Below are 57,671 nucleotides of genomic sequence, written 5' to 3'. Positions count from 1 at the left end.
TCTTCGTCGGTCTCGATCGCGAGCATGTCGTGGCGCAAAGTGCGCTGATCGAAGGTGCGCTGGAAGCCAAGCCGATGCTGGCAATCGTCGCCCTCGGCGACGGCATGGACAATCAGCTCGTACTCAATGCGATGCGCGCCGGTGCACGGGATTTCGTCGCCTATGGCTCACGTTCAAGCGAAGTCGCCGGGCTGGTGCGGCGCTTGGGCAAACGCCTGCCCGCCGTCACTCCCAACACGCAGCTGGGCGGGCTTACCGTGATGTACGGCGTGCAGAGCAGTTCCGACGGTGCCTTGCTCGCCAATCACATGGCCATGGTGGTGCAGAAGAGCGGCCAGCAAACCTTGCTGCTCGACCTTGGCCTGCCCCGTGGCGACAGCCTCGCGCTGTTGGGGCTGGAGAGCTCGTTTCACTTCGGCGACGCCCTGCGCCATCTGCGCCGGCTCGACGCTACGCTGATCGACAGCGCTTTCACCAGCGCCGACCACGGCCTGCGCATTCTTGCCTACGCCAACACTGACGAGCCGCTGGAAACCACCAGCGCCGCCGAGCTGTACATGCTGCTCAGCGCCTTGCGCCAGCACTTCCAGCACATTGTCGTGAACCTCACCGGGCAGGCCGACAGTGAGGCATTGCGCACCTTCGTCAGCCATTGCGACAAACTGCTGTGGTACACCGACCAGAACGTACTCAACTGCCGACGCAACCTCGCCGTGCTTAACCAGTGGCGCGAGAAAGGCATGAAACTCGAGCATGGGCGCTTGCTGATCGATCGCTACCTGAGCAACGTCGCGCCGGATGCCGAGACCTTGGGCAAGACCTTCAATCTGGAAGTCATCGCCGTGCTGGCGTTCAGTCCCGACGTGCGCCTGAACGCGAAAAACCAGGGCGTCAGCCTGTTCGAACTGGCGCCCAGGGAGAAACTCACCCAGAGCCTGCGCACCCTCGGCGAGCGCTTGGCGAAACGCTCCGAAGGCCTGAGCAAACCGAAAGTCACCTGGTTCGACCGTCTGCGAGGCCACTCATGAGCGCAGAAAAACTCTTTGGCGCAACGTCGCACGGAGCGATCGGCAACAGCGACCACGAAGGCCTGAAACTGGTCCTGCACCGCTACATCATCGACGCCATCGAGGAGTCGGGGAAAAACCTGCTGGAAGGTTCGCGCCAGCAACTGGCGCAGTTCGTCACCGACAAGGTCGCCGAATACATCGCGCGTTTGCACTTGGCGATCTCGCGCTACGAAATGGAGCGCCTCGGCGAAGAAATCGTCGACGAACTCACCGGATTCGGCCCACTGGAAGTCCTGCTGCGTGACCCGTCGGTGACGGAAATTCTGGTCAACGGCCCGCACCGGGTGTTCATCGAGCGCGACGGCGTATTGCATCAAAGCGATCTGCGTTTTATCGATGCGCATCACGTCGAGCGGGTCATGCAACGCATCCTTGCGCCGCTCGGGCGCCGCCTCGATGAGTCCTCGCCGATGGTCGATGCGCGCCTGCCGGACGGCAGCCGGGTCAACGCGATCATCCCGCCGATTGCCCTCGACGGCCCGTGCCTGTCGATCCGCAAGTTCCGCAAGGACATGCTCAAGAGCACCGACCTGATGGCGATGCAGACCATCGATCTGGCGATTTTCGAATTCCTGCAGAACGCCGTGGGCAAGCGCTGCAACATCCTGATCAGCGGCGGCACCGGCACCGGCAAGACCACGCTGCTGAACATCCTCAGCCAGTTGATCAACCCGCACGAACGGCTGGTGACCATCGAAGACGTCGCCGAACTGCAACTCGGCCATCCGCATGTGGTGCGTCTGGAAACCCGTCCGCCCAACGCTGAGGGGCATGGCGAGGTCAAGGCCAGCGACCTGATTCGCAACGCCCTGCGCATGCGTCCTGACCGGATCATCCTCGGCGAGATCCGAGGCGTCGAAGTGGTCGACGTGCTCACCGCGATGAACACCGGTCACGACGGTTCGATGAGCACCGTGCACGCCAACAACGCCCAGGACGCGTTGCTGCGCCTGGAGACTCTGGTCGGCCTGACCGGACGCTCGATTGCCGAACGCACCCTGCGCCAGATGATCTGCGCCGCCCTCGACGTGATCATCCAACTGACACGCATGCCCGATGGCCGGCGCTGCGTCAGTGAAGTGGTGGAAGTGGTCGGCATTCGCGAGGACGTCTACGTCACCAACACCCTGTTCCGCCTCGACCGCCGCACGGGGTTCGGTTTTGTGCGCGAAGCGGTCAACCCGGCCGGCGACAAGCTGCGCCACGACGCTCACCTGGGCTGACGGCGAGGAGCACGAAGATGCTGGGACCGATCATTCTCATCGCCATTTGCCTGATGCTGCTGGGGCTGTCGATCTATCTGTTCCTGCAAGGGCTGCGCAAGACCGCGAAGGAAAAAGTCCTCAATCGACTCGCCGCCGGACAACCGCAGCTGGCCGTCGAGCAGGCCAGGTGGGTGGGACTGGAACGGATGTTTTTACGTGCTGGACTGGGTCGGCCGAGCGAGCGTTTCGGTCTGTGGCTGAGCCTGTGGGCAGCGGCAATGGGCCTGGGATTTCTGCTCGCCAGCTGGGTCGGTCTGCTGATCATGTTGCTCGTCCCGCCCGTGGCGTTGCGGTTGTACATCGCCATTCGCTACCGGCAACGGATCCGTCGCATGATCGAACAACTGCCGCAACTGCTCGACCACACCGTGCGCAGCCTCAAGTCCGGGCGCACGCTGAGCGATGCGGTGCTGGGCGGCATCGAGGCCAGTGAAGCCCCTTTGAAAGCGGCCATGGGCCGGGTGCAGCGCAACGTGCAACTGGGGGTGAACCTGCCCGATGCGGTCAGCGATTTTGCCGAACTCTACGAGCAGGACGAACTGCGCATGTTCGCCCTCGGCCTGAAGGTCAATCACCGCTACGGCGGCAATGCCAGTGAGCTGCTGGAGAATCTGATCAAACTGATCCGCGAGCGTGACCAGGGCGCGCGGCAGTTGCGCGCGCTGACCGGGGAAACGCGCATGACCGCTTGGGTGCTCGGTTTGCTGCCTTTGATTCTGGTCAGTTACTTCATGCTGACCAACCCCGGCTACATGCTCGGCATGTGGCACGACGAAAGCGGCCAGACCATGCTGCTCAGCGCCGCCGTGTTGCAGGTGCTGGGCAGTCTGGCGCTGTGGCGCATGTTGCGGAGCGTTTGAGATGGTCTGGCTCGCGGCGTTGCTGTTGCTCCTCGGTTCGCTGTTATTGCTGGGCAATCACCTGCTCACCGAGCGCCGCCGCGTGCGACAGGTGCATCAGCGCTTGCATGGCCAATTGGTGCGGGAGAACCGTTTCGGCCACTGGCTGCGCGCGCTGGGCAACAGCCGTTTCGGCCGGGGCTCGGTGAGCATCGACAGCGAAACCCAGACCCTGCTCGGCCGCCTCGGCTGGCGCCGCGCCAACGAACGCGCGCTCTTCGCCGCCTGCCAGATCGGCACGCCGCTGCTCGCTCTGGGGCTGGCGATCTTTTTGCAGGAAGTGTTTTTCCCGCAGGCCAGTCACCGCTGGATGGCACCGATGTTCGCTGCGGGCGGCGGCTATCTACTGCCCAAACGCCTGCTCGCCTACGCCGCCGCCCGCCGACAGAAAGCCATCGCCGTGGAAATTTCCACGTTCATACCGCTGCTGCGCATCCTCTTCGAATCCGGCATGGCGGTGGAACAAGCGTTGCGCGTGCTCAGCGTCGAAGCACAGAAACTGCTGCCGGAACTGACCAGCGAACTGCGCCTGATCCTCAGCCGCGTCGACTCCGGTCTGGAGCTGGGGCAGGAGCTGAACAAGACCGCAGTGATGCTCGCGGTGGACGAATTCACCGACACCTGCGTGATCCTCCAGCAACTGATCCACCAGGGCGGCGGTGCGATGAAATCGCTGCTGGCGCTCAAGCAATTACTCGATGACCGACGCCTGACCCGGCTGCAGGAATACATCTCGAAAATGTCCGCGAAGATGTCGGTGGTGATGATGCTGTTTCTGTTTCCGGCCCTGCTGATCGTACTGGCCGGCCCGGGCTTCACCGCCATTGCCCGCGCGTTCGCAAACTGACCTTGGCTCATGGAGAGCGTTTGATGAAAGTACTGATAGTCATGGCAATTCTGTTGCTGCTCAGCGGCTGCGCCACGGATGGCCAGGCGCCGTGGACCTCGCTGCTGTCGCCGTCCAGCTGCAGCAAACTCACGTCGGAGCAGGAACTGTCGCTGAACCTCGCCGATGATCTGGCCAGCGACGGCAAGCTCCACGCCAGCCTCGCCAACCTGCAAAGCCTGCCGGACAACCTCAGCGAAGTGCGCCTGCGCAAAGCCAAGGTTTATCGCCTGCTCGGCCGCAGCGAAGCCGAGCCGCTCTACCGCAGCCTGCTCGGCGGCTGCCTCACCGCCCAAGCCGAACATGGCCTCGGTCAGGTCTACGCCGCCCGTGGCGACAACGGCCAGGCCCAGGCCCACCTGCAACGCGCCGCGCGCCTGGCGCCCACCGACGAAAAAATCCGCAATGATCTCGGCGTGGTCTACCTCAACCAACTGCGCCTCAACGAAGCGAAATTCGAATTCCTCACCGCCATCGAACTGAGCCAGAACAATCAACTGGCGACGCTGAACATGGTCACCCTGCTGCTCTACCAGAACGACTGGCCGCAAGCCGCGGAAATCGTCAGCCGCTCGAAACTGACCCCGGAACAATTCACCGAAGCGCAGCAACGCGCAGAAAAACTCAAAGCCCCGGCCAACGCCAAAGCCACACCCGGCGACCGCGTCGCCGCCTTCATCGACCCGCTACCGCCGACGCTCGAATAGGAGACAGCCATGACCATCCGCAAAGGCCTGTGCTACCTGACCCTGCTCACCCTGCCCCTCAGCGCCCAAGCCATCGACGCCGGCCCTGCTTCTGCGCAGCAGCAGGAAACCGAAGGCTGGCTGGTCCTGCAAAGCCGCAACAAAGCCGCCTCCCCCAAACCTCAGAGTGCAACAGCCACCGAACGCGAACTGGCGATGCGGCGCTGGCTGAAGAAATACCAGTACGAGATCCCGGATTTTTATGATCCGGATGCGGGCGGGAAGATCGAGAGCAAGAATTAGTTTGGTGGTGCCCTTGAAGGCCCCTTCGCGAGCAGGCTCGCTCCCACAGTCGACCGCGTGCTTTCGGTGGGAGCGAGCCTGCTCGCGAAGAACGATAACGCCGTCGCAGGTCAGGTCTGCGGATCAACCCGATCCAGCGCCCGATTCACGGCTAGCTCGGCCAGCATGACAATCTGCTGAATCGCCAACGCCGTGCTGCGCTGAAACCCGCTCAACTCACCAGCGAAATTACTCGCCATCGCACTCGCTGACGCCAGCGACTCACAGGCATGCGCCAACAGGCTTTCGGTATCGACATTGGGCACCACCATGAACAGCGTGCTGGGCGGGTGCGGTTTTGCGGGTTCGGGGCAGAGATAGAAATCGAGCGCGCGTTTTATCGCTTCGCGGTTTTTCACAAGATCGTCGGCGCGCATGGCGTCTTCGAGCGGGGTGGTGGGGGATGGGGGTGGGTCTGGGATCAGTTTGTCCATTAAAACGGCTCTCCAAAATCTGCGGTGCGACCCAATGCCATTCTCACGGGGCAAAAGGTGGCAACTGTATGCGGGGTGAGAATACCGGTTATGGACACCCGGCCAGACCGAAGTCTGCCCGCACACAGCCGCCATGACACATTGCAGACAGCGGACAAGCTGGCGGCGATTATGCGTGCACAGATACTGGATGACCATAAGTAGCAGGGTTCTCACACCCGATCGCCGAAGATTCGACGACAGCCAGAGACTAGTGACCCGACGTCCGACGGACAACCTGAAAACCTTGTGGGAAGGTTCTGGCAAATCAGACACAGATTTAAACAATCAAAACCAAAAGCACCCTCACCCTAGCCCTCTCCCAGAGGGGAGAGGGGACCGACCGAGTTGTTTGGGCGAAGTACACCGACCTGAAAAACCGAGTCGAACACAAATTTTGAACAACCCACAAATCGGCTCCCTCTCCCTCGGGAGAGGGCTGGGGTGAGGGGCGAATCCAGCGCAAAACAAAAGCCAGACACCGCATGCTTTTCACCACTCAAAACAATGAGCGCAAGCTCGAGTAGCTTTTGATCTTGATCTGGGAGCCCGTCGGCAGGCTGAGTGGAGGGATTGATCCGGGTGTGGGAGCGCAGCGACCGTACGACGCAGTCGTACACAGCGAGTGTAGGTGCAGCGAAGCAAACCGGAGCCGCTGCGCCAGGATCGATCCCGGAGCGAAGGAACCCCGAGCCCCAGCGAGCGGGCCGAACGTCAGGGCGAAGACCTTTTGGTTACTTTTGGGGCGTTTGCCAAAAGTGACCCGCCGTAAGGGCGGAACCGTAATCAGCGACACCAAAAAAAACGGATATTCACCCCAACCACCCAAAGCATGGTCGGCCCAAAGGCCGCCAAGTCAATGCGCAGTAACCCGCTGCCGCCCAGCAGATCCAACGGGCGAAAGGGCCAAAGCCAACTGCGTCCGATTATGCATATGCGTCAACCGCAACACCTGCGACACATACAGCTTCACCGTGTTCTCGGTAATCCCCAACTCACAGGCAATCTGATAATTGGTCTGCCCCTTGCCCACCAGCCGCGCCACATCCAACTGCCGGGGCGACAACTGACTGAACACCGCCGGCATCTCCACGGACTCAGGCTCACCATCACTCACCACCGGCACGGGCGAGCGCCGCACCTTGTCCAGATCCTGATAAAGGTCATCGATCGACTCGGACAAAAACTGCAACTTCTGATTCAGATGACCCAGATGCAAATTCTTCTGCCGTTCCTGCAAAGCCAGCTCCTGACGCTGCACACCCTCGAGCAACTCAGCCAGATCAATCGGCTTCTGATAGTAATCGGCAATCCCCGCACGCAACGCCTTGATCACATCCTGCTTGTCAGCGCGCCCGGTGAGCATGATCGCCTCGAACACCCGCTGCTTGCCGGCCAGCCGCTGCAACGCCTGGATCAACTCGATGCCGTCCATGTCCGGCATGTGCAAATCACTCAGCACCAGACCGATGTCCGGGTCCGCCCTGAACAGCTCGATGGCTTCAAGACTTGAGTCGCACGGCACGCAACGGTAGCCACTGCTCTCGAGAAACTCACAGAGTTCTTCGACGATCAGCGGCTGATCATCGACCACGAGGATTTTTACCGAATTAGGCTTGTTCACGAACCACTCCATTTGCTCGGCCAACGCTGACGATTCCTGCACTTTGGTGGCGTATTCGCCTGAATTGAAAGTAGACCCACTTTCCGACTATGTACATAGGACTAGTGGCACCCCGCGATCAGGTGATCCAGTACAGCGAAAGCACTACCCCTACCCACACGAACGGCGCAAATGGCAGCTTTTTTGACTTGTCCGGGGCCAGATGACGCAGATGCGCTCTAAGCCCTTGAGCCATATGAGGCCAGACTTTTGGCGCGAGCAGCAGCCACAGCACGCTGGCCAGGCCAGCGCCGATAAACGCGCCAAGAACGAATATGCCGTTCGTCGCAAGACCCAGGGCTGTCATTAATTTCACATCACCAGCGCCCATGCGGCCCATGAAATAACCGGGCAGCGTCAGCAGCAAAGCGATCAGGCAGGCCCAGCCGCCCTGCCCCGCGTCGGCACCCAGCCAGGTGCTGCCGGTCGCCAGCAACCAGACCAGCGCCAGCGCGCCCACGCCTAACGTCAATGCGTTGGAAATTCGCCGCTGCCGGGCATCTTGCGCGGCGCAGATCGCCAGCCAGATCAGAACAAGGGAAATCTGCATCCGCTGAAAGCCGTCCGTTTTGCTTGATTGATTCTATGCTGATACTACGCAGTGACTGTCAGGGTAGACGCACGCATGAAAAACGGCTTTCGCAGGTCGCAAAAAGGTGCGGTGGCGATCGAATTCGCCTTGGTGTTCATCATCTTTTTCGCAGTGTTTTACGGGCTGGTCAGCTACGGCCTGCCCTTCGTGATGATGCAATCGTTCAACCAGGCCACCGCTGAGGCGGTGCGCCGCAGCGTTGCGGTGGACCCGACCACGCCGAACTATTCGACGGTGGTGGTCAACACCGCCAATGCTGCGCTGACCCAACAACTGCAATGGCTGCCCTCGGCCTTGAATCTGGTGGTCGGCACCGACACCAGTGCGGCTTACGACGCGGGGACCGGCACCCTGACCGTCAGCGTCAATTACCCGGTGAGCAAGCTCAATCAGATCATGCCGTTTCTGGTGCTGCCCGGGATCGGCACGGTGCCTAATCTGCCCACGCATCTCACCGCCCGCTCGAGCCTGCAATTTTGACCGCCGGCGATAAGCTTTTCGGGCGCTTGCTCAAGCGCGCCCCCGTCGCAGCCCACGACTTGCCGGACCACCTCGGCGCGCCGCCGATCGGCCTGCATTTTTATCTGGATGGCAACGGCGATGTGTTGCAGATCGCCGGCCCGCTGCGGCATTTGCTCGCCCAGCACAAACCTCAGGGTCAGCCGCTGCCGCTTCGCGCCTATCTGCTGCCGCATAGCCTGCTGAGCGTCGAAGGCCAGCCGCGGGACTGGCACGGGCAATTGCTCGATCTAGATTTCACCGGCCTGAATGATCAGCCGCTGCACCTGCGCGGCTGGGTGCAGCCGCTGGAGGATGGCTGGCGATTGCAGCTGCTCGACATCGCCGACCTGTTGCTCGAACGTCAGCAAGCGCGCGACCGCGACGCCTGCCAGGCCCTCGCCGCGCAAGTCAGCGATCGTCTGCGCACGTGCAGTCTGACGCGTCTGCCGACGGTGCTTGGTGAACAATTGCAGGCCATCGCCCAGCGCTGGCACATCCCCTGCCTCGCCGTGGCCTTGCTGGATGAACAGGCCCAGGGCTGGCAGATTCATCAACAGTTTCGTGGCCACGACGCCCCGCAATTGTGGGAGGACGGCCAGCCGCTGGGCACGCCGCTGGACAGCCTCAACGGCAGCGCGCCGCAACGCCTCGCCGGCCCGCAGGGCCGCTATGAACATTCGCGATTGCAGGCCACGTTCGGCAACGCCAACGGTTTCGCCGTGCCCTACAGCAATGACCAGGGCGTGGTCGCCTGGCTGCTCTGTGGGTTTTATACGGTCGACAACGTGGCGCCATGGCTGACCGATCGCGACTGGCTGACCTTGGCCGGTGCGCTGGCCGGACCGCTGCTCAGCCGCTTGCGCGAGCAGCGCCATGTGCAATCGATGGAACGTCTTGATTCCCTGCAAAACCTGCTCGGCACTGGCTGGTGGGAAATCAGTGCCGAAGAGCAGATTGCGCTGGCGCCGACGCTGGCCTCGGCACTGAATCTCAGCGATCGCCTGCTGCCGGTAGAAAACTGGCTGTCGCTGTTTCATCCCGCCGACCGCGACGAATTGCGCAGCCGTTTGCGCGCCCTGCAACTGCAAGGAGAAGCGCTGACCCTGAGCGTACGTCTGCACCGCGCGGAGGTCGGCGCAGCAGCGACGTGGTATCGGATTCAGGGTCAGGTCAGCGGCACCGGTGAGCATCGGCGTCTGGTCGGGTTCATGCTCGATATCAGCGACATCCAGAATCAACAACTGCGTGCCGCCGCCGCCCATGCGCGGCTGGATAATCTGATTGCCAGTTCACCGGCGGTGATCTACGTGCAGCGCTATGCAGAAGGTGCACTGATCCCGGCGTTTTTCAGCGCCAGCCTGCAACCCTTGCTGGGCTGGACGCTGGAAGATTGCGATGCAGCAACACTGGCCGAGCGCGTGCATCCCGAAGACCGTGAACTGTATTTCCAGCGCAACCGCCAGTTGCTGCGCGAAGGTTCGTTGCGTGCGCGTTATCGCCTGCGCGACAGCCGTGGCGACTATCACTGGCTGCTCGATGAGGCAAAACTGCTGCGCAACGATCTCGGCCTGCCGGTCGAGGCGGTGGGCTTGTGGCTGGACGTCACCGACGCAACGCTTGCCGCCGAGCAGGTGCGGCAGAGCGAGGAGCGTTACCGGATTCTGGTCGAGGACTCGCCGGCGATGATCTGCCGTTATCGCCCTGACCTGACGCTGATCTTTGGCAACCGACCGTTGGCGACTTATCTGGAATCCACCCCGGAACAACTGCCCGGGGTTGATCTGGGTGGCTGGATGTCCGAAGAACAGCGCGGCGCGTTTGTGCAGCGCCTGAGCCAACTGACCCCGGAACAGCCAGTGAGCACCGCCGAAATCAGCCTGCAATTGCCCGGACGCGAACACGCCTGGTGGGTGTGGTCGGATCGCGGCGTGTTCGACGAGCGCGGCCAGTTGATCGAAGTGCAAGCGGTGGGCCGCGACAACACCGAGGTGCGCCGCTCGCAACAACAACTCACGCAAAGCGCGAAAATGGCCACCCTCGGCGAAATGGCCACCGGCCTCGCCCACGAAATCAATCAGCCGCTGAACGTGATGCGCATGGCCATCGTCAACGTGCTCAAGCGCCTCGGCAACGGTGATGTACAGGTCGATTACCTGACCGACAAACTCAACCGCATCGACGCTCAGGTTCAACGCGCGGCTAAGGTGGTCGACCACATGCGCGTGTTCGGCCGGCGCTCGGAAATCGAACAACAATTGTTCAACCCGGCCCAAGCCATCGAAGGCACCTTGTCACTGCTGGCCGAGGGCATGCGCGGCAAAGGTGTCGATTTGCGCATCAGCGAGACTGCTTTCGAGGCGCAGGTGCGCGGCTACGTCGATCAGCTGGAGCAGGTGCTGATCAACCTGATGGTCAACGCCCGTGACGCCCTGCTCGGCAAGCGCGAGCACCACCCGGCATTCAAACCGTGGATTTCGATCTACGCCGAGCGTGACGAGGAAAGCGTGCGGCTGTGGGTCGAGGACAATGGCGGCGGTATCGATCCGCGTTTGCTGGAGCGGATCTTCGAGCCGTTCTTCACCACCAAACCGATTGGCGTCGGCACCGGCCTGGGCCTGTCGGTGAGCTACGGCATCATCGCCAACATGGGCGGCCAGTTGAGCGTGCGCAACTCCACGGAGGGCGCACGGTTCTGCATCGAATTGCCGATCGCCAGCGACGATCAGATCACCAGATAGGCCTTGCCGGTCTGCCCGCAGGTCATGTTGGCGCCCACCTCGGTGTTCATCAGATTGATGCCCAGACCCTTGAGCAGATTGTTCAACAGCGGATCAAGCAATGGGCTGATCAAACCGGTGACCACCGGCAACAAGCGGTTGCTGACATCGCTGATCAGTGAAGCCACACCGGTGACGATGGCGCCCAGCGGATTGCTGCCCACGGGTTTGTAGACGATCAGGTTGATGCCGGACAGCGTGTTTGCCAGGCTGCCGACGATGTTGCTGCTCGGCGCGGCCGGCAGCAGGCTCGGCGGCAGTTTCAGATTGGCCGGGGTGGCGAAGGGAGTGGTGCTGGAAAACAGCAGATTCTGCGTGGTCTGCGCGACGCTGGTGTCGAGTTTGAGGGCGATGCCGCCCGCGCCGTATTGCACGTGGGAGGCGGCATCGCAACTGCCGATGCCGAGAATCTTGTGGCAGGTGATGATGCCGAGATCGACCAGCGGCAACGGCGCCACCGTTGGTTCGGCGACTGAAGAGAACGCCGCGACAGGATCGATCTTGCCGAGTTTGAGATCTGCCAGAGAGGTTGTGGTGGCGGCAGTCAGGCTTTTGCTGTCGGTATCGCCGGTCGGGCAGCGGTAATCGGTGACATAGCTTTTCGCCCCGCCGGCATCCAGCGCGATGTCGATTTGCGGTGAGGGCAGCAGCTTCGGATCGAGCTGTTGGCAGCCGGCACCCAACAGGCAGAACACTGAATTGAGCGTGTCCACCAGATTCAGGCTCAACAGCGCATTGAGCGTCGGCGTCAGCGTACCGACCAGGCCCAGCAACGCATTGGTCAGCCCCGTCACCCCCGAGAGCACCGGCAGATTCGCCGACAACAACGTGCGCACCTGCGCCGTGCGCACATAAATCCGGTCCGGTCCCAACGGATCGGCCTTGGCCCGCGCCGGGTCGCCAATCGCCGAGAACTGCGGCGGTTCGATCACCTTCACCCGCACCGTGACACCGGCCAGCCCCAGCACGTTGACCGGCAAGGTCGCCGCCACCGCGCTCTTGCTGTTGGCCAGTTGCACCACGCCCTGCACCAGTTGCAGCAATTGCAGATTGGCATCCAGCCCCGCCGCCGTAGTGCCGGTCTGCAGTTGCAGGATCTCGCCGAGTCTGACCGGCGCCGCGTTGATCGCGGCGACCTGCAACTGGCCCAGCGCGGTGACCACGTGCGCGGTCGCGCCGTTGAGCTGCACCACCGTCGCCGCTGCCTGAATCAGTTGCGTCACCGTCGCTTGGGTGTTGAGCAATTGCGTGTAGTTGCCGGCGCCGACGTTGAGGTCGATGGCCAGTTGATCGAGGTATTTGAGCAGGTTGATATCGGTGTGCAGCAAACCGTCCCAGCCCACCGCCGTGAGGTTGACGTTGCCGCCGAGCAGCCCGGAAAACAACGGATTGAGGATGTTCGACTGCGCCGTGTCGATGCTGGCGAGGGTGCTGCGAATATTCAGTTGGGCGACGGTCGGCTGCGGTTTCGCGGCAACTGCCGAAGCATTGAGCGTGGTATTGAGGCTGACCGGCGTGGCGCTGAACAACGCCTGCACACCGCCAGCAAAACTGCTGGTGACCGTACGACTGGCAGCGACTTTGACTGCGCTTGATTGCGTGGCATCGACGGTGAAACTGCGCACACCACTGGCGGCGGTGGCCAGCGTGCCGCAGGTGGTCGCGAGCGTATTGGCGGCATCGACCACGTAACCATTGCGCAGCGCACTTTGCCCGGCATAACTGGCGGCGGTCAGCCCGGGCAGGCAATTGCCGCCGCGACTGACCGCTTCGAGGGCGGCGGTATCGACCACCCGCTGCAATTTGCGCTGTTCCATGTACAAGCGACCGCTGTCGACCACCAGCAACATCATCACCAGCGCCAGACTCAGGGTGGCGGCTGCCATCAAGCCGATCGCCCCGCGTTGCCGGGCCGGGCCGTTGCCTTGCGATCCTCGCGACATGGCGCACTCCTTTGCCGGCGCAGTGCCGAGCGCTACCTCCGTTGGTGAAAATGAGTGTAGACGCGGTCGGTCGAGAGTGCTGGCGTGGCGCCATTCCTGTCACCACCGCCACGGTGGGAGCGAGCCTGCTCGCGAAAGCGTCGTGCCAGAGGATTCAATGCTGAATGACACACCGCCTTCGCGAGCAGGCTCGCTCCCACAGGGACGGTTCAGAGCGGTTCAACGCGGTGGATAGTTGGCCAGAATCCGTGCGACGGTCTCGCGAATGGCATTGCTGCGGTCAGCCGGATTCGGGCGGTTGCTGAGCATTTGCTCATCGCTGCCACGCCAGACCAGTTTGCCGTCCTTGCCGTCGAGCAGGTCGATCTGAATGGTCGCGACCTTGTAGGTAATGTTGCGCGTTTCGTTGTACATCGGCGCGCCCCAGTAGCCGTTCCACGGACCGCCCCAACCGCCGCCGTAATTGGTCGTCACCTGCTGCTGTCGATCCTCGACGATCAGGTAAGTCTGCACGCTCAGATCACCCTTGCCGCCGCCGGCAGCCGGACGCAAACCGCGCTGATCGAGTTGATCGGACACCGCCTGGCGGATGCGCTGTTCGGTCAGGTCGCTTTTGATGCGCGGATCATCGGGGCGATATTGCAGGGCCGGGTCTTTCCAGCTCCAGCTGCGATACGCGGCAAAGTCGCGGCTGGCGTCGAAATCGTGATTGACCTGATTGGCGGCGCAGGCACTGAGCAGCGCAGCAACAGCGAGTAGAGCGAGACGGCGGAACATGATTTTTCTCCGGGTGAAGACATGAACCTGCTGACACGACGTCAGCTGGGAGGATACGCCGCCATGGCTTTTTCCACAGCCTCGCGGATCGCATCGGCGCGTTCGATCTGATTGCCCTGGGTGCCGGTCTCGGCGCTGGCGCTCCACACTGGCTGACCATTGCCGGCATCGAACAGATCGACCCGCACCACCACGACCTGCTCTTGATAGGTGCGCACGATCGGCACGCTGTTGTACATGCCGTAACCGCGACCATAACGATCATAGCCGCCGTATCCGCCGTAGTAGCCGTAGTCGTCGCGAACCTGGCGCAAACGGGTTTCCAGACGCAGATCGGCGCTGACCAGCAGGTCCGCCGGGCGGTTGTCGCGCATCGGCCGCAAGCCGCGCTGGTCGAGGGCGTTGCTGACCGCCTCGGCGACCTGCGCCGAGTCGGCCCACGCCGTGCCCGGCGGCAACTGCCCGTTGCGCCAGGCCCAGTTGCGGTAGCGCCCGTAATCACGCGGCGGCGCCGGGTAGGCGCTGCGGTCGAAGGTGGTGGCGGCTTGCGGCGGTGCCGGCGGCAACGGCCGTGACTGCGCCACGTAGGGGTTGCTGCCTTGGCAAGCGGCCAACCCCAGACTTATCAGCAATAACCCGCATCGAGCTTTCATGTCGCGCTCCGCTCAGATCGGCCGGCAGATCCAGTGCAAGTAACGCCCAAGCCCGGCGAAGCCTGGGTGACGACGGTGCGCGAGTTCCATTTCCAGCAAGTCCGCCAGTTCGGCGCGGGCCTGGAATTCCACCGGCATGTAATCGTGAAATACCCGTACGCCGCTCTGACTTTCGACCTGCCACATACCGGCGAGTTGCGTTGCCAATTCCCGTGGGTCGAGAGGCTGCTGCGGGGTTAGGCTCTGCTTCTCGCCGGCCATGACGTTCTTGCGCATTTTCTTGAAATGGCCCTTGAGCAGATTGCGATAAATCAGCGCATCACGGTTGTAGAACGCCAGCGACAGCCAGCCGCCAGGGTTGGTCAACTGATGCAGCACCGGCAGGATCGCGTGGGGTTCGGCGAGCCATTCCAGCACGGCGTGGCAGATCACCAGATCGTAGGGCTCGGTGAGCTGACCGGGCAGTTCCTGCCACGGCGCCTGTATGAATGTCGCGGTGTGTCCGGCTTCGGCAAAACGCTGGCGCGCACCCTCGAGCATCGGCTCAGCCGGCTCGGTGAAGGTGACGTCATGGCCGCGCTCGGCCAGCCACAGCGACATGTGCCCAAGGCCCCCGCCGATATCCAGCACCCGCAGCGGCCGATCCGGCAAGGCCTCGCTCAGGTCGGCCTGCAACACCGCGAGGCGAATCGCGCCTTTGGCGCCGCCGTAGATTTTTTCCGCGAAGCGCGTGGCCAACTGATCGAAATGACGGTCGCTCATCAGCTGAACCGCCGTTCGCTGTCGGCGAGCTTGGCGCGCACCACTTCATTCATGTCCAGGCCCAGTTCGCTGCACAGCAGCAACAGATACAGGACGATATCGCCGACTTCCTGCCCGGCGTGGGCGAGCTTGTCCGCCGGCAACTGGCGCGACTGGTCTTCTGTCAGCCACTGGAAGATTTCCACCAGCTCGGCCATTTCCACGCTGGCGGCCATGGCGAGGTTTTTCGGGCTGTGAAATTGCCGCCAGTCATTGCGGTCGCGAATGGCATGCAGGCGTTCGGTCAGTTCAACAAGGTTCATCGGGCTCTCCTGAAGACGCATAGCTTCGGGGGGATGCGGGCTGAAGGCAAGCAGCGCAGATGATCTATTGTGGGAGCGAGCCTGCTCGCGAAAGCGATGGATCATCCAGACCGGATTTGCCTGACACGCCCCCTTCGCGAGCAGGCTCGCTCCCACACATGATCCGGGCAAACCTTCTATCATGCAGGGAACTCGGCCGCCCTCGGCGTGGCCCAAGGCTCAGCTCTTTCATCAGGGATGCACACATGCGTGTAGAAAGCTTTTTCGAATGGCTAGGCCAGGCACTCGGTTCGGTCATCCGCTTTATCGTCGATGGCCTCAGCGGCCTGTTCAATATGCTCAGCAATGCCGGCGGCAACTTTGTCGACGGCCTGGCGCAAACGCTGGGGATGGACACCTCGATCATCAGCATCATCGCCCTGATCGTAGGCCTGATGCTGCTGTGGTCGGCGATCCGGGCATTCATGAACGCGTCGATCATTGCCGGGATCATCTGGTTGTTGCTGGGGTTGTGGTTGTTGAGCTGGATTATTCACTAGCGCTTCAAAAGCCCCTCACCCCAGCCCTCTCCCAGAGGGAGAGGGAGCTGACCGCGTTGCTTTGAAATTCTCCACCGACCTGGAATATCGAGTCGAACTCACGCTTGAGAGCGACGAAGATCGGCCCCCTCTCCCATTCCCGGAGAGAGAGGGAGCTGACCGCGTTGCTTTGAAATTCTCCACCGACCTGCAATATCGAGTCGAACTCACGCTTGAGAGCGACGAAGATCGGCCCCCTCTCCCATTCCCGGAGAGAGGGGGAGCTGACCGCGTTGCTTTGAAATTCTCCACCGACCTGCAATATCGGGTCGAACTCACGCTTGAGAGCGACGAAGATCGGCCCCCTCTCCCTCTGGGAGAGGGCTGGGGTGAGGGTGTTTCTGCCGCTACAATCCCCGCTCCCCCAAGGAGCCTGCATGTCCTCACTGATTACCGACTGGCGCGACCGCCCGACTCACCGCAAGGTCTGGGCACTCGCCGCGCCGATGATTCTTTCCAATATTTCCGTGCCGCTGGTGGCGCTGGTCGACAGCACTGTCATTGGTCACTTGCCCCATGCCCATCAATTGGGCGCGGTGGCGGTCGGCGCCAGTCTGTACACGTTTCTCGCCTGGGCGATGGGTTTTCTGCGCATGGGCACCACCGGTTTTGCCGCGCAGGCTGCCGGGCGCAGCGATGGCGCGGCGTTGCGGCAGATTCTCTTGCAGGGTCTGTTGCTGGCACTGGGCTTGGCCGTCGTGCTCGGCGGCCTCGGCGTGCCGCTCAGCGGCGTCGCTCTGCACTTCATGCAGCCGTCGGCGGAGCTGGAGCAACTGACCCGGGAGTTTTTCCACACGCGCTTGTATGGCCTGCCCGCCGCGCTGGCGACGTATGCGCTGGTCGGCTGGTTCCTCGGCACGCAGAACGCCCGAGCGCCGCTGGCGATTCTGCTGAGCACCAACCTGATCAACATCGCCCTCAATCTTTGGTTTGTCATTGGCCTGGACTGGGGCGTGGTCGGCTCGGCGCGGGCTTCGGTAATCGCCGAATGGAGCGGCGCCCTGCTCGGCCTGTGGCTGACGCGCACGGCATTGCGCGCCTATCCGGGGCAGATCATCTGGTCGGCACTGAGAGTCTGGCAGAGCTGGCGGCCGCTGCTGGCGGTCAACCGTGACATTTTCATCCGCAGCCTCGCCCTGCAATCGGTGTTCTTCCTGATCACCGTGCAGGGCGCACGGCTCGGCGATGCGACCGTAGCGGCCAACGCGCTGCTGCTCAACGGCCTGCTTCTGACGGCCCACGCACTGGATGGCCTGGCCCACGCGGTCGAAGCCTTGTGCGGCCATGCCATTGGCGCGCGGGATCGCCTGGCATTGCGTCGATCGCTGGTGGTGGCCGGCGGCTGGTCGCTGATCGCCAGCCTCGGGTTTGCCGTGCTGTTTCTGCTGGCGGGGCACCTGTTCATCGAGATGCAGACCGATATTCAGAGCGTGCGCGAGACGGCGTTCGTCTACCTGCCCTACCTCGCCGTGCTGCCGCTGATTGCGGTGTGGAGTTACCTGCTCGACGGCCTGTTCATCGGCGCTACCCGCGCGCGGGAAATGCGCAACGGCATGCTGCTGACGGTGTTGTTGCTCCTGCCGTTCGCCTGGCTCTTGCAAGCGTTGGGCAATCACGGCCTGTGGATATCTTTTCTGCTGTTCATGGTCTTGCGCAGCGTGACCCTTGGCGCGCAAGCCCTGTGGCTGAAACGCCGCGATGGCTGGTTCAGCGGCAAGGCTCACTGACGGACAGTCAGCCCGCGCCCCACTGCCGACGCAGGAAGTCGAGCCGTTCCGGCTGCGTCAATCCGGCCGGCGGCACAACCAGCACGGCGCGCGGATTGAGCAGGCGCAGCCACAGCCAGCCATCCAGCACAGCACGATCGCTGAAACCCAGCGCCAGACCTTGTTGCACATGCACAGCGATCGTCTGGTAATCAACGCTCAGAGACTGGCACCAGCGCCAGATGTGCTGCTCCAGCAGACAGGTTTGCAAGCGCTCGCGCTGGCGCCGGGTCAGGCTTTCTTCGATGCCCAAAGGTTCGACGAGCAGGCCGGGATTGCGCAGCTGTTGCCAGCCCTGACTGCCAATGGCGCGGTCGGCCCAGGTGCCGCCAAACCAGCGCAACTGGCGGATTGGCCCGAGCCAGCGACTCAGTTGCGCGGCGTCGCAGGCGTCGAAGAAATAGCTGGCGGTCTGACGGTTGTAATAGCTGAGCAAGGCCCGGTGATTCAAACCGAACGAGACGGTAAGCATGCGCTGCAAGTGGCTGAGCAGCTGCTGCGCCGGTATCTCGCAGCTCAGCAACAGGCCACGCCAGGTGTCCGGATCGCGCAGGCACAAGGCGGTCAATGCCGGACTCTCGCGCAAGTCGACGAGGACCGGGCCGTGCTCGCTGACCGGTTGAAATTCGGTGCCGTCAAACAATCGGTGCCGCTGCACATCGGCAAAGCCCTGGCGCAAGGTCAGCAGGGCGCGTGCCGCGTCCGGGGTGTCGAGCAACAGCCATTGCGCCATGGGCTCAAGCGCCGCGCCGCTCATCGTGCGCTGCTCTGATCGAGCGCGGTGAGCAGCCGGCAACTGCACACGGACTCGGCGCAGTGGTTGAAGCTGCCACCGCCCGGCATCAGGCACAGCAGCAGCAACGGCTCGCCAGACTGCAACAGTTGCTGCAACCCATCGCTCACCAGCAGTTCTGGGAGCGATACCGGATCATCGTCCTCGACCGCAGCCTCTGGCAACACTGAGGGCTGGAGCACGCCACTGACCACCGGCTGATCGGGGTCGCCCTCAAGAAAACTCACCACCACTTCCACACCATCAGCGAGTGCCGCCGAGGGCAGCTCGTTCAAGTCAGGCGCGAGGGGCAGCCAGCAATGACTCGGCGAAGCCCCTTCGCCCTGATAGAGCCAGTCGAATTGCACCGCCACCGGCCGCGAGCAATCCGGCTGCGGCTCATCGACGGTGACCACCCAGGCTCGCTGCAGGCTGTGCATGCGCTGCTTGGACTGCGCAGCGGCAGGCGCACAGACGGGTACCCGCGCGGCCGCGAACAGGCGATTGCAATAGGGCGGTTCGAGAGACTGATCGGCACGGTGCTCGATGCGGGTCAGCAACCATGGGCGGTTGCATTCGATGAAAGGATGGTCGTCCAGGGGCAACCACTGACCGCTGCGCAAGGCGGGCAGATCGCTGTGGCCTTCGGCACTGGGGCCTCGCTGGCTGGCCTGCGAGTCTTCGTGCAGTTGCCATTGGCGGACGGCTGGAGCGACGCCACGCTGGTCATGCTCGCCCTGATAGGGCGCGACGTCTGCATGGGGCATCCGTGTCGGATCGTCGCCGAACACCAGGCAGTGCCTGTCGCGGTGATGCTCGAAGTAATAGTGAATGCGCGCCTCTGCGCACAGGCGCTGGAGCAGTTGCAGATCGGATTCGCGGTATTGCGTGCAGAAGGTGCGGGTCGGGTAGTCGCTATGCAGGTCAAAACGTCGTTGCAAGCCGACGATGCCATGCTCGCGCAGAACCTGTTCGATGATCTGCGGCACGCAGCGGCCGCTGAAAATGCGCTGGCTCAAGCGCAGGTCGAGGCAGTCGAGCCTCGGTCCGAGACGCACTCGACACAAGCGCAAGCCATGGCCATGCTCGTGCTGGACAAGGCTGTGCAACTGGCCGTGCACACCCTGGCCGGGCGAGCCGAAGCACAGGAACGCAGAACGATGCAGCAGGCTGGCAAGATCCAGATGCGGATCGTCGATCACCACATCGATCTCGAAGGCAAAGGGTTCGCTGAGCGCTTCCCTTCCGGTAAAGGCGAGAACTTCGAAGGGGTCGGACAGGCCCGCTACATCGAGACGAAACGACGGCTCGTTGACTGGATCGAACATGGGCGGATCTCTACAGGAGGGGCGGCCGGGGATTCTCGCCGAGAGGCATGGCCGAGTAGAGAGGCGAAGTACAACTTAGGAAATGACCTACGCGAAAAGCAGACCAGATGAGTTTGCTGACCGTGATCGCACAGGTTTTCGTGAAAAAATCAGGAGATGTCCCACCGGGTTGTCCGAATTTTCCACAGCTTGCGGAAAAAAATCGGACAACCCGGGCGGAACGCTATCGGGTCTCAGGAAGACAGATAGGAGGAGCGGGTCAGGCCCAGACGCAAGGCATCGAGGAACTGCGTGCGCTCGCTGGCACTGATGCGGGCACTGGCGCACTTGTCGCGGTAGTGGGTCATCAGTTCTTCCGGCGACAAGTGCACGTAACGCAGCATGTCTTCGATGGTGTCGTGGGTCTCGATACCAGCGTGGTACACGCTGCCATCGGCGTTCTGGTAGATGTTCACCGAGTCGGTGTCACCGAACAGGTTGTGCATGTCGCCGAGGATTTCCTGATAGGCGCCGACCAGGAACACGCCCAGCAGGTAATCTTCGCCTTCATTCAACGCGTGCACCGGCAGGCTGGTTTCGATGCTCTGCTCGTCGACGTACTGGTTGATCTTGCCGTCGGAGTCGCAGGTCAGATCCTGCAGCACCGCGCGGCGCAGCGGCTCTTCGTCGAGGCGATGCAGCGGGATGATCGGCAACACCTGATCGATCGCCCAGGTGTCCGGCAGGCTCTGGAACACCGAGAAGTTGCAGATGTACTTGTCGGCCAGCTTGTCGTTGAGTTCGTCGAGCACCTGGCGGTGCGAACGCTGACGCGCTTTCAGCGAGTTGTGCAGGCGCCGGCACACGGCGAAGTAGCACTGCTCGGCGAGGGCTTTTTCCGCCAGGGTCAGCTTGCCGTCGGCATACTGCGCGGCGACGTCGCTCATGTAGTGCGTGGCGCGCCAGTAAGTTTCGGTGACCATTTCGATGTCGGTCGGGCCGAGCAGATCGACCAGCCACTGCACGGTTTCCGGCAGGCTTTCCTTGTTTTCGATCAGCGGGATTTCGTCGTTGTGTTTCTCGACGTCGGTGACCTGCACAACCAGCATTGCGTGGTGCGCGGTCAGCGAACGGCCACTCTCGGAGAAGATGTGCGGATGCGGCAGGCTCTGCGCGTCGCAGAATTCCTTGAGCATGCCGACCACCACACCGGCGTAATCGTCCATGTCGTAGTTGATCGAACTGGCGTTGCGCGAATGCGTGCCGTCGTAGTCGACACCGAGGCCGCCGCCGACGTCGATGTGATCGACCGGCAGACCGAGGTTGCGCAATTCGCCGTAATAACGGATCGCTTCCTTGAAGCCGTGCTGATAGTCAGCGAGGTTGGCAATCTGCGAACCCATGTGGAAGTGCAGCAGGCGGATGCCCTGATCCAGACCGGCGCCACGGAAGCGCTCGACCACCGACAGCAGTTGCGCCGCCGACAGGCCGAATTTGGATTTTTCGCCACCGGTGTCGGCCCATTTCGACGAGGCCAGCGACGACAGGCGCACGCGCAGACCCACCTGCGGCTTGACCTTCAGCGAGGCGGCTTCTTCGATCACCAGGCCGACTTCGGATTCTTTCTCGATGACGATGAACACGTTATGGCCGAGCTTCTGGCCCATCAGCGCCAGACGGATAAACTCGCGGTCCTTGTAACCGTTGCAGACGATGGTGCCGCCCTTCGGCGCCAGCGCCAGCACGGCCAGCAGTTCAGGCTTGGAGCCGGCTTCCAGACCGATGGAAACGTTCTGGGTGGCGATGATGTTCTCGATCACCGCTTCCTGCTGGTTGACCTTGATCGGGTACAGCGCAGTGTATTTGCTCTGGTATTCCAGGCGCTCGATGTTCGAATCGAAAGCACCGGTCAACTGACGGACACGGTCTTGCAGGATGTCGGGGAACCGCACCAGCAGCGGCAAGGACAAACCGCTCTTGCGCAGTTGGTCGACTTGCTCGAACAGATCGATAGGCGAGCTGCTCGGGCCGTTCGGACGTACTTCGACGCGACCGGCTTCATTGATCGCGAAATACCCGGCCCCCCAATGGCGAATCCCGTAAACGCTGCGGCTGTCCGCAACTGTCCATTGGCTGCCATCGTCTTTACGTGTGCGTCGTACGGACATCGAAGTCCCCTATAAAGAAGTCAGAGTGCGTCGCCTGAAGTGCAGGCCGGCGCAGTCTAAAGAATGAAAATGACGGTTCGTCAGTGCGGCGGTAGACCGCACTGACTGCGTGGAGTTTAGAAACCGGTCATGAACAGGCTCTGTGAAAACCATGGCGACGACGCCGGATCCGAGAACACTCGAAGCCGGATCAAGCCGCCGGAGGGTTTCACAGAGGCTGCTAGCCGCCGGATTTCTTCGCTTTGAAACCGTGCTTGATCAGCTCTGCCAAGAGTAGCTCGACGTGATCGCCCTGGATTTCGATGATGCCGTCCTTCAACGCCCCGCCGGTGCCACAACGTTTCTTCAACGTCGTCGCCAGCTCCTTGAGCGCGTCTTCGGCCAAGGGCACGCCGGTGATGGTGGTCACCGTCTTGCCGCCACGGCCCTTGCTTTCGCGACGCACGCGGGCAATGCCGTCACCGGCCGGGATCACGGTTTGTTTGCAGATACAGGCGTCCACCGGCTTGCTGCATTCCGGGCAATGACGACCTGCGTCGGTGGAAAATACCAGGCCGCCCAGGGCGGCGAAGGATGCGGCTTTCTTGGCCACCGGCAATCCTCTCGGGAGGACAAAGACTGATCGCAACCTTGGGCAAGGTCAGCGACCGCGAAGCCCCACTCAGGCAGGGGCAGCGCTACTGCATCGGAAAACTTTGAACGCTGGACTGAATCTGTAGGAGCTGACGAGTGCAACGAGGCTGCGATCTTTTGATCCTGATCTTTAACGGCAAGATCAAAAGATCGCAGCCTTCGGCAGCTCCTACGGTAAATCTGCAGGCCAACCTCAAGCTATCCGGTGCAGCTTGAAAAGGTCGCGCAGTGTAACGGCAAAAATCGCGATTGCTAAGTGCCAATCGGCGCCAATTCATGTGTTCTTTGCGACGTTGCTTTGCTGCGCCTTGAGATAGCGCCTTAACGCGGCCAGAGAGTCCGGGCAATAAGGCTTTTCGCTGATTTCGCGCATGACCTGTTCGACAGGGATGAATCGCGCTTCGAGGACTTCTTCCGGCTGCAGTTTCAGCGGCCCGTCCCATACAGCGGAAAATGCCGAACACCACAGACGGTTGCCGGTGTCTTCGAAATAGAAGTGATCGTGAGCGGTGAGTTCGACGCCGCTGACGCCCAGCTCTTCTTCCAGCTCGCGCGCCGCCGACTCGGCATAACTTTCGTCGGCCTGGACCATGCCGCCTGCGGCAACATCCCAGTAACCAGGATAAATCGCCTTGCTCAACGTACGGCGGTGCACGCACAGCTCACCGGCGGAGTTGAACAGCATGATGTAAGTGCCACGGCCAATCAGCCCGCGCTCACGCAAATCGGAGCGCACCAGAGCGCCGAGCAGGTTGTCCTGTTCGTCGACCCAGGCGATCTGTTCAGCGTCCGAGGCGGCGCGATGGGCCGCCTCTCTTGTAGTCTGGCTCACGTATCAGCCCTGATTGAGCAGTTGACGCAAATCGATCACCGCAGCGTTGGCCCGGGAAATATAGTTGGCCATGACCAGCGAGTGGTTGGCCAACACGCCGAAACCGCTGCCGTTGAGAATCATCGGGCTCCACACCGGCTCTTGCGAAGCCTCCAGCTCACGGATGATCTGGCGCACGCTGACGGTGGCGTTCTTCTTCGCCAGCACGTCGGCGAAATCGACTTCGATGGCGCGCAGCAGATGCGACAGCGCCCAGGCCTGGCCGCGTGCTTCGTAGAACACGTTGTCGATCTGCATCCACGGGGTTTCCACGACTTCTTCGTCAACCTGCGGCACTTCGCCGACTGCCGGAACTTCGGTCTTCAGCGCAGTGTTGAGCTTGACCCGGCCGACACTGGCCGACAGGCGTTGCGACAGCGAACCGAGACGGGTACCGACATCGCCCAGCCAGTTGTTGAGGTTGTCGGCGCGCGCGTAGAACAGCGCGTTTTTCTGGTTCGGATCAGACAAGCGCGACTGATAGCGGCTCAGGGAGTTGATGCCTTCCTGGTATTCCGACTCGCTGGACGGCAGCACCCAGCTCTTGTTGTCGAAGTTGAAGCGCGGTTCGGCCTTGGCCAGATCGGCGTCTTCGGCCGACTGCGATTGCGAACGGGCAAAATCCTTGCGCAGGGCGCGGGTCAGGTCACGCACCTGCACCAGCACGCCGTATTCCCAGCTCGGCGTGTTGTCCATCCACAGGCCCGGCGGGAAACGGTCATTGGAAATGTAACCGCCCGGCTTGTTGAGCAAGGTGCCGGCAACGGTCTTCAGGGTCTCGACCGTGGTGTAGCCGACCACCATTTGCTTGCCCTCTTTCTCGGCAGCGACCTGGGCGTTCTGCGCCACCGGAAACAGCTCCGGTTCCTGGCTCCAGTACCAGCCCAGCGCGATGGTGACCAGCAAATACAGACCGATTACTGTGGCCAGCGCCCGGCTGAACAGCAGCCCGCCGATATAGCTGCGGGTGGCCGACTTGGGCTCGGCGGCACGTTCAGGCGCGCTGCCCGCGCGGTTTTTCCAGTCCAGCATGGCGATATCCTTTCAATCACTTGGGTTCAACGGTTCGACCACAACCATACAACAACGTGCCAAGGCCTAGCACCCGCTATCGCGGCACTGGCGCAAAACAAGCGAAGGACGTCGCGAACGAAAGGATAGACGCAGATTTCAGACGTTGAAGATGCGCAGCGAAAGCTGCCGCACTTGGTCGTCGGTAAACAGATGTGCAATGCCTTGGGCGTCAGTTCGTTGCTGACTGGGTATTCCATCGATCGTGGCGATGTAGGCCTGCGCGGGCAACGGCTGACCGGTCACGCTGTCGACCAGACGAAAGATTCGTGCGGTGCGGGTGGGCTGCTCGGGCGGGTTGTTCATCAGATCGAGTACGGCCTGTTCAAACACCGCTTCAGCGCCCTGCCAGTAGCCATAGTCGGCTTCGGCTTTGATCAGGCACCATTCACCCTGTTTGATCTGCGCCAGGACTTCGCTGTCCAGATTGATCATCAAACCGGCCCGCAGTTGATCCAGACCTTCGAGCGGTTGGCGCATGCTCAACAGACTGCTGACGTGCTCCAGCGCCTCTTCCACGCAACAGACATGCTGGCGCTCGTGGTCGGTCAGGCTCAGCTCACGGACCAGCCTCATCGAAGTCCCTCGCCTTGCCACTCGTCCGAACCCATCGTCCGGCTGATTTCGTGGCGCCAGTAGATGCGCCGGTAGCTGAAGTGGACTTTCTCCAGTTGCGTAAGGTGCGACGTGCCGCTGTCGAGACAGTGCGGCATCAATAGTTCGCTGCCGACGACCAACGCATCCTCCAGTTCCACCGTGTAGAAGTGCTCCTGCACGCCGCTGGCCGAAGTGCGATAAAACTCCACGCGGCATTCGCTCAGCAACTCGCCGCTGGACAGCGCCATATTCAGCAGGGGCGAAGCCTTGTCGAGGGTTTTGGTGATGATCAATGGCCTGTGCATCCGCCGCCCGGCGCCCTGGTCCTTGGGGATGTACATGCCATGGCTGAGGGCCTGCACCATGATCTTGTCTTCACGCCCGCTCTGGTAGGTATTGCCCACCGAGGCTTCAGTGAAAGCGCCGGCGGTGATCAGGCCCTGGCGGCTGCCGTGGATGGTCATGAAGGCTGGGATGGGCATGAGATGGCTCCTTTTTCGGGTAGGGGTGGGAGGAAGTGATGGGATTCGATGCGGCGATCTTCGATTTCGTCGAAAGGAATCCAGGGTTTCGCCACGGCGAGAGTGATGAGGTAGCGCTCCTGATCGAGATGTCTGGAATCTCTGAAGCGTCCTAGAATCAGCATTGCCTGGTATTTGTCGCCGGCCTGCCAAAATGACCGCCCAGAAAGCACTCCTTGTCTGACGTATGCGCGCCAATCGGGGGTGTCCGTAATTGTCGGGTCGCCCTGCGTACCCATCGGTTTCCAGCCTTTTGCGCACCATTGGCTCTGCAGATCGGTAACAACCTTCATGGCGTCCTCAATCAGCAGAGGTTCGATTTGCGGAGACATGCGGATGCTCACGGTCAGATTATTGACGAACGTCACGGTGAAAAACCGAGCCAGCGGCGTCTCGAACCCGTACTGCGGATCAACGAAGCGCAGACGTGCATCCGTCTTCGGAATGCCACCGGAAACAGTCTTGCTGCCGCGATCCCACACACTGAACGGAGCGGTTGAATGTGCCTCCATGTACTCGTAGGTTTCGCCGATCCTCAAGGTAATGACTGGATCATTCCATAGCGGCTGCATCAATTGCCGCAAGGCGGCCAGTGCAGCAGCGGAACAAACAACCATCCACACCCACCGACGTAGGCCGATTTGCCCAAGGCGCAAGCTCATCAGCCCTCCTCCCGCACCGCAATCTCGCGAATTGACTGCGCCAACAATTCTCTGTTGCTGTCGTTGAGCAACAGATCAAAACGACTTGCCGCCCGCAGCACAAACTTCATTCGCTGGTCGATATCGGACAAATCCGCCAGCGGGCTGCTATCAAAATCAATGGTCCGGCCATCATCGACACGCTGGCATTGGCTGGTCAGCGTCAGCTCGATGGCCTGAGCGACGCCGGAAGGGAAGTTGGTGACATAAGAAAAATGATTGCCGCGCAAAAGCGCAACCAGGTGGCTGTTTTCGTAAATGGTCGGCTGGAGAATATTTTGCTGCTCGTGCCACGCCAAATGCTTCACGCTTTCGGCGATTTTCCCAGCCTCTATTGCTTCAAAGGCCACCTCTATCTCGGGGTATGCATCCCCGAACCTGAGGGTGTCTTGCCCGACCGGCCAAAGCACCGGCCACTTCGCATGCCCTTGAATCTTCTCCCGGTCGCGAAGACATTTCTTCAACTCCGCCAATCCCCGCACCGCATAAAACTGATGCAACGGATAAACATCCAGAAACAGCGTGGTATTGCCCATCGCCATCATTTTGTAGACATGCCGGAACTGTTGCTCGGCCACCGACAGCTCTTCACCTGGCACCCGGGCATCCATGACAGACAGCGGATTACGCGCCTGAGCCTGTTGATATTCACGCAGGTCTTCGGCCTGTCCCGGCATTTTTTCCGGCGTGAGCAATCCGGATTCGCGTCGGCTGTCTCGCAGCCGCTGCCGCGCTTCGTATTCCTCGCGGATGCGTTCGATACTCTGTGCCGCATGCAGCAAGCCACAGCCGACCTGCTTGGAGGCAAACGCCGCCAGGCCCGCCCATTGAAAACGTGAGTCGTGCAACCACAACCGGGCATAAGCCGCGTTGATCGCCCGGTTGCGCGCGACCGGATCGGCAATCAGCACGCCGTTCGGGGCGACAATTGCCTCGGCGGCGCGCTGATAGCGCCGCCAGAGGCATTGGCAGGTCAGCACTGGCACCTCTGTCACCTGCACCCGCTCGCCGTACAACAGCTCTTCGTCGCAAGCGCAGTCGTCGATGGGCCTGATGTTGTGATTGAGGCGCTGGGCATCACTGGCGAGTTCGGTGAAACATTGGCTCATGATGGAAGGGCGGCAGCTAGGGGAATCCCTGAACCGTACCAGCCAATCTGGCCGGTGAAAGCGCGTAGAAGAAAAATCAGAAAGCGCTGTCAGACGCCGCCTATCAAGACCGGTGAAATGTCGACAGCGCTGGCCGGATTGCTCGCAAAATCCCAGCATGCGGGCACTTGGTCGAAATCAGAGGTAAAAACAAAACCACCCGGTCAGAAACTGAATCGTGTCGTTCAGCAGATTATTGACGTACGACACTCGTCTAAGGGAAAAGAGGTGCTAGCATAGAGCCACCAGTCGATCTCAGCATGCACCCTAACTAGTAGTCAGGATATGACCGAGCCAGAAGACCCCAGCCGTGAGCGTCTCAAGCACCACTTTGCCCAGCGGGTAATTCATCAGGCACGTCAGATTCTTGAGATATGGCAGCGCCTGCAACGCAGTGAGTGGTCCACCGTCGATCTTGCCGAACTGAGCGAGGCGAATCTGCGTCTGCTGCGTTTTGCCGAGCGCTTTGAACAGCCGGAACACACTCAGTTGGCGCACCACATCAGCCAGTCGCTGCAAGCGGTGGATGCCAACCGTGGGCGCCTCAGCAGCGGCCTGATCACTGATCTGAATCGGTTGATGCAGCGCCTGTCGCGTACCGGCCTGCGCCATGGTGATCAGCTCGACCAGACGTTCCTGCCGCCGCTGCGCAAGCCGATCTACGTAATGTTGCAGGATCACGACCGCGCCGAACGCCTGGCCAAGCAGCTCGAATTCTTTGGCCTCAGCGCACAGGCACTGGACAGTGTCGCGGCGTTTCGCTCGTCGATGGTCGAGCGCTTGCCCGCAGCGATTGTCATGGACGTGGATTTCAGTGGCCCCGGCATCGGCCTGAAACTCGCCGCCGAAGCTCAGGTCGGCCTCGAAGAACCGCTGCCGCTGCTGTTCTTCAGCCTGCACGAAACCGACACCCCGACCCGCCTAGCCGCCGTGCGCGCCGGTGGCCAGGAATTCCTCACCGGCACCCTTGAAGCATCGAGCCTGCTGGAAAAAATCGAAGTGCTGACCTGCGTCGCCCAGTACGAGCCTTATAAAGTGCTGATCATCGACGACTCGCGCGCCCAAGCCCTGCACACCGAGCGCCTGCTCAACAGCGCCGGGATTGTCACCCGCACCCTGATCGAACCGATTCAGGCAATGGCCGAGCTGGCGGATTTCCAGCCGGACCTGATCATCCTCGACATGTACATGCCGGCCTGCACCGGCACCGAGCTGGCCAAGGTCATCCGCCACAACGACCGCTACGTCAGCGTGCCGATCATTTACCTGTCGGCCGAGGACGATCTGGACAAGCAGCTCGACGCCATGAGCGAGGGCGGCGATGACTTCCTGACCAAGCCGATCAAACCGCGGCACCTGATCACCACTGTGCGCAACCGCGCCGCCCGCGCGCGCAACCTCAAAGCACGGATGGTCCGCGACAGCCTCACCGGCCTGTACAACCACACGCATATTCTGCAATTGCTCGAAGACTGCTCGTTCCGCGCCCGCCGCGAGAACAAGCCGCTGAGTTTTGCCATGCTCGACATCGATCACTTCAAGCGGGTCAACGACAGCCATGGCCACCCGATGGGTGACCGGGTGATCAAGAGCCTCGCGCTGTTTCTCAAGCAGCGTTTGCGCAAGACCGATTTCATTGGCCGATACGGCGGCGAAGAGTTCGCCATCGTCATGCCCGACACCGATATCGACGCGGCGCACAAAGTCCTCGACGAGATTCGCCAGCGCTTCGCCGAGATTCATTACCCGGCGCAGCCGCAGGACCTCTGGTGCACGTTCAGCGCCGGCGTAGTAGAAATGTGCGATGACTCCGACAGCCTGATGATGGCCAGCCAGGCCGATGAGGCGCTGTATCGCGCCAAGGGTGCAGGACGCAATCGGGTGCAGACCGCGCGCCAGTCAAAGCAAAGTGCCACTTTTTCATCGGAATCCACTGATTCGGTCATAACCTTGTAATAGAACCGCAATAAATTCAGGCGCTTACCATTCCTGCCGTTGGTAGCCGTCATGCGCCTGAAGTTGCTCACCAATCTCAACACTCTGCTGCTGGTCGCCGTCTGCGTGGCCCTTGGCGCCACGCTGTGGTGGTCGCAAAAAGCCCTCGAACGCCCCTATCTGTTGATGGAGCGTTACCTGGGGCTGTCGCAACAATTTCAGAATGAAGTGGCGCGCAACGTCGAGGATTATCTGGCCAGCGGTGACGCGCTGCGCCTGAGCAGTGCCGCCCAGGCTATCGACAGCGTGCAAAAGCAACTGGGTGACTTGCCCCCGGCGCTGGCCGACACGGTACGGCCAAGCCTGTCGAGCCTCGATGAATTCAGCAAAACCGACCTGCTCGCCGCCGGCAAACTGGCTGGCGATCCGCAGGCGCTGCTGTTGCAGGCCGAACGCGAACTCAGCGCCAGCCTCGACCAGTTCAACACCTACGCCAATGGCAACGCCGCCTACCTCGCGCCACTGCTCGCCGCATCTCAGCATCTGGGCAAACTGTCGCTGGCGCGGGACAAACTGGTCAGCAGCGGGCGCAGTGAGCTGGCCGCCGATGTCGAGCGTGAAGTGAGCAACATGCGCGCCCAGGCCGAGGCCATCGATGCCCTGCCCTTGCTCGGTGTGGTCGCCAGCAACGAATCGAGCAGTGACGATTTCGCCGCGCTGATGGGCATCGAAAACACCGACAAAGCCGCCGCCGAAGATGCCGGTGTCGGCCTCAAACGCGAACTCAACAGCTTGCTCGGCCGCTATCCGGCGGAACTGGCGCGCACCCGCGAGCAGATCCAGAAACGCGCCGAGCTCAGCGCCGCGACCCACGAAAAAATCGCCAGCGTGCAACACGCCATCGCCGGCCTCGAACCGGTGGTACGCGCGCAACATGGGCAGATCCAGGGCGAAGTGCGGCTGATGCAAGGCGTGATGATCGGCCTGATTCTGCTGATCGCCCTCCTCATCGATACCTTGCAGCGGCGCCTGGCCCGCACCCTGACCAACCTCGCCCCAGCGCTGTCGACCTGGGCCGAGGGCGATTTCAGTCGCGACATCCAACTGGGCAAGACCAATCGAGAACTGCACGACATCGAAGCCTCGCTCAACCGCTTGCGCGCCTATCTGGTGGATCTGGTCGGCACCATTCGCGGCAACGCCGAGCAGGTCGCGGGCAGCAGCCGCACCCTCGCCGAACTGAGCAATGACCTGCACAGCGGCGCCGAACATCAGGCCGGCGATACTGCGCTGATTCGCGATTCGCTGGGAGAACTCGAGGCGACCATTCAGCAAGTGGCCGGCGATGCCCGTCAGGCTGCCGACGCCAGTCGTCATGCCGGTCTCGCCGTCGAGCATGGGCAGGCTGTAATCGGCCAGAGCCTGACCGGACTGCATGCGCTGGTCGGTGAGGTTCAAGGCAATGCGCAGATGATCGAACATCTGGCAGAAGAATCAGCAACCATCGGCGGCGTGCTGACAGTGATTCGTTCGATTGCTGACCAGACCAATCTGCTCGCCCTGAACGCCGCGATCGAGGCGGCCCGCGCCGGGGAGATGGGCCGTGGTTTTGCCGTGGTCGCCGAGGAAGTGCGCTCGCTGGCACAACGCACCGCCGGGGCCACGGCAGAAATCCAGACGCTGATCGCCGGTCTGCAGACCGCCGCGCGACAATCGGTCGAAGGCATGCGCGCGCAGGTCGAACACGCCGAAGCCACGGCCAGTCAGGCGCAAGCGGCGGACGGTGCACTGGACAAAATCGTTGGCGCGATCCAGACCATCGCCGACACCGCCGTGCGCATCGCCGATGTCACCGCGCAGCAAAGTGGCGCGGTCAGCGAGATCCGCGATCACAGCGAGCGCATTCATCAATTGGGTGGGGATAACCTGCTGCGCATCGGCCAGGGCCGCGAACAGGGCGAGAACCTGTTGGTTCTCGGCGGCCAATTGCATACGGCCGTTCAGGCCTTCCGCGTCTGACATACCACCTTCGCGAGCAGGCTCGCTCCCACATTGGAATGCATACCCCTGTGGGAGCGAGCCTGCTCGCGAAGGCGCCAGCCCAGTCACTACAAATGACCGGATCCTGATCCTCGGTCACAAATTTCGCGCAAACATCGCCCATCGTGCCGCCTATTGCATGGAACTGGACAGTCACAAAGGCTTTGCGGCATAGTCGCCGGGTTCTGACGACTGCTCATTGATAACAAGGACAACGCAGATGGCGACGCTACTGGTGCTGCACGGCCCCAACCTGAACCTGCTCGGCACCCGGGAACCGGGGACCTACGGGTCAACGACCCTGGCGCAGATCAATCAGGATCTGGAGCGGCGCGCCCGTGAAGCCGGCCATCATCTGCTGCACCTGCAAAGCAACGCCGAGTACGAATTGATCGATCGCATCCACGCTGCACGCGGTGAAGGCGTGGACTTCATTCTGATCAATCCGGCGGCTTTTACGCACACAAGTGTCGCATTACGTGACGCGCTGCTGGGAGTGAGCATCCCATTCATCGAAGTGCATTTGTCCAACGTGCACAAGCGCGAACCTTTCCGCCATCACTCCTACTTCTCCGATGTAGCGGTAGGAGTGATCTGCGGCCTTGGCGCCAGCGGTTACCGACTGGCCCTGGAGGCCGCACTAGAGCAGCTTGAACACCAAGCTATACGCCCCTGACCGACCCTTGGGAGTTGATGATTCATGGATATCCGTAAAGTTAAGAAACTGATCGAATTGCTGGAAGAGTCCGGCATCGACGAGCTCGAGATCAAGGAAGGCGAAGAGTCCGTACGCATCAGCCGCCACAGCAAGACCCCGGCGCAGCAGTACTACGCGCCAGCCCCGATGCAGGCTCCGGCCGCTGCCCCTGCTGCCGCGCCAGTCGCTGCCGCTGCTCCGGCCGCCGCTGCTGCACCCGCGCTGAACGGCACCGTGGCCCGTTCGCCGATGGTCGGCACCTTCTACCGTAAATCTTCGCCAACCTCGCCTGCCTTCGTTGAAGTCGGCCAGACCGTGAAGAAAGGCGACACCCTGTGCATCGTCGAAGCCATGAAGATGATGAACCACATCGAAGCTGAAACCAGCGGTGTGATCGAATCCATCCTCGTCGAAGACGGCCAGCCGGTTGAGTACGACCAACCGCTGTTCACCATCGTTTGAACCGCGGAGAGCCTTTGATGACTGCGAAGTTGGAAAAAGTTCTGATCGCTAACCGCGGTGAGATCGCCCTGCGGATTCTGCGTGCCTGCAAAGAGATGGGCATCAAGACCGTCGCCGTTTACTCCAAGGCCGACAAAGAGCTGATGCACCTGGGTCTGGCAGACGAATCCGTCTGCATCGGCCCGGCGTCCGCCGCTCAGTCTTACCTGCACATTCCGGCCATCATCGCTGCCGCTGAAGTGACCGGCGCTACCGCCATTCACCCAGGCTACGGTTTCCTCGCGGAAAACGCCGATTTTGCCGAGCAGGTCGAGAACTCCGGCTTCGCCTTCATCGGCCCGAAAGCCGACACCATCCGCCTGATGGGCGACAAGGTATCGGCCAAGCACGCGATGATCGAAGCCGGCGTACCGACCGTTCCTGGCTCTGACGGCCCGCTGCCGGAAGACGAAGAAACGGCGCTGCGCATCGGTCGTGAAGTCGGCTACCCGGTGATCATCAAGGCCGCCGGTGGCGGTGGTGGTCGCGGCATGCGCGTGGTGCACAAGGAAGAAGACCTGATCGCCTCGGCAAAACTGACCCGCTCCGAAGCAGGCGCGGCGTTCGGCAACCCGATGGTCTATCTGGAAAAATTCCTCACCAACCCGCGCCACGTCGAAGTGCAGGTACTGTCCGACGGCCAGGGCCACGCCATCCACCTGGGCGACCGCGACTGCTCGCTGCAGCGTCGTCACCAGAAGGTTCTCGAAGAAGCGCCGGCACCGGGCATCGACGAGAAAGCGCGCCAGGAAGTATTGGCTCGCTGCGTCAAGGCATGCATCGACATCGGCTACCGTGGCGCCGGTACTTTCGAGTTCCTCTACGAGAACGGCCGTTTCTACTTCATCGAAATGAACACCCGTGTTCAGGTGGAGCACCCGGTTTCGGAGATGGTCACCGGTATCGACATCGTCAAGGAGATGCTCAGCATCGCCGCTGGCAACAAGCTGTCGTTCACTCAGGATGACGTGGTCATCCGCGGTCACTCGCTGGAGTGCCGGATCAACGCTGAAGATCCGAAGACCTTCATGCCGAGCCCGGGCACGGTCAAGCATTTCCACGCCCCAGGCGGCAACGGCGTTCGCGTCGATTCGCACCTGTACAGCGGTTATGCCGTGCCACCGAACTACGACTCGCTGATCGGCAAGCTGATCACTTACGGCGCAACCCGCGACGAAGCCATGGCACGCATGCGCAATGCCCTGGACGAAATCGTGGTCGACGGGATCAAGACCAACATCCCGCTGCACCGTGATCTGGTTCGTGACGAAGGCTTCTGCAAGGGCGGTGTGAACATTCACTACCTCGAGCACAAGCTGGCCAAACAGTCGTAAGGCTGAAGCGGCATGAAAAACCCGATCCCTGCGGATCGGGTTTTTTTATGCCTGCAACAAACCCATCAGACCATCACTGTGGAGAAGGCCTGCTGCTCGACCATTGTGGCAGATGCCCCCAGGCCAGCCTCATCGACCACCGCTCCTGCTGCGTTTTCATGTAACGGTCTGCGGGTGAACCGCCTCGTAAAGTTTCGGGCACGTATCGAGAGCCCGTCCGTGGCATAGCTCGATCTGGCGATAAGCGGGTTGTACAACCTGCCAATCTGACCAGCGGAATGCTTGAACACTCTCGAGACTCCATTGTTCAGATTCAGCACCACGCCATAGCTGTTGCCCAGGCAGGACGAGTATGACCAGTAATCCCAGGTCGGCTGCAGGCCCTGTTCGCGCAACACTCGCCTGACCGGACCGCCGATGTCAGCACCCGCCGACAGCCAGTCGCCACCCACCAGCGTGGCGCGAATGTTCTGCGGTGTTCCCCCCAGACGCTCCAGCACCTGCGTGACACTTCGCTCGATCAACGGGCGAATATTGTGATCAAAATGAATGACCGCACCCACTCTCGTCGTCGGGTTATACAGCGAGGCGATGACGCAACTCTGCGCATTCAACGAAAACAGGTAGTTATCCTGCGATCCGGGACGGAAAGCCGCCACTACGGCTTCGCCCTGCAGCGCGCCGCGGTTCAGCACGGGCTCGACACCTCCAGGAAAAGCATCATTCAAATTGTTCACGCGCCCAAGGTTGCGCACGTTGCCTCCTGTGAGTCCGACCCTGGCATGTGTCCACTTGCCCCCCGGAGCAAGCTGAATCGGTTGCTGATAGATGGCGGTCGGGCGACGGGCATCGACCAGGCTCAGGCCACCGAAATGCGGATTTTCCCTGACCAGAAAGTACTTGCCTCTGTTGCGAATGTAATAGGCCGGTTGCGGCTGTGCAGCGCTGGACGGGCTGCGCCAGGTGCCGAAAAAGACGCCTTCTTCGCTCACCCTTTGCAAATGTTCGGGCGTCTTGCTGACAGCCTGCCTGGCATGAAAGCGTACTTCCCGGATCGCCGGCAGCGCGTCCCTGTGTAGCGGAGCCACGGTATTCAGACGCTCTGACAACAACGAGACCGGCCTCATCGTGTGCTTCAGACTTCTGGCCGCACCGCCCAGCCACTTGATCGCACTGCCTGCGCCGACCATGGCAAACAGCGCCCCCCACGACGCCTCCAGCCAGTGGCCGAGCGCGCCATCGATGTCGCCCTCCAGATGCGCCGCGACCGCCTGACCAGCGCTGACGGCAATGAACACGACATCAAGCAGCAAGGCAAACGGAGGAAACACCATACAAAACGGTGCAGCTGCAAACATCAGACCCTTGACCACTTGGCGTTCGATCATTTGCGCGCGGCTGGTGGTGATGTCCTGCACATCCGTGACCGCGCGCTCGATGTACGCATTGAACTCGCTGCGCGCGTCAATCAGGCGCTGCGCTTCGTGCAGCGTATCGACGCGTTGTTTTTTTGCCGCAATCGCATACAGGGCGCGCGACACGATGCTGCGCGCAGCAACCGGCGTACGCGCCATCAAGTAGTCATGCAAAGCGCCGGCGATGTCGCCGAACAGTGACTGATACGCACGCACCACAATTCCGTCGGGGGCATCAGGCGTGTACAGCCACCAGCATGGCTCGGGGTCGAACGAGGTCAGCACATACACCCCGAGCACGACGTGATGGCGCACGGTGAACCTGAACACGCCGTCACTTTCAACCATGCTGGCGCCCGGAAAATGCGTACCCGGTGCTGGCACCTCGCTCAACAGAGAGACCTGACGGACCAGCGCTGAATACACCGCGTCGCTCAATCGCGCCTGACTTCTGGCAACGCGTAAATCCCGGTCCATCTTTGACAGCAGCACGTTGCGGTAGGCAAAGCGACGCGGTTCGTAGGCAGCATCACGCGGGTCGAGATATTTGCCACGGATCTCGCTGGCGTATTTTTCACCCAGCCACGCCCGGCGCAGATACAGCGCCAGATCGGCGCTGCGCACCTGGCTCAGATCCTGGCCAACCGACGATCGCACGCCTTTTTTCGGATGTTCGATGCCGGAGTTGTCATCGTAGCCGTGAATGGCCAGGTCGAGCAGCGTGGCAACCTGCTGCTTCCTGCGGTCGGCGACACCGGGGTTGTAATCGATCAACACGGTGGCCGGATCGACCGGTTCCAGCACGTTCTTGCTGCGCATATAGGGCGTGATCGCTGCGGCAACCGAGCGCCTGGCGAAATCGACAAAAACCTCGAAACCGCCCAGCAGCTCGTTGAACACCTGCTGATGAACAATCAGCTCCTGATTCAGGCTGCTGATGCGCCGGCGGGCCTCGAGCGCGAGCGTCGTGTACCAGCGCAGCGAGTTGTCCTGCTCGACCCGCTGCAGGTTGTTTGCCAGGGCCATTTTTGCAGCGGCTTCGACGCACTCGTCGAACGGCAAGGGCGTTCGTCGAAGGTCACTCTGCATGCCCCAGAGAGCAGGACTGGCCGCCGCAGCCACAAGATAATCACGTGCCGGGTGATGTGCCGTCGGCGAAAGCTGCTGCAACAGATACTCGCGACCGGATTCGCTCTGCGTCCAGCTCCATACTTCGCCGGTCAACGCCGCAATCGAAGGCAACCGGACCCACTCCTGACCGTCCGGTTTGTTGGGCGCGTACAGCACCAGGTTATTCACCGCTTGCTCAGTCTCTGCCTGGTAGAACACCAGAAGATCGGCGCATTGCATGCCGTTGGGCAGCGTCAATGCGGCCACTTGCAACGGTTTCATTGCCGCTTGCCCAGACCACATCTGCTCCAGACGCTCATGGTCGGAATCCGCCAGATGAGCTGCGCAGCGCGCGACGAATGCGCTCTGCCTGAGCCGTACGGTGAACCAGTCGATGAGTGCCTTTTGCACGTCGGTGCGCTGGTACTGCTCGGCGAGGGCGCGCAGGTAGCCCGCCGGATAATCCTGTTCCGCCAGCATGTCGGCAATGAATGCCGGCTTGAGTGACTGGTTGCGCAACGGCGCAGGACTGCTGATCTCCAATACCGCTGCGAAGTCCTGACCGATCGGCCCGCATGCCAGCAGGTCACTGAGGCTGCGATTGTGGGTCGGCTCACCGACCGCCGAGCGCCATCTGAGCCGCACGTCGATTCGGTCTGGTTCAACCGCCATGTCGAGCTTGAGCTGAATGTATTCGATGGCCTGCTGGCGGGCAAAGTCGCGCAACGAGCCGTGGCCCTGCAGCAGGTCATCGAGAGCTGCCTGCGCCAGTGACGTCTGCTCCTGATAATCGCGCAACAAGGCGCGATCCGGCTCCTTCAGCGCCTTCATCCATGACGGCAGTTGCGCGAAGGAATGCGCCTCGAGAATCTTTTTCTCTGCGCCGGTTGCCAGGGCGGTCAATCGGTACCGACGCGTGCTGCGAGCCTGAACCCGGTCAATTTTGCTGCGCAATTGATCCAGTGTCAGGCCCGCCAGTTGGTCACGGCGCAACAGCAACTCGATGTCCTTGATATAGCGCCGCAGCTTGCGCTTGATCAGGCGATCAAACAGCGCCTCCTGCCCTTTTGTCGCCCAATGTTCTCGCAGGTATTTTTTGTACTGGTCGAGGAAGTGCAACGAAACGCTATCCACCGTCCGGATCACATGCTCATGACGGCTGGACGGTAAACCGGGGTCAGCGCCCCCAGGCCAGCGAAATGGCGCGTCCTGGAGCGCCAGGAACATGACTGGCCGGCCGTCGATAAGCTTTTGCAGAATGGCGTCAAGCAGCGCAACCACAAAGCCCGGGGCGAAATGGCCGTCCGGGTAATGCCTGCGCAGTTCAGTCAAAGCGAAATGCTCCAGCGCCTCGAGCAACGTCATCTGGCTGTTCAAGCGCTTGTCGATCATCACCTGCCAGCGCGTGATGCGCAGGAGGATCTCCTGCACCGACCCCGTAGACGCAGCGGCTATCGGTGGTTTTTCTTCTACAGTCCCTTGTTGATCCGCCATGTCGTCCAGCCTTTTGTTGCGTAGAGATGAGCGCTCACTCTATTTGCCGACAAAAGTGCTCAGGCCATACATATGTATATCGCGGCCGCGAATGTGTAACAGCCAAGCGGTGTGTCCACTTTGCCGGCGACCTGGCGTAAACTGCGCGCTTTTGCAGCTTCGGGCTGCCCCACAGATTTTCAAAGGTGCCCGCCATGCCTTGGCTGCAAGTCCGTCTCGCCATCACCCCGGAACAAGCCGAAACCTACGAGGACGCATTCCTCGAAGTCGGCGCCGTGTCGGTGACTTTCATGGACGCCGAAGACCAGCCGATCTTCGAACCGGAACTCAACACCACGCCGCTGTGGTCGCACACCCACTTGCTGGCGCTGTTCGAAGGCGGTACCGAACCGGAGCCGGTTCTGGCCCATCTGGAATTGCTGACCGGCAGCCCGTTGCCCGAACATCACAGCGAAGTGATCGAGGACCAAGACTGGGAACGCAGCTGGATGGACGGTTTCGAGCCGATGCGTTTCGGCCAGCGTCTGTGGATCGTGCCGAGCTGGCACGCCGCGCCCGAGCCTGATGCGGTCAACCTGCTGCTGGACCCGGGCCTGGCGTTCGGCACCGGCACCCACCCGACCACCGCACTGTGCCTGGAATGGCTCGACGGTCAGGATCTGAAAGGCTGCCACGTGCTCGACTTCGGCTGTGGCTCGGGGATTCTGGCGATTGCCGCCCTGTTGCTCGGCGCCAAACAAGCTGTGGGCACCGACATCGACGTACAGGCACTGGAAGCCTCGCGCGACAACGCTGGGCGCAACAACATTGCCGATGAGCTGTTCCCGCTGTACCTGCCCGAGGATCTGCCGCAGGTTCAGGCCGACGTGCTGGTCGCCAACATTCTCGCCGGCCCGCTGGTGTCGCTGGCGCCGCAGCTGTCCAGCCTGGTCAAGAGCGGTGGGCGCCTGGCGTTGTCGGGCATTCTCGCCGAGCAGGGCGAAGAAGTAGCGGCAGCTTATGCGCAGGACTTCGAGCTCGACCCGATCGCCAATCGCGACGGCTGGGTGCGCATCACCGGGCGTCGGCGCTAAAATGACCGCTTGCCTGAATCGGATCGCCGCATGACCGACAGTTTCGTCACCCAATGCCCGCATTGCCAGACCAGTTTCCGCGTCAACCATGCTCAATTGAGCGTGGCGCGCGGGGTGGTTCGTTGCGGCTCCTGCCTGCAAGTGTTCAATGCCGCCAAGCAGCTGCTCGAGCAACATTCTGGCAAGGACACGGTGACGCCGCTCGCACCAGCGCTGCCTGAAGCGCCCGCGCCTGTCAGCGATTCTGCGGTCGTCGAACAGATCCCCGCACCGCGCGCCATCAGCCAGAAGCAATGGAGCGCGTCGGAACTGGATCTGGACAGCCTCGATCTGGACGAAGAACTCGCCCGCCTCGAACAGCGCGAAATCCAGCCGGCCGCCGAATTCGGCCGTACCCGCGAAGAATCCTTGAGCGCCCGACGCGACAGCCCGGAGCCGGACGAAGGCACATGGCCCGACAGCCTGTTCAGCGAGCCTGCGGATGAGCGCAGCGTAGCGCCGGATATCGAGCCGGATATCGACGGCATCGAAACCCTCGAACCCGAGCGCACCGAACCTTCGCTGTCGCTGGAGCCGGTGGATCTGGATGACGAGCCGCCGATCCCGCAACTGCGCCTGCACGATCCGATCGATCCCAACGCCCGCCGCGAACGCCTGTCAGCCAGCGACGACAACGATGACGACGATCTGCCATTGATCACTTCGCCGCGCAAAAAACGCGAACGGGCCGAGCCCGGCGTGCGCGCCGAGGTCCTGCAGGATCTGACCGACGACCCGCTACAACTGGACTGGCAGCAGCGCCGCTCGCCCTGGGGCCGGCGCCTGCTCTGGCTGGTGCTGGTGGTGTTGGCGGCCGGCGGCCTTGCCGCCCAGTACATCGCCTATCACTTCGAGGAACTGGCGCGGCAGGATCAATACCGACCGTGGTTCCAGCAGATCTGCCCGCAGATCGGCTGCACCGTGCCGTCGAAAGTCGATATCGGCAAAATCAAGAGCAGCAACCTGGTGGTGCGCAGCCATCCCGAGTTCAGCGGGGCGCTGGTGGTCGATGCGATCATTTACAACCGGGCGACGTTTTCCCAGCCGTTCCCGTTGCTCGAACTGCGTTTTGCCGACCTCAACGGTCACCTGATCGCCAGTCGTCGCTTCAAACCCGGCGAGTATCTGAGCGGCGATCTCGAAGGCCTGGCGGAAATGCCGCCGCAGACGCCGATCCACATCGCCCTGGATATTCTCGATCCGGGGCCGAAAGCGGTGAATTACAGCCTGAACTTCCACTCACCGGAATGAACCGCTTCAGCGTTTCCGGATTGACGGCATTTTTCTGACTGATCGCAGCCGACCAAACCGTTGGCGATAACAGAATAACTGTTCAGATTTTGTTCAATTCAGCCTTTAACCAGTCATCGAGAGCGGGTATCATGCCCACCCTTTTTCGAACTCTCATGATCCGGCCCCACTTCAGGGAAGTCCTATGTCGGCGGTACGCATCGGCCCATATACATTGCAAAACGGTTTGATTCTCGCCCCGATGGCGGGCGTCACCGACCAGCCCTTTCGTCAGCTGTGCAAGCGTCTGGGCGCAGGGCTTGTAGTCTCGGAAATGGTCACCAGTGACATGAGCCTGTGGAACACCCGCAAGTCGCGCATGCGCATGATCCACGAAGGCGATCCCGAGCCGCGCTCGGTGCAGATCGCCGGTGGCGACGCGCAGATGCTGGCCGATGCGGCACGGGCCAACGTCGAACTGGGCGCACAGATTATCGATATCAACATGGGTTGCCCGGCCAAGAAGGTATGCAACAAGGCTGCCGGCTCCGCGTTGCTGAAAGACGAAGCACTGGTGACCGAGATCCTGCAGGCCGTAGTGGCCGCGGTTGATGTACCGGTCACCCTGAAGATCCGCACCGGCTGGGATCGCGAAAACAAGAACGGTCTGAACGTGGCGAAGATCGCCGAACAGGCCGGGATCACAGCGCTGGCCGTGCATGGCCGCACCCGCGCCGATCTGTACACAGGGGAAGCCGAGTACGACACGATTGCCGCGATCAAGCAGGCCGTGTCGATCCCGGTGTTTGCCAACGGCGATATCGATTCGCCGGAAAAGGCCCGATACGTGCTTGATGCGACCGGTGCCGATGGCCTGCTGATAGGCCGGGCCGCTCAAGGGCGGCCATGGATTTTTCGCGAGATCGATCATTTCCTGCGTACCGGCGAGAAATTGCCGGCGCCGGAACTGAGCGAAGTGGAACGCATCCTGCTGGAGCATCTGGCTGCCCTTCACGCCTTTTATGGTGACGTGATGGGCGTGCGCATTGCCCGCAAGCATGTGGGCTGGTATCTCGCAACCTTGCCGGGCGCCAGGGAGTTTCGCGCCCGTTTCAATCGTTTGGATGGTACGGAAACACAATGCGCCGACGTTCGGGAGTTCTTCGCCGAGCGTTACAAGAGCCTGACAGGGGACGAAGAAGGGGTGGCCGCATGACGATGATGACCGAGACTTTAGTGAGTGGAACAACACCCGTGAGCGACAACGTGAATTTGAAACAGCACCTCAACACGCCGAGCGAAGAAGGCCAGACCCTTCGCGGGAGTGTCGAGAAGGCGCTGCACAATTATTTCGCCCACCTTGAGGGCGCGTCCGTCACGGATGTGTACAACCTGGTGCTGTCCGAAGTCGAGGCGCCCCTGCTCGAAAGCGTGATGAACTACGTCAAGGGCAACCAGACCAAGGCCAGTGAGCTGCTGGGACTTAACCGCGGCACGCTGCGCAAGAAACTCAAGCAGTACGATCTGCTGTAAGCATTCAATCAAACCAGAAAGGCGCCCGCGTAAAAAACGGTCGCCTTTTTTGCTGACTTCCTTTGCTTTTGATGGAAATTGAGATGACCGACCAGACTACCCGCCTGCCGATCCGCCGCGCCTTGATCAGCGTTTCCGACAAGACCGGGATCCTCGAATTCGCCAAGGAGCTTGAAGCTCTGGGCGTCGAGATCCTCTCCACCGGCGGAACGTTCAAGCTGCTGCGCGACAACGGCGTTGCCGCAGTGGAAGTCGCGGATTACACCGGTTTCGCCGAGATGATGGACGGTCGGGTGAAAACCCTGCACCCGAAAATCCACGGCGGCATCCTCGGTCGTCGCGGTACTGACGACGCGATCATGAACGAGCACGGCATCAAGCCGATCGATCTGGTGGCGGTCAACCTGTACCCGTTCGAAGCGACCATCAACAAGCCAGGCTGCGACCTGCCGACCGCCATAGAGAACATCGACATCGGCGGGCCGACCATGGTCCGTTCGGCAGCGAAAAACCACAAAGACGTGGCCATCGTGGTGAATGCCAGCGATTACGCCAACGTTCTGGAAAATCTCAAGGCCGGCGGCCTGACCTACGCTCAGCGTTTCGACCTGATGCTCAAGGCCTTCGAACACACCGCCGCCTACGACGGCATGATCGCCAACTACATGGGCACCGTGAACCAGGGCGCTGAAACTTTGAGCACTGAAGGTCGCAGCGAATTCCCGCGCACCTTCAACAGCCAGTTCATCAAGGCTCAGGAAATGCGCTACGGCGAGAACCCGCACCAGAGCGCGGCGTTCTACGTGGAAGCCAGGCCGGCCGAAGTCGGCATCGCCACCGCGACCCAGCTGCAAGGCAAAGAACTGTCGTACAACAACGTCGCCGACACCGACGCTGCGCTGGAATGCGTGAAGAGTTTCGTCAAGCCAGCCTGCGTGATCGTCAAGCACGCCAACCCGTGCGGCGTGGCGGTCAGCCCGGACGCTGAGGGCGGCATTCGTCAGGCTTACGAACTGGCCTACGCCACCGACACCGAGTCGGCGTTCGGCGGCATCATCGCCTTCAACCGTGAACTGGATGCCGAGACCGCCAAAGCGATCGTCGAGCGCCAGTTCGTTGAAGTGATCATCGCCCCATCGGTCAGCGAAGAAGCCCGCGCCATCGTCGCGGCCAAAGCCAACGTACGCCTGCTGGCCTGCGGCGAGTGGTCGGCTGAGCGCGCCGCTGCCTGGGATTACAAGCGCGTCAACGGTGGCCTGCTGGTGCAGAGCCGTGATATCGGCATGATCAGCACCGATGACCTGAAAGTGGTGACCAAGCGCGCGCCGACCGAACAGGAAATCCACGACCTGATCTTCGCCTGGAAAGTCGCCAAGTACGTCAAATCCAACGCCATCGTCTACGCCAAGAACCGCCAGACCATCGGTGTCGGCGCCGGCCAGATGAGCCGCGTCAACTCGGCACGCATCGCCGCGATCAAGGCTGAGCACGCCGGTTTGCAGGTGGCCGGTTCGGTCATGGCGTCCGACGCGTTTTTCCCGTTCCGCGACGGTCTGGACAATGCGGCCAAGGTCGGCATCACTGCGGTGATCCAGCCGGGCGGTTCGATGCGTGATGCTGAAGTGATTGCCGCTGCCGACGAAGCCGGTATCGCAATGGTATTCACCGGCATGCGCCACTTCCGTCACTGATTATTTTGCTTGATCGTACCCACGCTCTGCGTGGGCACGCAGCCCGGGACGCTCCGCGTCCCTCGGACGCGGAGCGTCCGTAGAGGCATTCCCACGCGGAGCGTGGGAACGATCAGCCCCCACAGAATTAGCGTCATCCGAGGTTTTTGAAATGAATGTTTTGATCATTGGCAGCGGTGGCCGTGAACACGCTCTGGCCTGGAAAGTGGCTCAGGATCCGCGTGTGCAGAAGGTTTTCGTTGCACCGGGCAACGCTGGCACCGCCATTGAAGCCAAATGTGAAAACGTCGCCATCGACGTGTTGGCGCTGGAGCAACTGGCCGATTTCGCGGAAAAGAACGTTTCCCTGACCATCGTCGGCCCGGAAGTGCCGCTGGTGGCTGGCGTGGTCGATCTGTTCCGCTCCCGTGGCCTGGACTGCTTCGGTCCGACTGCCGGTGCTGCGCAACTGGAAGGTTCGAAAGCCTTCACCAAGGATTTCCTCGCCCGCCACAAGATTCCGACCGGCGATTACCAGAATTTCACCGAGATCGAGCCGGCCCTGGCTTATCTGCGTGAGAAAGGCGCGCCGATCGTGATCAAGGCCGATGGCCTGGCTGCCGGCAAAGGCGTGATCGTCGCCATGACCCTGGCCGAAGCCGAAGACGCCGTGCGTGACATGCTCGCTGGCAACTCGTTTGGCGACGCCGGTTCACGCGTGGTGATCGAAGAATTCCTCGACGGCGAAGAAGCTTCGTTCATCGTCATGGTCGACGGCAAGAACGTGCTGCCGATGGCCACCAGCCAGGATCACAAACGCGTCGGCGACGGCGACAGCGGCCCGAACACCGGTGGCATGGGTGCCTACTCCCCTGCCCCGGTGGTCACCGCCGACGTGCACCAGCGCGTGATGGATCAGGTGATCTGGCCGACCGTGCGCGGCATGGCCGAGGAAGGCAACGTCTACACTGGCTTCCTTTATGCCGGTCTGATGATCGACAAGGCCGGTAACCCGAAAGTCATCGAGTTCAACTGCCGCTTCGGCGATCCGGAAACCCAACCGGTGATGCTGCGTCTGCAATCGAGCCTGGTGCTGCTGGTTGAAGCCGCGTTGGCGCAGGCACTGGACAAAATTGAAGCACAGTGGGATCCGCGTCCGAGCGTTGGCATCGTTCTGGCTGCTGGCGGCTACCCGGGCGACTACGCCAAAGGCGCAGCGATCAACGGTCTGGACGCAGCGTCAGGTCTGGAGGGCAAAGTCTTCCACGCCGGCACCGCGTTGAAAGACGGTCAGGTCGTTACTGCCGGTGGTCGTGTACTGTGTGCCACTGCCATGGGCGCCACCGTGGGTGAAGCTCAGCAGCAGGCCTACAAACTGGCCGCTGCCATCGACTGGGAAGGCTGCTTCTACCGCAAGGACATCGGCTACCGCGCCATTGCCCGTGAACGCGGCGAAACCCAGGAGTAAGCGATCCATCAGGCCCGGCGCGGGATGCCATTCCTCGCCGGGCTGTTCGGTCGTCGCGCATCGTTATATTCTGGCATCAACCTACGAAGGGATTTCGCCGTGCGCTGGCTCAGGATTGCCATAAGCTTCACCGTCACGCTGATGACCTTGCTCTGCATGCTTCCGGCCCAGGCCGCGCAAGGCAGTGGCTGGTCGGTATTGCTTGACGATCAGGGCATCCTGCAACTGAGCGACATCCGCTCCGCTCGCTACACCAATCAATTCAGCCCCATCGAGCTTGACCGTCTGACCGCGGCCGAACCCGAGGGCGCCCTGTGGCTGCGCTTCAAACTGGCGCCGGGCAAGCACGAACAAGTGCTGCGCATCTTTGCCCCCGACCTGTCCCAACTCAATCTCTACGTGCTCGACGGCGACCGGCTGATCGAGCAACGCAATACCGGCAACGAACGGCCGCAGGCCGAACATCCTTTGCCAAGCAGCGATTTCATGCTGCCGCTGCCCCAGGCCGACAAGCCGCTGGACGTCTACGTACGCATGGTCTCCGGCCATCAGCTGCGCCCGCACATCACCCTGCAAGCGGCAATCGAGGGCGCAGCCGATCAGAAGCAGACGCTGATTTTCGGCCTGCTGTTCGGCTGCCTCGCCATGCTCCTGCTGCACAACCTGGTGCGCTACGCCTACTCGCGCTCGCGCAGCAGTCTGTGGCTGGCGATCTGTGAAGGCCTGCTCGGACTGAGTCTGTTCCTGTTGCTCAATCTCGCCGGTCCGTGGTTGCCGAACTGGCAAGCCATTCAGACGCCGGGCGCTTATCTGGCATTGCTGCTGACGGCTCCAGCCGGATTGATGTACGCCCTGCGCTTCTTTGCACCACTGGGCCAGCATCCGCTGAACAAACTGCTGTGGGGCGACATTCTGTTGATCGTCACGTGCAGCCTGTTGCTGCTGTTCGTCAACACCTTGCCGCTGAACATCATCACCTACGCACTGGTCGCACTGGCCGGCCTGAGCATGTTGCTGGTGGGCTTCTATCACTGGCAAAAGGGTTATCGACCAGCGCGTCTGTTCGTCGCCGCCATGATCGTGTTCAACATCGGCACCCTGGTTATCCTGCCGGCGCTACTGGGGCTGACCCTGGTCACGCCGCAAGGCCTGATCATGACGCTGATGGTGTTCATCTGCATCAGCGGTCTGCTGATGAGCGTCGCCTTGGGCGAGCGACAGCGCAGCATCACTGAAAGTCGTTTCAGCATCAGCCGCGACCTCGCGGCAAGCAACGCCGAAATCAACGCCAAAGCCGAATTCCTCGCCAAGATCAGCCACGAAATCCGCACACCGATGAACGGCGTACTGGGCATGACCGAGCTGCTGCTGGGCACGCCGCTGTCGGTCAAGCAACGCGATTACGTGCAGACCATCCACAGCGCCGGCAACGAACTGCTGACCCTGATCAACGAGATCCTCGACATCTCCAAGCTCGAATCCGGGCAGATCGAACTTGATGACGTGCAGTTCGACCTCAACGCCTTGATCGATGATTGCCTGAGCATCTACCGGGCCAAGGCCGAACAACAGAACGTCGAGCTGATCAGCTTCATCCAGCCGCAAGTGCCACGGGTGATCAGCGGCGATCCGACGCGCCTGCGCCAGACCTTGCTGAGCCTGCTGGAAAACGCCCTGAAGAAAACCGAAGAAGGCGAAGTGCTGATCGTCGTTGCACTGGACGAGCGCAGCAGCAAGCCGCGCCTGCGCATTGCCGTGCAGGACAGCGGCGTGCCGATGGAGTCGGAAGAGCGCGAAGCGCTGTTGCACGCCGAATTGCACAGCAAGCACTTCCTCTCGGCCAATCGCCTGGGCGGCAATCTCGGCCTGGTGATTGCGCGCCAACTGATCCGCCTGATGCAAGGCGAGTTCGGCATCAAGAGCGGCGCCACCCAGGGCAGCACTTTGTGGCTGACCCTGCCACTGGACCCGGATCGCCTCGAACATCCGACCTCCGACCTCGACAGCCCGCTGCAAGGCGCGCGGGTATTGGTGGTCGACGACAACGACACTTGCCGCAAAGTGCTGGTGCAGCAGTGCAGCGCCTGGGGCCTGAATGTCAGCGCCGTGCCGTCGGGCAAGGAAGCGCTGGCGCTGCTGCGCACCAAGGCGCATCTGCGCGATTACTTCGACGTGGTCCTGCTCGACCAGAACATGCCCGGCATGACCGGCATGCAACTGGCAGCGAAGATCAAGGAAGACCCGAGCCTGAACCACGACATTCTGCTGATCATGCTCACCGGCATCAGCAACGCGCCGAGCAAGATCATTGCGCGCAATTCGGGGATCAAACGAATACTGGCCAAACCGGTGGCCGGCTATACGCTCAAGACCACGCTGGCTGACGAGCTCAATCAACGCAACAAGGGCCAGGTCGCGTTCCAGCCGCAGGTCGTTACGGCGGCCACAGCGGCCAAAGTGCCCAGCGACTTCCGCATCCTCGTCGCCGAAGACAACACCATCTCGACCAAAGTGATCCGTGGCATGCTCGGCAAGCTCAACCTGCAACCGGACACCGCGAGCAACGGCGAAGAAGCGCTGCAAGCGATGAAGGCCCAGCGTTACGACCTGGTGCTGATGGATTGTGAAATGCCGATCCTTGATGGCTTCTCCGCCACTCAGCAACTGCGCGCCTGGGAAGTCAGCAATCAGCGCATCCGCACACCGGTTGTAGCCCTCACCGCGCACATTCTTGCCGAACACAAGGAGCGCGCCCGGCAGGCCGGCATGGACGGGCACATGTCCAAACCGGTCGAGCTCTCCCAGTTGCGCGAGTTGATCGAACACTGGGTTGCCCAACGCGATCAGCAGAACCGGGCCACGACCCAGCCGTCGTAAACCGACAGAATCTGCGGTGCCTGATAGACTCCCCCCGACTCCATCGCCAGTGAGCTTGCATCATGCTCCATGTGTTGTTCAGCGTTTATCTGAAGATGCTGGTGCTCTACAGCCCGTTCTTCGTGTTGTCGTGCTTTATCAGCCTGACCCGTGGCTATTCGCGCAAGGAACAGCGGCGTCTGGCGTGGAAGGTCGCCCTCGCCACACTGATTTCCAGTGTGCTGCTCTATTTGTTCGGGCGGGTGATTTTCGATGTCTTCGGCATCACCGTGGACGCCTTCCGCATCGGTGCCGGCAGCGTGTTGTTTATTTCCGCGCTGGGCATGGCTCAGGGCAAACCGGCGGTGCAGGCCGATAACGTGCAGCAGGATGTGACCATCGTGCCGCTGACCATCCCGCTGACGGTCGGCCCCGGCACCATCGGCGCCTTGCTGGTAATGGGCGTCAGCCAGCCACACTGGGACGACAAGCTCACTGCAATCATGAGTATTGCGCTCGCCAGTTTTACTGTCGGAGTGGTGCTGTATCTGTCCAATCGCATCGAGCGGATTCTCGGCGATCAGGGCTTGCAGATTGTCAGCCGCTTGATGGGGTTGTTTGTTTGCGCACTGGCCGCGCAGATCATTTTTACCGGCGTGAAAGGTTATCTGGTGCCTTGAGTATTGTTGCCGCGCAACCGCCACAACGAAACGCCGCGTACGGTCACCGTTCGCGGCGTTTTGCTATGCGGAGCGACCTCAGCGCAGCGCTGCGATCACCGCTGTCAGGCTGACCGTTGCTTCTGCGCCGCGCACAGTGGCAAACGCTTCCAGCCCTTGAGCCAGCGTGAACGTGTGTGGCCGCCCGGCAATGGGCAGCATCAGTAGCAGTGGGCGTTGTCCGTCGAAATTACGCAAGATCAGACTGTGCCCGGAGTCCGGATCGGTCAGTACCACACCTTCATCGACCCGTGACATCCACCAATGCCCGCACTCGTCCAGATCCAGATCCAGCAGGCAAGGTTCTGCCGTTTCAGCATCCGAAGCCTGTCGTCCATCGACCACGATGCAGTCCAACCGCTGGAAGGACGCTTGCGCCAGCCGATAACCCGAGGTCTGCGCACCGTAAGTCAGCAGCAGCCTGGTGACGCCATCGGGCAACAATGTTTCGATCTCTGTGATGTCATCACCTACCTCAAGCACCATGACCTCGGCGTCGCGATGGGCATAACTGTCGGGCAGCCAGACGCCGTCGTTCGGGCCGGCGCTGAAAATCAGTTGGTCGACCGGGTCGAACAGCATCGGCTGCTTCGACCCGCGCGTACCGAGGAATGCCGACCACTGTCCGTCACTGCGCCCGGCCAGATCGAACAGCCGGTCAAGTTGCGGCAGGTAATACAGATAGCGTCCGGTTGCACTTGCCACTTGTATGACAGGCGCGTGGGCATGCCCGTGCAACAATGTTCGCAGGCGTGCACGTAACTGTTCATCGCTCTGCCCCGGCACATGAGACCAGCGATTTTCCACGCCTACGATCATTGCCGGCTGGTTATCCAGCAATTGCAGATGCACCCCGTCGAGGGTCTGCGCAATCAGCCCTTCACCCTGGCGCCGCACCTCAGCAAAGTCCATGACGTCCAGACCTTTTCAGGCCTGTCGAGCACCTCCGGTTTCAGCAAACGATGGTCAGCGGCAAACACTCCCCGCAGTGCTTCGATCGCCATCAGCGGCTGGCGGTAAAGTTGTCCGGCGCTGACCTCAAGCAACCAGACAGCGCTTTGATCCGGGGTCAGACCGAGCAGCGCCAGCTCCTTGCCCTGACCGATATCGGCCACAGCGACTTTGCCATCGACACACCATGCCGCCAGGAACGCCTGACCTGCCCCATCACGTAAACCGAAAACCGGGAACGGCAGCAACGCTGCGACCGTGGGCAGCGAATGCAATGCGCTCAACCAATCGGGATGTCGCTGCAGCCAACGCTGCCCGACACCGGCGAACCGGAGAATCGAAGGCTTATCGGCCTGATCGAGCCACGCCTCATCGCTTCTGTGCGCAAGGGAAGGTACCCCGTACTGAAACACAATCACGTCGTCGATCGCTGCCGCTGCCGGCACGTCGACGATATCGACCTCGAACAGACGGCCGTCGTCCTTGGTGGCGATGAAGCGCTGATTTGTCTGAGTGACCTCCACCACATCGCGCTCGATCACCACATTCTGCCAATGACCGACACGGGGTTCGATGCCGCGGCTGATCGTCCGCTCCTGCTGGCTATAGAACAGCACCGCGTTGTTTTCAGGGCTGGACGGCATCAGCATCAACAAGTCTTCGGGCCAGGACAGGTTGTGCCTGGCCTGAATGCACTTGCCCGTCGTCTTGTTCAGCCAAGCCCTGTCGCGCAGCTGCGACCCGGCATAGCCCTCGACAACAATGAACGGAGCACAGAACCAATCACTGCTGCTGGCGGCCATGTCTGACGAGACGCTCATGTCCGGGGCATCGGTTTGTCGAAGCGCTTCACGCGGCTCGAACCGATAGTCCTCGGCGGCAAAAGCGATCTGGCAAGCGGTCAGTTCTACATGCTGCCCGCTGATCCGGTACTCGACCGTGGTGGTGCCATGCAACGCTTCTGCCGTCAGCTTCTGCGTAATCCGCAGCGCTCCATCGGCTCGTTGTCGGCAGCCGATGATGGTCGAACCTGTACGCGGATTTTTCAGACGGTAGCGATGCTGGACAGTGCCGGTCAGCACATCGACCCGCCATACCGATGGATGATCGGGATGGTAGAACCACGCATGGCGGGCGTTGACGCCTGCCAGAACCACACCCTCGTTCACCTCCTGCGGCAGGTTACGCGCGAACAGCACCCGATCCCGCGCAGTGTCGTAATAGCCGGTGGTCACCACTGGCTGGCCCGGCGAATCGAACGGCACTCTGAAGTTACGCAACGGCAAATAGGCTGCGGTCAGTTGCCCGCTTGCGACCTGAGCGCGCAAATAGCGCTGCACCGGCGCCGGGATGCCGCTGGCGGTCATGTTGGCGCTACGCAGTTGAGTCGCAGCGTTGTTTTCGTAGTCGAGGACAACGGCGATCAGATGCAGGCTGCGGCCCGTCCAGTCGATCCGGAACAGCCCCTCGGCCAGCTCGATGACGCCGTCAAAACGATTCAACACGAGGCCATCGACCAGCATGTCAGGTGCGCTGTCGATGCTGTCCCGTGGTTTTGCACGAAAGCTGACCTGCTCGACCCGTGCCCAGGACGCTTGCACCGTCCAGGTCACCCGTTCCCAGCCTTGGGCTTGCTCGAAATTCACCGACAGCAGGCCCGGCACCAACCGGATGCGGTATTGCCCCTGCGGTGCGGTGATCCGGTAGGCAATCTTCTCGCGCCACTCTGGTGGCAGGTCCGGAACCACCAGTTGGCTGACCTCTGCGCTCAACTGCACCTTGATCGTCGTGACCATGAATACCGGATGCAGCTTGTAGAGGATGTGTGGCGCAAACGGCGTGCTGAACAGGTAAAACACCCGGTTACCGAGCGCGTCATATTCCAGCTGATGTGCCAGGCGGTCGTGCAACCGCGGGTAGCGGGTTGTTGAAAAGGGCACGGTTCCGGCGCTGCCGAGTTGATATTCATAGCCGTAGTAACAGATTGGCGAACAAGGCAGCACGACCATCGTGGGCAAAGTACCCCAGACGCTGCCGACAGCAGGGCGTTGAAAGGCTCTGGGGATGTTGATCGCAGCATGCCGCCTGGCAGGATCATCGTCGTATTGCGGCAATTCCAGTGCACTGCCCTTCCAGGGGTAAAACTTCTGCCCTTCGAACGCCACCCTTCTGCTGTGCAGATCCACCTCAGTAATCACTGCCAGTGCGGGGAACTGCAAGACCGCACCAACGCTTTCGTAAGACTGCTGATAAGCGTCGTGAATCTGCGAGAGGTGCTCGCCGATGGCCGCAGCCTTGTCCATGATCTGCCCGAGATTGCTGGCAATGGCGGTCACCCCGATACCGACGCCCAGTAGCGGCACGGCCAACGCTGCGGCGAACGCGCCCACCGTTCCGCCCGCCGCCAGGGCGACAATATCCAGACCCAGGGCCGCCGTATTGAACGCCAGGGACGTGGAGAATCGCGCCCGCTGCTCATGATTCTCTGCCTGCGTCAGGTTGTAGATGTCGAAGCCGATATTGGCCACGGAAAATGCCACTCCGACACCCGTGGCGGCCTGCCCGGCCAGACGTGCGGAGAACGAGGTCTGCTGCAACGCCCGCTCGGCCACTGCTAAATGGCGCACTAACTGGATGACCTGCACCGCATCGCTGGCCACACCAAAGCCCAGCTGTGCATAACTGACGTACACCTGAAGTTGCAGGGCGACGGTCAGTGTCGGCGCCGTATCGCCAGCGCGGTACTCGCGCTGGCGCATTTCACTGATCAGCGTCTGGATCGCAAAGGCGAAACTGAGTCGGCTGCCACCGTCGTGATCAGCCGTCTGACCGGGCCTGGCCGCACCGCCCTGCACGAGTCGTTCGACGTATTGCCTGATTCTCTGAAAGCGCGAATCCCGGGTGCTGACCGTCCGGGCATTTTGCGCATTGCGCAGATCCATCAGCGTAATGCTGTGGCCGCCGTCGGCGTTTTTGCTGTGGGTATCGAGCAACGGCACGTAATCACGCGCCAGGTTGTGCTCACGGCGCAAACGCTCGGTCGCCTGCTCGAACTCGCTGGCCCAGTAGCGCGCATCCAGTTGCGCCAGGCTGGTGCCCAGCCGAGCGTTTTCCCCAAGAGATCGGGTACGGGCCAGCGCTTGCTTGTGCCAGATCGAGGCTCCCTGCGGATCGGCCAGCGCAACGTTGTGCAAAAAACTGTCCACGCGCAGATCCGATGACAGCCTGCGTTCGGCGATCGCCGCAGTGTCCAGCTCAGTGACGGTGAACTGCGCCGTGGCCATCTCACCCAGACCATAAAGCTTCGCCAGCGCGTTATCGTCCGCGCTCAGATAACGCTCTACGCCACGCTGCAGTTGCGCGCCATCGGCAAATCCGTAGAGGGCGAAGTTGGGATCGTAGAAGCGATAGGCCGCGTGCTCACCGGTTCGCACTTTCGCCAGCAGCAGGGCGTGGTCGCCGGTGTCGAGCAGCAGCACCGCAGGCACGGCGCTAGCGTCCAGCGCAGCCATGATGCCGTCCAGGCGTTGCACGCCGCGAGCGCTGCCGACCTCGCCGGTGGGCAAGGCGCGCAGTTCGTCCAGCGCACTGCGCAACGCCCGCGATACAAGTTCGTCCGGACTCGCGCTGGCGCTGGCGACATGCCCGACCAACGCCCGTTCCGCCGGCTCGCCGGCTGCCACTGCGGCGCCCATCAGCAGCGCCAGCGGATAACAGCGGCGCCCCGGGTCGCCCGCGTTGTGCTGCAACAGATCCTGCGGCAACTGCTTGACCGACACCGCGCCGGCCTTGAAAAAGATGTCACGCACTTGTCCGCTGCGCTGCAGGATCTGCGTGCGAAACTCCCGCTGCGCGCTGTGCTTGATCTGGCCGATACGTTCGCCCCACTGGCGCAGCGTCAGCGGCTCGGACATGGCTTGCACCTTGAGCTCGCGGGTCGTCGATGTGGCCGTCGGCAGCTCGCGTTCAAGTCCGTTTTCGAACGCCGCCGAGCGGCGCTGGCGCACGGCTTTTTCAATCGCATCGTAGCGCGCAAAAGTGCCGTCGCGGTCGGTGGCGATGGCCAGGTCGCGCACCTGTTGCCAGGTATCGGCGAACCCGACATCGTCCACGCTCGTTGCGCCGAAAATCCCCCCGAGCACGACTCGCATCGCGGGGCTCAGTTGTTCCAGCGGCAGCGTACCGTGGGCGATCCGGCTGAACAGTTCGTTGAGATGGCTGACCGATTCCGCACCATGGGAGGTCGGCACAACCACAGGTCCTTGCGCCAGCACTTGCTGACGGGCGTCGAAGTCGATGACCACGGCTTGAGCGAAATTGACCTCCCCGCTCAACTTGTCTCGCATCGCTCGAATGAACGGCTCGCCCAGATCATCCATCAAGCGTTGCAGCACCGCGGTCACCAGCACCGGTTTGCCCTCGACAACGGGCCAGCCGCGCTCGAAGGTCAGGCTTCGATCGCTGAGCAGGTTGGACAAGCGTCCGGCATAACGAGACTTGAGCTTTCCCTCGGCCCACCGGGCGTTTTCCTTCTCCAGCCAGTCTTTTTCCGTGCCCCTGACGATCCAGCCGGAAATGGTTTCCTCTTCGGTATTGACGTTGTAGCCCTCGCGCAGACGCTGTTGCGCCAGCACCTGACGAGTGAAAAACGGATCGCAATTGGCTTCGATATATTCATGTAATCCAGCGAGTGCCGCGCCCGGGCCGGTGAGCGTTACCGTACCCGCCGCGTCATTGCGGATACCGTCCCGATAATAGGTGACAACCGCTTTAAGCAATTGGTAGGCATAAGCTTCATTCCAGCTGGTGAAGTTCGACCTGACCAACATCTCTTCAATGACTGTCGCCGCGACCGTGGTCAGGTTTTCACCGTCGGCCCAACCGGATGCCGAGTTGGCCATGCGCTTTTCAACTTCAGCGAGCACGTCGTAATTAAGCCGAATGACTTGCATGATCGACATCGTCATGCCGCTGCCCGGCTGCGCGATGAAATGAGCATTCATTTCTTCATTGATTTGCAGCCCCATGCGAAAGCCGTTCTCCGCAGCTTCGACGGCTTTTGGCGGTATGAACAGTTCAAGGACGTCCGGTTTACTGCGAGCAAAATCCTCGAGAAGTTGTTTATGTTGCTCTGGAAGACTGTCGGTCCTGTCGGGGTAATGCTGCGGATCGCGCCCCGGCATCAACTGCGGATTGTTGTTCAACAGAAGTTGCAGAACCGCGATTTTCTGCGTCTGGCTGTAATCGCTGATATCGACACCGCCCAACTTATCGAGCAGTGGCGGCAGATAATCCATGTCGGTATAACGCCCGCCTTCACGAAATTCCGCCTGCAAGCGCACCACATCGCTCGCTGCGGCGAAGTTGCCGCGCATCGACACTTCGCGGCGGTAGACGTCCGCCAACAAGTCATCGGCAAAGACGTGAGTGACATCGCGCAATTGCAGATCCGGCCCCACCATCGCCAGATGGCTGTCGAGGCAGCGCTGACGAAAATCCTGCAGCCTCGCGCGGTCCTTGCCATAAGCACGCACCATCAGATCGATGCGTGCTTCATCGGTCCGCCCCTTCCACCTCGGCTGGCTGAGGTAGTCGAACATCTGCTGTTTCAACACCCGTGCACGCTCTTCAATCATCGTCGCCAGTTGCCCGGCATGCTTGAGGGCTGCACCACCGGATGCCATCGCATCAGCCCTGGCGCTGTCGAGAATGATCCGGTTCATCTCGAAAGCCAGTAACGCATCGCTGTCGTACCAGAGATTGAAGCGGTAACCCTGCGCCGCCATCACCTGGCGCCAGATATTCATGTAATCGCGCTGATTGACACCGACTTCGCTGCCGCCAACCCAGACGAAATGGATGACTTTCGGCACCGGCCGGGTCGGCCCCGACAACATTTCCACGGTCGTCAAAAGCCGTGACAGATAACGTTGCAGCCCTCGCGCAATGTCATCGACAGCCACCGGAACAGGGGTTTTATTGCGTTTCAACAACGCTGCAAGTTGCTCTTGAAACAGGCTCGCCAGGGTCAAGAACGACACCGGGTCGGTCGTTTGACCGGCTTGCTGGTAATAGTCGTTCAGCGCTTGATATTGGGGGGTGGCAGAAAGCTCCCGCAATGCTTTTGAAAGTACGGAATACTCTTGCGCAGAAATGAATGCTCGCCCGAACGAGTAATCGTTTTTTAAAGCCATCACACACTCCTTGTTTATTTAATGGCCCATTGACGCGCGCACTCTTGCGCCGCTGCAGAGCGGTAAATTGATTGAACGACACTCGACAAGTGCTATGAACACAGCACCCTAGTGGGCGAATACGCGCCACACAAACAACAAGGAATACAAAGCTTGTCCCCGGCAATATCTGATAACACCGAAGCACTATGCTGTAACGGCTGCGAAATAATTAGCGGACCGGCGCGACCGTCGGACAAAAAAAATGGCCCTGCCCTGTGGGGCATGACCATTGTTTATTGCTGGTGGAAAACAATTGAAACTTCGATCGGACTTACAACCGCTCAAACTTTCCCAAAGCTGAATATTGAATGAGCGGAGGGTTTTTCAGGACAGCGGTTTTTCACCATACCAACGCGGCGTGTAAACCCACTCACCGCCTCCGGCACGGGCGAAGGTGCAGGTGGTCGAAGAACCGATCAGCACCATGGTGCGCATGTCCACCTGTTCCGGTGTCAATGCGCCCAGGGTCGTGGTGCGCAGCGTCTGCCCCGGCCGGCCGATGTCCCGACCGAGCACCACCGGTGTTTCAGGCGAGCGGTGCTGCGCAACAATCTCCAGCGCCCGGCCCAGTTGCCACGGGCGCGCCCGGGAAATCGGATTGTAGAACGCCAGGGCCAGATCCGCTTGGGCGGCCAGATCCAGACGTTTCTCGATGATCGCCCAGGGCTTGAGGTTATCCGACAGGGACATCACGCAGAAGTCGTGGCCCAGCGGCGCACCGGCCTGAGCCGCAGTGGCCAGCGAGGCGGAGACGCCGGGGAGGATTTCCAGATCAACGCTGTGCCACGCCGGATCGTCCGATTCGTGCAGGGCTTCGAGCACCGCAGCGGCCATGGCGAATACGCCCGGGTCGCCCGAGGAAACCACGATCACCGAGCGGCCTGCGGCGGCGAGCCTGAAGGCATGGCGGGCACGCTGCATTTCTTCACGATTGTCGGTGCAGTGCTGCACCTGATCGTCGCGGAACGGGCCAGCCATGCGCACGTAGGTTTCGTAGCCCAGCACATCGGTGGCGCGGGCCAGTTCGGTTTTCACCGCTGGCACCATCAGTTCGGCGGCGCCGGGGCCAAGACCAATGACCGCCAGGCGACCGCGCGGGCGGCCGATCTGCGCGACGTCCAGGGGTTGCTCGGCAATCGCGATCGCCAGATGTTCTGCGCTGATCACCTTCGCCGCTGGCACTGCCACGCGGGCCAAAGTCTGAAGATCGCTTTGTGCTGCCACAAAGCGCAGTGGCACGCCCAACTCGAGCGCAGCTTCGCGCAAACTCGATGAGGCCATTTCAGCGTCTGCTGCCACCAGACACGCCAGTGCCGGCACGGCGACGCTGGCCTGTTGCAACGCAGCGCGAACGGCGTTCGGCAGATCTGCCACGTCAGCGCTCACTGCCACCGCCACGCTGCGCGGGTAAATCAGTAATTCATCGGCGCTGGCCACCCGCTGCACACTGCTCACATGAATCGACCGCTGCGCCTGCGGATCCTGCGGCAACTGCGCCTGATCGAGCCATGGCGCCGCGCCTTCGATGCGCACGCTGTGCCCGGCGAGCAGGTCGGAAACGAAGCGTTTGCCCGATTCCAGATCCGCCAGTGCATAGCCGCTTGGCGGATTGAGCAGGCAGGTACCAAAGCGCAATTCGCCGCTGG

46 protein-coding genes (2 of these 46 cut by a window edge) are annotated in these 57,671 nt (G+C 61.5%); 23 read left to right on the top strand and 23 right to left on the bottom strand.

Features of this window, described 5'->3' with window-relative positions; translation table 11 throughout:
* The 6 genes in view from AB4O45_RS16570 to AB4O45_RS16545 are tightly spaced (at most 23 nt apart) and all read left to right on the top strand, a layout consistent with a single transcriptional unit that may run on beyond the window.
* Nucleotides 1-1,028, top strand: partial view of a pilus assembly protein gene (locus tag AB4O45_RS16570; RefSeq protein ID WP_095180896.1) — the 3' portion only. 163 nt of this gene lie to the left of the window's left edge; only the last 1,028 of its 1,191 coding nucleotides appear in the window; its start codon lies off the left edge, out of view; the stop codon is at nucleotides 1,026-1,028.
* On the top strand, nucleotides 1,025-2,293 hold the full coding sequence (locus AB4O45_RS16565; RefSeq protein WP_041480648.1) for a CpaF family protein: 1,269 nt from the start codon (nucleotides 1,025-1,027) through the stop codon (nucleotides 2,291-2,293). The genes AB4O45_RS16570 and AB4O45_RS16565 overlap by 4 nt, the downstream gene beginning before the upstream one ends.
* 17 nt (nucleotides 2,294-2,310) lie before the next feature.
* On the top strand, nucleotides 2,311-3,195 hold the full coding sequence (locus tag AB4O45_RS16560) for a type II secretion system F family protein (protein ID WP_406228184.1): 885 nt from the start codon (nucleotides 2,311-2,313) through the stop codon (nucleotides 3,193-3,195).
* Between the two features lies 1 nt (nucleotide 3,196).
* Nucleotides 3,197-4,081 (top strand): type II secretion system F family protein, encoded by an 885-nt coding sequence (locus AB4O45_RS16555; RefSeq protein WP_460094265.1) that lies wholly within the window; start codon nucleotides 3,197-3,199, stop codon nucleotides 4,079-4,081.
* A 23-nt stretch (nucleotides 4,082-4,104) separates the two neighbouring features.
* Nucleotides 4,105-4,827, top strand: a complete 723-nt coding sequence (locus AB4O45_RS16550) for a tetratricopeptide repeat protein (protein WP_315436183.1) — start codon at nucleotides 4,105-4,107, stop codon at nucleotides 4,825-4,827.
* Between the two features lie 9 nt (nucleotides 4,828-4,836).
* Nucleotides 4,837-5,109, top strand: coding sequence for a DUF3613 domain-containing protein (locus AB4O45_RS16545; RefSeq protein WP_252877374.1), 273 nt, complete (start codon nucleotides 4,837-4,839; stop codon nucleotides 5,107-5,109).
* A gap of 110 nt (nucleotides 5,110-5,219) precedes the next feature.
* Here AB4O45_RS16545 and AB4O45_RS16540 read toward each other — a convergent pair whose 3' ends face one another.
* The 3 genes from AB4O45_RS16540 to AB4O45_RS16530 form a co-directional block, all read right to left on the bottom strand.
* Nucleotides 5,220-5,582, bottom strand: a complete 363-nt coding sequence (locus AB4O45_RS16540) for a DUF6124 family protein (RefSeq protein WP_076565574.1) — start codon at nucleotides 5,580-5,582, stop codon at nucleotides 5,220-5,222.
* Between the two features lie 895 nt (nucleotides 5,583-6,477).
* Nucleotides 6,478-7,257 carry a response regulator gene (locus AB4O45_RS16535; protein WP_370695132.1) on the bottom strand — a complete coding sequence of 260 codons (780 nt, stop codon included), beginning with the start codon at nucleotides 7,255-7,257 and terminating at the stop codon, nucleotides 6,478-6,480.
* Nucleotides 7,258-7,363: 106 nt separating this feature from the next.
* Nucleotides 7,364-7,834, bottom strand: a complete 471-nt coding sequence (locus AB4O45_RS16530; protein WP_056787729.1) for an A24 family peptidase — start codon at nucleotides 7,832-7,834, stop codon at nucleotides 7,364-7,366.
* A 75-nt stretch (nucleotides 7,835-7,909) separates the two neighbouring features.
* On the opposite strand from AB4O45_RS16530, the gene AB4O45_RS16525 reads away from it, so the two are divergent.
* Nucleotides 7,910-8,356: a TadE/TadG family type IV pilus assembly protein gene (locus AB4O45_RS16525; protein WP_024011435.1), complete on the top strand. Its 447-nt coding sequence runs from the start codon at nucleotides 7,910-7,912 to the stop codon at nucleotides 8,354-8,356.
* Nucleotides 8,353-11,115, top strand: a complete 2,763-nt coding sequence (locus AB4O45_RS16520) for an ATP-binding protein (protein WP_460160314.1) — start codon at nucleotides 8,353-8,355, stop codon at nucleotides 11,113-11,115. The genes AB4O45_RS16525 and AB4O45_RS16520 overlap by 4 nt, the downstream gene beginning before the upstream one ends.
* On the opposite strand, the gene AB4O45_RS16515 is transcribed toward AB4O45_RS16520, so the two are convergent.
* The 5 genes from AB4O45_RS16515 to AB4O45_RS16495 all read right to left on the bottom strand — a co-directional run bounded on the left by AB4O45_RS16515 (nucleotide 11,100) and on the right by AB4O45_RS16495 (nucleotide 15,591).
* Entirely contained in the window at nucleotides 11,100-13,097 is a 1,998-nt protein-coding gene (locus tag AB4O45_RS16515) for a pilus assembly protein TadG-related protein (RefSeq protein ID WP_460160313.1), read from the bottom strand. The genes AB4O45_RS16520 and AB4O45_RS16515 overlap by 16 nt on opposite strands.
* A 219-nt stretch (nucleotides 13,098-13,316) precedes the next feature.
* Nucleotides 13,317-13,874: a DUF4136 domain-containing protein gene (locus AB4O45_RS16510; protein WP_041480657.1), complete on the bottom strand. Its 558-nt coding sequence runs from the start codon at nucleotides 13,872-13,874 to the stop codon at nucleotides 13,317-13,319.
* A 41-nt stretch (nucleotides 13,875-13,915) separates the two neighbouring features.
* The gene (locus AB4O45_RS16505) at nucleotides 13,916-14,527 is read right to left on the bottom strand and encodes a DUF4136 domain-containing protein (RefSeq protein ID WP_056787719.1); all 612 of its coding nucleotides are present in this window, start codon (nucleotides 14,525-14,527) and stop codon (nucleotides 13,916-13,918) included.
* Between the two features lie 12 nt (nucleotides 14,528-14,539).
* A complete protein-coding gene (locus AB4O45_RS16500) occupies nucleotides 14,540-15,289 on the bottom strand; it encodes a methyltransferase (protein WP_460160312.1) in 750 nt (249 codons plus the stop codon).
* Nucleotides 15,289-15,591, bottom strand: coding sequence for a MazG-like family protein (locus AB4O45_RS16495; protein WP_016771852.1), 303 nt, complete (start codon nucleotides 15,589-15,591; stop codon nucleotides 15,289-15,291). Before AB4O45_RS16495 ends, AB4O45_RS16500 begins: the two co-directional genes overlap by 1 nt.
* Nucleotides 15,592-15,836: 245 nt before the next feature.
* On the opposite strand from AB4O45_RS16495, the gene AB4O45_RS16490 reads away from it, so the two are divergent.
* The gene (locus AB4O45_RS16490; protein ID WP_039757018.1) at nucleotides 15,837-16,130 is read left to right on the top strand and encodes a hypothetical protein; all 294 of its coding nucleotides are present in this window, start codon (nucleotides 15,837-15,839) and stop codon (nucleotides 16,128-16,130) included.
* A 4-nt stretch (nucleotides 16,131-16,134) separates the two neighbouring features.
* Here AB4O45_RS16490 and AB4O45_RS16485 read toward each other — a convergent pair whose 3' ends face one another.
* Complete coding sequence (locus AB4O45_RS16485) at nucleotides 16,135-16,548, bottom strand: hypothetical protein (RefSeq protein ID WP_457264475.1); 414 nt, start codon at nucleotides 16,546-16,548, stop codon at nucleotides 16,135-16,137.
* On the opposite strand from AB4O45_RS16485, the gene AB4O45_RS16480 reads away from it, so the two are divergent.
* A complete protein-coding gene (locus AB4O45_RS16480) occupies nucleotides 16,547-17,896 on the top strand; it encodes an MATE family efflux transporter (RefSeq protein ID WP_457264477.1) in 1,350 nt (449 codons plus the stop codon). The two genes, AB4O45_RS16485 and AB4O45_RS16480, sit on opposite strands and share 2 nt — an antisense overlap.
* A 7-nt stretch (nucleotides 17,897-17,903) precedes the next feature.
* Here AB4O45_RS16480 and AB4O45_RS16475 read toward each other — a convergent pair whose 3' ends face one another.
* The 10 genes from AB4O45_RS16475 to AB4O45_RS16430 all read right to left on the bottom strand — a co-directional run bounded on the left by AB4O45_RS16475 (nucleotide 17,904) and on the right by AB4O45_RS16430 (nucleotide 27,685).
* Nucleotides 17,904-18,692 carry a DUF4123 domain-containing protein gene (locus AB4O45_RS16475; protein WP_252868741.1) on the bottom strand — a complete coding sequence of 263 codons (789 nt, stop codon included), beginning with the start codon at nucleotides 18,690-18,692 and terminating at the stop codon, nucleotides 17,904-17,906.
* Complete coding sequence (locus AB4O45_RS16470; protein WP_252883114.1) at nucleotides 18,689-20,035, bottom strand: type VI secretion system Vgr family protein; 1,347 nt, start codon at nucleotides 20,033-20,035, stop codon at nucleotides 18,689-18,691. The genes AB4O45_RS16475 and AB4O45_RS16470 overlap by 4 nt, the downstream gene beginning before the upstream one ends.
* 233 nt (nucleotides 20,036-20,268) lie before the next feature.
* Nucleotides 20,269-22,182 (bottom strand): arginine decarboxylase, encoded by a 1,914-nt coding sequence (speA, locus tag AB4O45_RS16465; RefSeq protein ID WP_016771856.1) that lies wholly within the window; start codon nucleotides 22,180-22,182, stop codon nucleotides 20,269-20,271.
* A gap of 220 nt (nucleotides 22,183-22,402) precedes the next feature.
* Nucleotides 22,403-22,774 carry a translation initiation factor Sui1 gene (locus tag AB4O45_RS16460; protein ID WP_007914613.1) on the bottom strand — a complete coding sequence of 124 codons (372 nt, stop codon included), beginning with the start codon at nucleotides 22,772-22,774 and terminating at the stop codon, nucleotides 22,403-22,405.
* A gap of 315 nt (nucleotides 22,775-23,089) precedes the next feature.
* Nucleotides 23,090-23,647, bottom strand: coding sequence for an NUDIX hydrolase (locus AB4O45_RS16455; RefSeq protein WP_041480663.1), 558 nt, complete (start codon nucleotides 23,645-23,647; stop codon nucleotides 23,090-23,092).
* A gap of 3 nt (nucleotides 23,648-23,650) precedes the next feature.
* Nucleotides 23,651-24,718 (bottom strand): DUF2333 family protein, encoded by a 1,068-nt coding sequence (locus tag AB4O45_RS16450; RefSeq protein WP_236169645.1) that lies wholly within the window; start codon nucleotides 24,716-24,718, stop codon nucleotides 23,651-23,653.
* Between the two features lie 138 nt (nucleotides 24,719-24,856).
* The gene (locus AB4O45_RS16445) at nucleotides 24,857-25,333 is read right to left on the bottom strand and encodes a hypothetical protein (protein WP_460160311.1); all 477 of its coding nucleotides are present in this window, start codon (nucleotides 25,331-25,333) and stop codon (nucleotides 24,857-24,859) included.
* Nucleotides 25,330-25,836, bottom strand: a complete 507-nt coding sequence (locus tag AB4O45_RS16440) for an Hcp family type VI secretion system effector (protein ID WP_150638191.1) — start codon at nucleotides 25,834-25,836, stop codon at nucleotides 25,330-25,332. The genes AB4O45_RS16445 and AB4O45_RS16440 overlap by 4 nt, the downstream gene beginning before the upstream one ends.
* On the bottom strand, nucleotides 25,815-26,537 hold the full coding sequence (locus tag AB4O45_RS16435; RefSeq protein ID WP_423664319.1) for a hypothetical protein: 723 nt from the start codon (nucleotides 26,535-26,537) through the stop codon (nucleotides 25,815-25,817). The genes AB4O45_RS16440 and AB4O45_RS16435 overlap by 22 nt, the downstream gene beginning before the upstream one ends.
* Complete coding sequence (locus tag AB4O45_RS16430) at nucleotides 26,537-27,685, bottom strand: DUF2515 family protein (protein ID WP_305382133.1); 1,149 nt, start codon at nucleotides 27,683-27,685, stop codon at nucleotides 26,537-26,539. Before AB4O45_RS16430 ends, AB4O45_RS16435 begins: the two co-directional genes overlap by 1 nt.
* Before the next feature lie 324 nt (nucleotides 27,686-28,009).
* On the opposite strand from AB4O45_RS16430, the gene gcbA reads away from it, so the two are divergent.
* The 5 genes from gcbA (at nucleotide 28,010) to accC (ending at nucleotide 34,231) form a co-directional block, all read left to right on the top strand.
* On the top strand, nucleotides 28,010-29,680 hold the full coding sequence (gene gcbA / locus AB4O45_RS16425; protein ID WP_016771860.1) for a diguanylate cyclase GcbA: 1,671 nt from the start codon (nucleotides 28,010-28,012) through the stop codon (nucleotides 29,678-29,680).
* 51 nt (nucleotides 29,681-29,731) lie between these two features.
* Nucleotides 29,732-31,678, top strand: a complete 1,947-nt coding sequence (locus AB4O45_RS16420; RefSeq protein WP_460160310.1) for a methyl-accepting chemotaxis protein — start codon at nucleotides 29,732-29,734, stop codon at nucleotides 31,676-31,678.
* Between the two features lie 241 nt (nucleotides 31,679-31,919).
* A complete protein-coding gene (aroQ, locus tag AB4O45_RS16415) occupies nucleotides 31,920-32,375 on the top strand; it encodes a type II 3-dehydroquinate dehydratase (RefSeq protein WP_016771861.1) in 456 nt (151 codons plus the stop codon).
* Nucleotides 32,376-32,399: 24 nt separating this feature from the next.
* Nucleotides 32,400-32,858: an acetyl-CoA carboxylase biotin carboxyl carrier protein gene (gene accB / locus AB4O45_RS16410; RefSeq protein WP_016771862.1), complete on the top strand. Its 459-nt coding sequence runs from the start codon at nucleotides 32,400-32,402 to the stop codon at nucleotides 32,856-32,858.
* A 17-nt stretch (nucleotides 32,859-32,875) separates the two neighbouring features.
* Nucleotides 32,876-34,231, top strand: a complete 1,356-nt coding sequence (gene accC / locus AB4O45_RS16405; RefSeq protein WP_024011424.1) for an acetyl-CoA carboxylase biotin carboxylase subunit — start codon at nucleotides 32,876-32,878, stop codon at nucleotides 34,229-34,231.
* A gap of 65 nt (nucleotides 34,232-34,296) precedes the next feature.
* Here accC and AB4O45_RS16400 read toward each other — a convergent pair whose 3' ends face one another.
* On the bottom strand, nucleotides 34,297-38,250 hold the full coding sequence (locus AB4O45_RS16400; RefSeq protein ID WP_460160309.1) for a type III effector 1: 3,954 nt from the start codon (nucleotides 38,248-38,250) through the stop codon (nucleotides 34,297-34,299).
* A 194-nt stretch (nucleotides 38,251-38,444) separates the two neighbouring features.
* On the opposite strand from AB4O45_RS16400, the gene prmA reads away from it, so the two are divergent.
* The 8 genes from prmA (at nucleotide 38,445) to AB4O45_RS16360 (ending at nucleotide 48,799) form a co-directional block, all read left to right on the top strand.
* Entirely contained in the window at nucleotides 38,445-39,323 is an 879-nt protein-coding gene (gene prmA, locus AB4O45_RS16395; protein WP_056787691.1) for a 50S ribosomal protein L11 methyltransferase, read from the top strand.
* A gap of 30 nt (nucleotides 39,324-39,353) precedes the next feature.
* On the top strand, nucleotides 39,354-40,613 hold the full coding sequence (locus AB4O45_RS16390; RefSeq protein ID WP_236169639.1) for a DUF3426 domain-containing protein: 1,260 nt from the start codon (nucleotides 39,354-39,356) through the stop codon (nucleotides 40,611-40,613).
* Nucleotides 40,614-40,797: 184 nt separating this feature from the next.
* Entirely contained in the window at nucleotides 40,798-41,808 is a 1,011-nt protein-coding gene (gene dusB, locus AB4O45_RS16385; protein ID WP_016771866.1) for a tRNA dihydrouridine synthase DusB, read from the top strand.
* Nucleotides 41,805-42,125, top strand: coding sequence for a DNA-binding transcriptional regulator Fis (fis, locus tag AB4O45_RS16380; protein ID WP_002555375.1), 321 nt, complete (start codon nucleotides 41,805-41,807; stop codon nucleotides 42,123-42,125). The genes dusB and fis overlap by 4 nt, the downstream gene beginning before the upstream one ends.
* 83 nt (nucleotides 42,126-42,208) lie before the next feature.
* Nucleotides 42,209-43,816, top strand: a complete 1,608-nt coding sequence (gene purH / locus AB4O45_RS16375; RefSeq protein WP_150741626.1) for a bifunctional phosphoribosylaminoimidazolecarboxamide formyltransferase/IMP cyclohydrolase — start codon at nucleotides 42,209-42,211, stop codon at nucleotides 43,814-43,816.
* A 151-nt stretch (nucleotides 43,817-43,967) separates the two neighbouring features.
* Entirely contained in the window at nucleotides 43,968-45,263 is a 1,296-nt protein-coding gene (gene purD, locus AB4O45_RS16370; protein ID WP_460160308.1) for a phosphoribosylamine--glycine ligase, read from the top strand.
* A 99-nt stretch (nucleotides 45,264-45,362) separates the two neighbouring features.
* Complete coding sequence (locus AB4O45_RS16365; RefSeq protein ID WP_460160307.1) at nucleotides 45,363-48,140, top strand: hybrid sensor histidine kinase/response regulator; 2,778 nt, start codon at nucleotides 45,363-45,365, stop codon at nucleotides 48,138-48,140.
* A 62-nt stretch (nucleotides 48,141-48,202) separates the two neighbouring features.
* Nucleotides 48,203-48,799, top strand: a complete 597-nt coding sequence (locus AB4O45_RS16360; protein ID WP_016771870.1) for a MarC family protein — start codon at nucleotides 48,203-48,205, stop codon at nucleotides 48,797-48,799.
* A 78-nt stretch (nucleotides 48,800-48,877) separates the two neighbouring features.
* Here AB4O45_RS16360 and AB4O45_RS16355 read toward each other — a convergent pair whose 3' ends face one another.
* The 3 genes from AB4O45_RS16355 to cobJ form a co-directional block, all read right to left on the bottom strand.
* Entirely contained in the window at nucleotides 48,878-49,750 is an 873-nt protein-coding gene (locus AB4O45_RS16355; protein WP_460160306.1) for a hypothetical protein, read from the bottom strand.
* Nucleotides 49,711-55,983 carry a TcdA/TcdB pore-forming domain-containing protein gene (locus tag AB4O45_RS16350; RefSeq protein ID WP_460160305.1) on the bottom strand — a complete coding sequence of 2,091 codons (6,273 nt, stop codon included), beginning with the start codon at nucleotides 55,981-55,983 and terminating at the stop codon, nucleotides 49,711-49,713. Before AB4O45_RS16350 ends, AB4O45_RS16355 begins: the two co-directional genes overlap by 40 nt.
* 366 nt (nucleotides 55,984-56,349) lie before the next feature.
* Nucleotides 56,350-57,671: the 3' portion of a precorrin-3B C(17)-methyltransferase gene (gene cobJ / locus AB4O45_RS16345; protein ID WP_460142672.1), read on the bottom strand. It continues 379 nt past the right edge of the window; only the last 1,322 of its 1,701 coding nucleotides appear in the window; its start codon lies off the right edge, out of view; it ends in the stop codon at nucleotides 56,350-56,352.

Source organism: Pseudomonas sp. S2_B10, from assembly GCF_054668425.1.
This window is presented reverse-complemented; position numbering and strand designations above follow the sequence as displayed.

What these genes read in the sequence shown, in the direction of transcription:
- AB4O45_RS16505 (WP_056787719.1), bottom strand. Translation starts at nt 14,527, where the DNA reads ATGAAAGCTCGATGCGGGTTATTGCTGATAAGTCTGGGGTTGGCCGCT.
- AB4O45_RS16450 (WP_236169645.1), bottom strand. Translation starts at nt 24,718, where the DNA reads ATGCTGGACTGGAAAAACCGCGCGGGCAGCGCGCCTGAACGTGCCGCC.
- AB4O45_RS16550 (WP_315436183.1), top strand. Translation starts at nt 4,105, where the DNA reads ATGAAAGTACTGATAGTCATGGCAATTCTGTTGCTGCTCAGCGGCTGC.
- AB4O45_RS16350 (WP_460160305.1), bottom strand. Translation starts at nt 55,983, where the DNA reads ATGGCTTTAAAAAACGATTACTCGTTCGGGCGAGCATTCATTTCTGCG.
- AB4O45_RS16525 (WP_024011435.1), top strand. Translation starts at nt 7,910, where the DNA reads ATGAAAAACGGCTTTCGCAGGTCGCAAAAAGGTGCGGTGGCGATCGAA.
- AB4O45_RS16510 (WP_041480657.1), bottom strand. Translation starts at nt 13,874, where the DNA reads ATGTTCCGCCGTCTCGCTCTACTCGCTGTTGCTGCGCTGCTCAGTGCC.
- fis (WP_002555375.1), top strand. Translation starts at nt 41,805, where the DNA reads ATGACGATGATGACCGAGACTTTAGTGAGTGGAACAACACCCGTGAGC.
- gcbA (WP_016771860.1), top strand. Translation starts at nt 28,010, where the DNA reads ATGACCGAGCCAGAAGACCCCAGCCGTGAGCGTCTCAAGCACCACTTT.
- AB4O45_RS16490 (WP_039757018.1), top strand. Translation starts at nt 15,837, where the DNA reads ATGCGTGTAGAAAGCTTTTTCGAATGGCTAGGCCAGGCACTCGGTTCG.
- AB4O45_RS16440 (WP_150638191.1), bottom strand. Translation starts at nt 25,836, where the DNA reads ATGCCCATCCCAGCCTTCATGACCATCCACGGCAGCCGCCAGGGCCTG.
- AB4O45_RS16555 (WP_460094265.1), top strand. Translation starts at nt 3,197, where the DNA reads ATGGTCTGGCTCGCGGCGTTGCTGTTGCTCCTCGGTTCGCTGTTATTG.
- AB4O45_RS16475 (WP_252868741.1), bottom strand. Translation starts at nt 18,692, where the DNA reads ATGAGCGGCGCGGCGCTTGAGCCCATGGCGCAATGGCTGTTGCTCGAC.
- accC (WP_024011424.1), top strand. Translation starts at nt 32,876, where the DNA reads ATGACTGCGAAGTTGGAAAAAGTTCTGATCGCTAACCGCGGTGAGATC.
- AB4O45_RS16545 (WP_252877374.1), top strand. Translation starts at nt 4,837, where the DNA reads ATGACCATCCGCAAAGGCCTGTGCTACCTGACCCTGCTCACCCTGCCC.
- AB4O45_RS16445 (WP_460160311.1), bottom strand. Translation starts at nt 25,333, where the DNA reads ATGAGGCTGGTCCGTGAGCTGAGCCTGACCGACCACGAGCGCCAGCAT.
- AB4O45_RS16540 (WP_076565574.1), bottom strand. Translation starts at nt 5,582, where the DNA reads ATGGACAAACTGATCCCAGACCCACCCCCATCCCCCACCACCCCGCTC.
- speA (WP_016771856.1), bottom strand. Translation starts at nt 22,182, where the DNA reads ATGTCCGTACGACGCACACGTAAAGACGATGGCAGCCAATGGACAGTT.
- accB (WP_016771862.1), top strand. Translation starts at nt 32,400, where the DNA reads ATGGATATCCGTAAAGTTAAGAAACTGATCGAATTGCTGGAAGAGTCC.
- AB4O45_RS16565 (WP_041480648.1), top strand. Translation starts at nt 1,025, where the DNA reads ATGAGCGCAGAAAAACTCTTTGGCGCAACGTCGCACGGAGCGATCGGC.
- AB4O45_RS16420 (WP_460160310.1), top strand. Translation starts at nt 29,732, where the DNA reads ATGCGCCTGAAGTTGCTCACCAATCTCAACACTCTGCTGCTGGTCGCC.
- AB4O45_RS16430 (WP_305382133.1), bottom strand. Translation starts at nt 27,685, where the DNA reads ATGAGCCAATGTTTCACCGAACTCGCCAGTGATGCCCAGCGCCTCAAT.
- AB4O45_RS16530 (WP_056787729.1), bottom strand. Translation starts at nt 7,834, where the DNA reads ATGCAGATTTCCCTTGTTCTGATCTGGCTGGCGATCTGCGCCGCGCAA.
- dusB (WP_016771866.1), top strand. Translation starts at nt 40,798, where the DNA reads ATGTCGGCGGTACGCATCGGCCCATATACATTGCAAAACGGTTTGATT.
- prmA (WP_056787691.1), top strand. Translation starts at nt 38,445, where the DNA reads ATGCCTTGGCTGCAAGTCCGTCTCGCCATCACCCCGGAACAAGCCGAA.
- AB4O45_RS16360 (WP_016771870.1), top strand. Translation starts at nt 48,203, where the DNA reads ATGCTCCATGTGTTGTTCAGCGTTTATCTGAAGATGCTGGTGCTCTAC.
- AB4O45_RS16480 (WP_457264477.1), top strand. Translation starts at nt 16,547, where the DNA reads ATGTCCTCACTGATTACCGACTGGCGCGACCGCCCGACTCACCGCAAG.
- aroQ (WP_016771861.1), top strand. Translation starts at nt 31,920, where the DNA reads ATGGCGACGCTACTGGTGCTGCACGGCCCCAACCTGAACCTGCTCGGC.
- AB4O45_RS16560 (WP_406228184.1), top strand. Translation starts at nt 2,311, where the DNA reads ATGCTGGGACCGATCATTCTCATCGCCATTTGCCTGATGCTGCTGGGG.
- purH (WP_150741626.1), top strand. Translation starts at nt 42,209, where the DNA reads ATGACCGACCAGACTACCCGCCTGCCGATCCGCCGCGCCTTGATCAGC.
- AB4O45_RS16435 (WP_423664319.1), bottom strand. Translation starts at nt 26,537, where the DNA reads ATGAGCTTGCGCCTTGGGCAAATCGGCCTACGTCGGTGGGTGTGGATG.
- AB4O45_RS16495 (WP_016771852.1), bottom strand. Translation starts at nt 15,591, where the DNA reads ATGAACCTTGTTGAACTGACCGAACGCCTGCATGCCATTCGCGACCGC.
- AB4O45_RS16535 (WP_370695132.1), bottom strand. Translation starts at nt 7,257, where the DNA reads ATGGAGTGGTTCGTGAACAAGCCTAATTCGGTAAAAATCCTCGTGGTC.
- purD (WP_460160308.1), top strand. Translation starts at nt 43,968, where the DNA reads ATGAATGTTTTGATCATTGGCAGCGGTGGCCGTGAACACGCTCTGGCC.
- AB4O45_RS16355 (WP_460160306.1), bottom strand. Translation starts at nt 49,750, where the DNA reads ATGGACTTTGCTGAGGTGCGGCGCCAGGGTGAAGGGCTGATTGCGCAG.
- AB4O45_RS16470 (WP_252883114.1), bottom strand. Translation starts at nt 20,035, where the DNA reads ATGTTCGATCCAGTCAACGAGCCGTCGTTTCGTCTCGATGTAGCGGGC.
- AB4O45_RS16500 (WP_460160312.1), bottom strand. Translation starts at nt 15,289, where the DNA reads ATGAGCGACCGTCATTTCGATCAGTTGGCCACGCGCTTCGCGGAAAAA.
- AB4O45_RS16390 (WP_236169639.1), top strand. Translation starts at nt 39,354, where the DNA reads ATGACCGACAGTTTCGTCACCCAATGCCCGCATTGCCAGACCAGTTTC.
- AB4O45_RS16485 (WP_457264475.1), bottom strand. Translation starts at nt 16,548, where the DNA reads ATGCAGGCTCCTTGGGGGAGCGGGGATTGTAGCGGCAGAAACACCCTC.
- AB4O45_RS16515 (WP_460160313.1), bottom strand. Translation starts at nt 13,097, where the DNA reads ATGTCGCGAGGATCGCAAGGCAACGGCCCGGCCCGGCAACGCGGGGCG.
- AB4O45_RS16400 (WP_460160309.1), bottom strand. Translation starts at nt 38,250, where the DNA reads ATGGCGGATCAACAAGGGACTGTAGAAGAAAAACCACCGATAGCCGCT.